Source organism: Chamaesiphon sp. (assembly GCF_041738855.1).
Taxonomy (GTDB): Bacteria; Cyanobacteriota; Cyanobacteriia; order Cyanobacteriales; family Chamaesiphonaceae; genus Chamaesiphon.
Genome location: NZ_JBGSPA010000209.1, coordinates 1 through 57,671, shown reverse-complemented (window position 1 = coordinate 57,671; position 57,671 = coordinate 1). Strand labels below are relative to the sequence as shown.

The following is a 57,671-nucleotide window of genomic DNA, read 5'->3' as shown; positions in this document are numbered from 1 at the left end:
CCTTAAAGAATGACAAATTAATGGAAATTCTCGCTACGGCGGGATTTGCTGCCGCAACAGAAGCAGATAAGACTCGTCCAGAAGCGGACAAAGGTAAACCCGTAATCTATCAATATCGAGTGCAAGCTGTCTGTATTCCCCCGTCGTGAATTGTTCCAGAGATGCCCACGATTATGCCTTGTCTCAACCGATTCCAAATCCCAGATGCCAAGTAGTTGTAGCAAAGACGATCGCGGCGAACAGGGATAATAAACCTTGGATAATCAGACCGATAACCGAACCCAAGACAATACCGACCCCAGCCTTGACAGAAATCCGCACGCGATCGGTAAGTGGTAATTGACGGGGGTACAGCAACTCGCCTATCACAGCCCCAATAAACGGCCCAAAAAACAAGCCCACCAACGGCCCACCCACAGGCAAAGCTGGCAGCAGCCCAAAGAATCCGAGGAACAGACCAAAGATCGAGCCGATTTGACCCCAATGACTAGCTCCAGCTTTTTGCGCGCCCCAGATGCCCGACAACTGCTCGATCGCAAAGCACATTACCAAGACCACACTGGAGACGATCAACGTAATCGTGACATTGTCCCATTGATATAGCAAACCTGCACCGATCGATGCAGCCAAAATCAACAGTGGCCCAGGCATAACTGGCACCACCGACCCGACTACCCCTACTAAGGTCGTCAGTAATAAGGCAACGTAAATTAGGGTTGTAGTTGTCACTGGGGAGAATATTTATAGTTGGTGACACGATTTGTGCAAGGCGGAAGCTAGGCAACCGCTAAGCGAACGCATCGGATGCAGGCGGCGGTGTAAAGGGCGATCGGAGCTGCAACACTCCAGCGCATGAGCGAACTTAAAAACTGGCAAATGCTGGTGCGAGGGTGGACAATGCCTGCATCGCGAACTGTAAGGCAAAGATAGCGATAATTGGTGACAGATCGATCGTGCCAATGGGTGGGACAAATCTGAACAGGTTGAGATAGGGATCGGTAACCGGACTCAAAAAGCCGACAATTTGCTGCATCCAGTCAATATTCGGGAACCAGGTGAGTAACAACCGGACAAAAATAATTACTAGGTAAATATTTAGAAAGTTTGAAATGCTAACAATCAATAGGGGTCCGATCGCGGCGTTGTTCATAAAAAAATTAGAGGAGCAATGAAAATATCTGCTCTGCCTATTTTAACCGATCGATTGTTACTTATCGATTGGGTGGCATACCGTACAAACCGACTAAACCAGACCACTAGCAGTCTGGTTTAGTCCAGCGTTCAGCTCTGAGCATCGCTCGGTGGTGACGTGATGATGTCTGCATCCAGCCGTTCGGTGGCTTTGTCTCTGCTTTGAAGATCGGGATCTCCAGGTGCATGTCCGATCGACGATCTGACTGAATCGATCGCCTGATTTAGGTCACTGATTTTATCATCCAAACTGCGGCGGGCGATCTCCATCCGCTCCATCGTCCGATTCCGGCTGGATTTTAGCGGTCTTTTTTGACTATTCGAGCTGGCTAATCTGCTACTTTCGGGATCGTTATCGAGCCGATTGGCTCTTTGACTGGCGATCGAGGCACCGACAATGCCGCCAACTACGCCACCTACCACTGTTCCCAACCAAAACCCGCTGCCAAATCCATCCCGATCGCTCATAGTTCGTCCTACTTAAAATTACTATTCTACACTTATCCCTCAGTCGAGCGATCCTGCTCTGGACTAGCCAACGGATCTGTTCCCGATCCTAGCAGTGGCGAGATCGCTAATGTATACTCTGTGACAACGCGATCGCCTAATAAATGCTCTTGAATAATCCGCTCGATGACTGCTGGCGTCGCCGAATGATACCAGACACCATCGGGATAAACTACCACAATCGGCCCCCGCTCACAGACGCGCAAACAATTAGCCTTCGTCCGAAAAATACAGCCCTGCACCGGATCGGGACGATCGAGATTTAACTCTTTGAGTCGGTGTTTGAGATAGTCCCACGCTACCAAGCTATCGGCTTTGGAGCAACAGAGGGGTTTGGTTTGGTCGGCACAAATCAAGATATGGCGGGCGATCCGATCGATTCCCAAGCTTGCGACTTTCGCACTGAGCACTCGATCGGCTGTAATTAGTGAATCGGTCATTCTCATCTGTCACTGAGCAGAAAGTATCTATCTTACCGTACTCTCAGGAGTGGTAACAGGCAATTCGATGGGGATCGGCGCGCTTGTCATCAGTTCGAGTTTATAGCTGGTGCTCGCGACTCCCGCCAGCGGGACGATTTCGATCCGATACTCTCCAGTGAGTGGGAGATTGCCTGCCCAGTTGACGGTATTTTTGGCGAAGACATCGACATTTGCTTGATTTGGGGCGAGGATATTCATCGTTGCCCCCGCTGGGATGCTGGCTAGTGTGGCTGTGAGTTTGTGTCCGGCGGGGAGAGTTAGACTCAATACTGTCGGCTGTACTGAGTCGAGGGAACCTTCTTTGATGAGTGGTTTGCCCGCCTCCAGACTCAAAGCTTGCACTGGGGTGGCTACTGGGGAAGATGTGGCGGTCGGTGGTAGCTCTGGAACTGCATTCACACTCGGACTTGGCGGAATTTGTGGGAGTGGTGCTGCTACAGTTGGGGCGGGTAGCGGCGGTTTGGTGCCACTACTGGGGGTGGTTAGCGATCGACTAATCAATACGATCGGGATGATGATAAAGACAATTGCTGCTACCGCCGCACCCAAGCCCAGCCCCCAGGGTGTATTGAGAATACCGCGTAGTGGATGTGGCTGTCGCTGGCTGGGACTGATGGGATAGGAGCCAGATTTGGTTGCTGACGATCGCTTGACGCGCGATAGTGGTACTGACTCTCGACTGTGGCTAGTTGACGGGCGAACGAGACTAGCTGGCGGACGAGTACTGCTAGGGGATGGGACAAAATTACCAGCCGGAAGATCTGTCGGAGCCGCTGCACCGATAAAATCAGATACCGATCGGAGTGCTTGGGAGACTTCAGTGGCTGACTGATAGCGACTGTTTGGCACCCGACTAAGCATTTTATTGAGGATTTTGGCAAACCAGGGCGTGAGGGTGGGTACCCACTGATGCCATTTCCAGGTCATGGTACTTTTGTCAATGAGACTTTCGGGCTTCCGTCCGGTCATCATCACGACTACGGTGACGGCGAGGGCATACAAATCACTATTGGCATAAGCTTCCCCTGTTTGGAGTTGCTCTCCAGGTGCATATCCAGCTTTGCCGACGGTCGTCCCCTGGTGGATTTGGGTGGATACTTCTAGTTGCGTTACCCCAGCTTTGACGACACCAAAGTCAATCAGCACGGGTAACTTATCGCGATCGCGAAAAATAATATTATCGGGAGAAATATCGCGATGAATGATGCCCATCCCATGAATATGTGTCAATACGGGGAGCATATTGAGCAAGAATTCAACTGCTTCTGCTTCAGTAAAGGTTTTACTATTTTTGAGTCGATCGCTGAGCGTTTTGGCGACTGTTTTGCCCTCTGCGTACTCCTGCACCAAAAAGAGTCGCTTTTGCTCTTCAAAGTTGGCGCGGAATTTGGGGATTTGGGGATGGTTAATTTGGTACAATACTTGAGCTTCACGCTGAAATAGCTCCTTAGACTTTTTGAGTGCATCGCGACCGCGATCGCTGGGACTAAATTCTTTGAGTACGCACATCTCATCAAAACAGCCAGTGTCTTGAGATAAGTAAGTCCGCCCAAAACCCCCTTGACCTAACACTTTGGTCACGCGATAACGCTGTTGAAGTATTGTTCCCAATGAAATTGGTGGTTGCATAACCTGAACTTACACCTTGAACTAAGGAGAATATAAACAAGCTGGCTAAACGATAGTTATGAATAACTATTTTTTAGCCTCGGCGGCGATCTGAGTCGCTGAGTAACCGATCGACTTACGAGTACAGTTGGTTCGTCACGAGCGCGATCCTCAGATCGTACATCGTCTCAAACAGCTAATATTAGCTAGATCGATCGCGTTGGCGCAGCCGCGCCGAGAGGTAATCATTCCATCACATTTTAGTCACAATCAACAAATAATCTCACTGCGGATGGATCTGGGTGAGATGCCAGCATCAATCGCGATCGGCGCGGATTTAGATCGATGATTAATTTCGCGCCCTAACCGCTCTTATCATACCCTCGCATCAGTCAGAATCGTTCATCTGGGCGCAATAAACTTGTCATGAAAATTTTGCTTGTCGATGACGAACCCGCTCTAACTGAGCCACTCAGCCGCCTCTTGACTCGTGAAGGCTACACTGTTGACGTGGCTACTGATGGTCGAGTTGGCAGCAATTTGGCGATCGGTAGCAAGTACGATCTATTGATTTTAGATTGGATGTTACCACAGCTAACAGGGTTACAAATCTGTCAACAATTGCGCGATCGCGGTGACTTGACACCAGTATTATTCCTAACAGCCAAAGATACTCTCGACGATCTGACGATCGGACTAGATGCAGGTGCCGACGACTATTTGGTCAAACCTTTTGAACTGCGGGAGCTACTCGCAAGAATTCGCGCACTACTGCGCCGCGTTCCCAGCACCGATCCGCCACCAACTCAATCGCGGCTGCAAGTAGCCGATTTGGAACTAGATCTTGACAACCAACTTGCCTATATCCGTGGACGCAGTATCGAACTCTCAGACAAGGAAACCCAACTACTGGGATACCTGATGCAACACGCCGGACAAGTCCTCTCCCACAGCCAGATTCAAGCATATCTCTGGGATCGCCAGACTCCACCTAGTAGCAACGTGCTGGCGGCTCTAGTGCGACTGCTCCGGCGTAAAATTGAGGTCGAAGGGTCGCCAGAGTTGATTCACACTGTATATGGGAAAGGGTATCGGATTGGTATTAAGGACTAGGTTTGGATCTGTGGGTGCAGTCTGATAGAGACGCTACGCTACGACTTCGCTCAGTACAAGTACGCCAACGATTTAGCTAATTTATCAACATGCTTACTTCACCGATTGTTACAGCAGACACACTCAATGGTTATTTATCAGCAGCGGATCTCGATCTGAAAATTATCGATTGTCGCTTTGCGCTTGGCGATCCCGCTGCGGGTAGACGTGAGTACGAGACCGCTCATCTGCCTGGAGCCGAACACTTGGACTTAAATCGCGATCTGTCGAGTCCGGCGGGAGTACATGGCGGGCGGCATCCGCTACCGGACGATCGCGTGTTGGGATCGAAACTGGCAGCGATGGGGATTAATGCTGACACCCTAGTAGTTGCTTATGATGATTCCCGCTTTGGATTTGCGGCGCGGTTGTGGTGGTTGCTGCGCTACTATGGACACGATCGCGTCGCGCTGCTCGATGGTGGCTACACTAATTGGCTCCAAGCTGGTTATCCAGTGACTAGCGATCTACCAGCAGTAGCCAATCGGGGGGATTTTCAACCGCAACTTCAGTCAGATTGGATCGTGGATATCGATGCTCTTTCCGAGAGGCTACGCCAACGAGTCAAAGCTAGTCAGTACTCACCTACTCATCTACTCATTGATTCCCGCGAACCCGATCGCTATTTGGGCAAAACCGAACCGATCGATCCCCGTGCTGGACATATCCCCAGTGCTGTCAATTATCCCTGGCAAGGTGTGTCTACACCGGAAGGCTTTGTTTTGTCAATTCCAGAGCAACAACGACGCTGGGCGGCTATTTCCCCAGATTTAGAACCAATTGTCTATTGCGGTTCGGGAGTGACGGCTTGTGTCAATCTCCTCTCCTTGGAGCTAGCCGGAATCAACGGAGCCAAGTTGTATCCAGGCAGTTGGAGTGACTGGTGTTCGTATGAGGGTCAAGTCTAGTTGGCTCGATCGTCCAATTATGAGTGGGCGTTACTTCCTTCCTACCTAACAACATCGATGAAGTATTAAGTCCAAACATTTCCAACACTAGAACTACCTGCAACTTAGATGGTGGACTGGGCGGGTGACCTGCCCAGCAGCAGTGCCCACTCTACTTCATGCTGCCGAATTTATGAGTTGCTTGTCGATCGCACCATCCACCATCCACTATCTAAATTTGCCACTAAAAAAGTATTTTGCCCGAATGCACAATTTACCTTGATTTGCAACATTAATATAAGTTAAACTTACTTAATATAACTTGATATTATTCCTCTCGCTATTATGAACGCATCCCTACTGCCTCGGGTCTTTAGATCCACTACCACTCCAGCCTTCTGGTCTCAAGCTGCTTGGACACTATTACGAGTTTGTATCGGTGTGACGATCGTCCACAATGGGATGAACAAACTATCAGATATCCCGGGCTTCGCTGAAGCTTATGTCAAAGTCATCGGCTTACCATTTCCGATCTTCTTTAGCTACGTTGCAGCTTATACAGAGCTGATTGGTGGGCCATTGCTAGCTCTTGGTTTGCTAGGTCGTCCAGCAGCGTTTGGTTTATTTGGGACGATGTGCGTAGCGATGTATCACCACATCTTGGTTGCGGGTTTTAGTATTCCTTACCTTGAGCTATCAGCAATTTATGCCGCTTGTTTCTTGTTCTTCACTGTCAATGGCCCTGGTCTGTTTTCGGTAGATGCTCTGATCCTCAAATGGCTAGATGCCAACGCGCTATCCACCAAGGACAAGCAAATTATGCAGCTAGAGCGTTCTTCCAATTTGACTGCTGCTGACAAAGTGACAACGACGAATAAGTAGTACTTTCGATTTGAGTACGAATGCACAAATGGGGTAGGAGCAATTTATAAATTGCTCCTACCCCATTTTTAGAGTGGGTAACCAATTGGGTTACTTAATCGAGTTACTCAAAAACATCGGAATAAACTGTGTTACAAACGCTTCAGGATCGCGGCTCCAAGCTTTTTGAGCGGCGGTGAGCCGCACCTTTTGGAGTTCGGGATCGAGAAGGGTTTCGGGTAGCCGTGCCATGAGATATTGGGGACGTTCCCAGAGTGGGAGCGTATTGACGACATCCATCAAGTTGCCGACACGACGTAATTCGGCTCCAAACATGATGTCCATGCCTGATTCAAAAGCAGCTTGCTCGATGGCGACAAATTTCCGCTTAGCGACTTCGACTTTCTGACGATGTGCAGGACTGGTGGCAGCGATTTTGGCGAGTTGACGGTTACCCCAGCGGACGTGTCCAGTTTCTTCAGGGAAGATTTTCTCGATCGTTTCGCGGATCTGGATATTCTCGGCAGTCTGCGGGGCGAGTTTGAGCGCGTGAATGTGTGCGGAGAAGAATTCGCAACCGCGTTTCTCGGTGACATTGATTGCAGCTAGAGCGGCAATGACAGCATCTTCAGGAGTGGTATAGGTCTCGCGATCGATCAGTCGTTCAAACTCATCGATATATGATACTCCTGGTGGGGTATCGAGGGGACCGCCCAGATCGAGGAGCAGATCTGTCAACCACATCGCATGACGGGATTCATCATTGATATGATGGGAGAGATCGCGGATTAGTGCTGGTGGATTGCCGTTGAGTTGTTCGATCAGTTCGGTGAGATCTTTACAGCTCCGTTGTTCGTTGTAGCGGTAGCGATTGAGGGTGACAAGGTGAATTTCGCGATCGCTGACAACACGTTTTAAGATCTCTCTGGCACTAATACTGTTGTGGAGTTTCCGAGGGTAGGCAACTGTCATGATGGTTGGGGAGGGTAGTCATGGGTGTGCTGTTATAAGAATTGTAACGCAATCTGAATTGCGAGTTAGAAAGATGCAGCTGTGGAAATCTGGTCTAACCCTCTGGTCTCGATCGCCCAAATCGCCGATAATGCTCTGATGTCGAGGGAGATCCTCCCTTCCCATCCAAACAATAGCTAATCACCAGCCACCATCCACTGTCTTGTCTTGACGCATCGACTGGGAGGTTCCCTCCCAGTCGATGCGTCGCTGATTCGCTAAACCCTTGGGGAACCCTACGTATCGCGAATCGCCATTCACCATTCACTCACAACCCTAGATATCTAATTTGGCACTAGGAAAGGAGTATTAAAACTAATGTTCGAGAAGACCGCTAATTTGCGTCGATTCCTGATTTGTGGACTGTTGGGACTGATCCTGACTGGAGTAGTCAGTTGTCTCAAATCTCCTAATGCCCAACCACCACAGTTGGAATTTTGGACGATGCAGCTTCAGCCCAAGTTTAAGGATTATTTTACAGCGGCGATCGGCAAATTTGAGACTGCCAATCCTGGTACCAAAGTCAACTGGGTGGATGTGCCCTGGGGAGCCATGCAGGGCAAAATCCAAGCCGCGATGGGTGCGAGAACTGCGCCCGATGTCGTCAATCTCAACCCTGATTTTGCGATCCAACTCGCTGCCAGAAATGCCTGGTTACCATTAGATTCTCTGTTGACTCAAGGCGAGAGCAAGGAGTATCTGCCCAGCATCTGGCAAGCTGGCACCCTTGACGGCAAAGCCTTTAGTTTGCCGTGGTATCTAACTACCAATGTCACGATCTACAATCAAGAACTATTTGCCAAAGCTGGGATTGCCAAACCGCCTACTAACTATCAAGAATTGGCTCAGGCTGCCAAACAAATCAGAGCCAAGACAGGTAAATACGCTTTCTTTACCACCTTTGTCCCTGAAGATAGCAATGATGTCCTCGAATCCCTCGTCCAGATGGGGGTACAACTCGTAGACAAACAGGGCAAGGCTGCCTTCAATACCCCTACGGGTGTGACTGCCTTCAAATATTGGATCGATCTGTACCGAGAAGGCTTATTACCGAAGGAAGCTCTAACTCAAGGACATCAACAGGGAATTCAACTCTATCAAGCTGGCGAGACAGCGATCCTCTCTGCGGGAGCACCATTTATTGAGACAATCGCCAAAAATGCCCCCCAAATTGCCAAAGTCTCGGCGGTGGCTCCCCAAATATCGGGACAAACTGGTAAAAAAGGAGTCGCAGTCATGAATCTTGTCATTCCTCGCACTACCAAGACACCAGATACCGCCGTCAAATTCGCGTTATTTATTACCAACGCCACCAATCAGCTAGCTTTTGCTCAAGCTTCGGACACCTTGCCGTCCAATGTCCGCGCAGTTGCCGACTATCAAACTCAAGTAGCTAGCCGTGACGACAAATCTGCACTCGAGCGAGCAAAATTGATTAGTGCCCAACAATTATCCCAGTCAGAGATCCTCATCCCGCCCTTAAAAAAGATCGATCTGCTCAAAAAAGCGATCTATGACAATCTACAAGCGGCGATGTTGGGCGAAAAAACCGCCGAGCAAGCTGTAGCGGCGGCGGCGATTGCTTGGGATGCGGGGAAATAAGTTTAGCGTCAGTGTCTCGTTCCGAGAGGCTACGCCAACGGGATCGGAAGAGCCTAGAGATTGAAATCAGGGCGGTACTGGAACGGAGCAAATATCCTTAATCCGAACTGGCATTAAGTTTATGTCATGTTGCCACCACTTATCGCTAGCCACCCACTGCCATATCCATCAAGATTTGCTGGGTACTCTCTTCCTGCGTACCAGTTTGAGGGAGACGTTGGATATAACTACCATCAGACTGCATGTCCCAAGCTTGACGGTTGTCTGATAGCATAATCCCCAGAATCTCTTGGAGATCTTTAGAGATTTCGGGATCTTCAATTGGCGTTATCACTTCCACCCGTCGGTCTAGATTGCGCGTCATCCAATCCGCGCTCCCAATCAACACTGCCGCATCCCCACCATTCTGAAAATAGTAAATGCGAGAATGTTCGAGAAATCGACCGATAATACTGATAACGCGAATATTTTCACTCACACCTGGGACGCCTGGACGCAAGCAACACATCCCCCGTACGATCAGATCGATCGACACTCCCGCTTGAGATGCTCGATAAAGATTGACAATCATTTTGGGATCGACTAGGGAGTTGATTTTGATGGCAATCCGCCCAGTTTTACCCGCTTGGCAATGGTCGATTTCTTGCTGGATGAGTCGCTCGAATAATTCTCGCGTATTGACAGGTGATACTAGTAGTTTGCGGTACGATCGCTGTTGTGAATATCCCGTGAGGTAGTTAAATAGATCCGTCAGATCTGCACCTAGTTCGGGGCGACAACTAAACAAGCCCACATCTGTATATAGTGTCGAAGTTTTGGCATTATAATTTCCCGTACCGATATGCACGTACCGACGGATTTTTTCATCTTCCCTGCGGACGACTAATACCACTTTTGTATGTGTTTTGAGACCGACTAATCCATAGACGACATGGACGCCAGCCTGTTCGAGTTGACGGGCTAAGTTAATATTATTCTGCTCGTCGAATCTCGCTTTGAGTTCGATTAATACCGAAACTTGTTTGCCATTCTCCGCAGCATTAATTAAAGCTTTCAGAATTAATGAATCTCTGGTAGTCCGATATAACGTCATCTTGATCGCCAATACCTTGGGATCGTTCGCTGCACAGGTAATAAACCGTTCTACTGTCTCTGGAAACGACTGATAAGGATGATGTACTAAAATATCCTTCTGTGCGATGAGACTAAAAAAATTTCCACCATCTTCAGTGGTTTTGCGCCGTCGCAAAGTAGCAGGTACGATCCCATTCCAGGGTACATCTTTCAACTCAGGAATTGGGAGTGCCAAAAAAGACATCACATCGCCCAAGCCCAACATCCCATTAACTTCATAGACATCGCGATCTGTAACTTCTAGCTCCTCCTGCAACATCTGACGGATCTGATTGGGCATCGCCGAATCTACCTCGATTCGCACTGCTGAGCCGCCCTTTCGCCGCTTTTGCAAGCCATCTTCGATCGCTTGGAGCAAGTCCTCAGCTTCATCTTCAGCCACGCTGATATCGGCATCGCGAGTGACTCTGAAGGTATAGCAACCTTGGATATTCATCCCTGGAAAGAGGGATTCTAGATTGTGAGCGATCAATTGCTCTAAGGGAATTCCCGTCCAAATTTGAGGGCATTCTCGATCGATTTGTAGTGCATTGGTATTGTGGCTTTTGCTCTGCTTTTGACTATCTATAACTTGAAGTGTTGTCGATAATTTGATAAAGCGTGGTAATACTTGCGGTACCTTAACTCTGGCAAACAACTCTTCACCAGTATCGGGATGTTTGATAACTACTGCCAGATTTAAACTGAGGTTGGAAATATAGGGAAATGGATGTCCAGGATCGACAGCTAAAGGTGTCAATACTGGGAAAATTTGCTCCTCAAAATAGCTTTGTAAGTAGTTACATTGCTCTTGGTTGAGATCGAAGTAATCTAATAAAAAGATCCCCTGCTGGAGCATCGCTGGACGCAATACCGTTTCAAAATGCTGGTGTTGCTCAGTAATTAGCTGTTGAATGCGATCGCTAGCTACCGCTAACTGTTCTGCTGGTGTCCGCCCATCAGGAGTACGTTGAGTGACTTTCGCCTCAATTTGTTGCTTGATCGCAGCGATCCTCACCATGAAAAACTCATCGAGATTCGAGCTAAAAATTCCCATGAATTTTAGCCGTTCGATCAGTGGCGTTCGCTCATCCATTGCCTCATGCAATACTCTGTCATTAAATTCTAACCAAGTTAATTCTCGACTCAGATAATATTGCGGATCGGTTAAATTAATATCTGATGGATTTGTTGTAGTCGATTGTGATGAGTCCATGTAGCAACGCTCCAATTCAAAATTTAAATCTTCAAGCTAAATTCTTTGCAAGTTGGTGGTAGTGCTGCTACCTGCTTTCAACTTAGTCTACCCATCACAATTATACATTTCTCTGCTCTCCTATCTGTGTGTGCTGTCGATTGGGCATTGTGAATAGTGGATAGTGAAAATGGTAGATGGTGGATGGTGAATGGTGAATGGCTGATACTGAGCCTAGCTAACGGAGTTAGATCGAATTAGTACAAATTGCCTATAAATTCTTGACGAATTTTTAAGTTTATGGTACAATAGTACTGTAAAGCTTGATATCATCACCAAGCAGCCCTGCATCTCCAATCCTAAATCGATCGTGTTGGATAGTCGATCCGATCGCATATTGGGGCACAATTAATCAGTAACAAAGATCGTATTTCACTCTTTCTGGCATTGCCGGAAGGTGGTTTCTAGGCGTCGTTATCCTCAAGGTACCCAAATTATGGCAATAGTCAAAGACAGTAAACTCCAGATTCTCGCAGAACTCGATCGAATTTTAGCTAAACAAAAGCAACCAGGCTCTAAAGTTGCAACTAAAGAAGAAGAAGCGCAACTAGTCAAGAATCAAGAGATTGTCAACAAAGCTGCTAGTTATACCATTGACACGATCGTCAAAGGGATGGCAGACTTACAGTTAGAATTTGGGAGTATTATTACTGGATTATCTGAACGGCTAACAGTCGAAGTCGAGAAACTCACTGAAGTCAAACAATCGATCGAGATTGAGACTCAACATCGCTCCGATCTTCAACAAGTCAGAGTAGTTGCCGATGCGCTCTATATCATCACTCAAGAGCATCAACAAAGCATCAAAACGATCGAACAGCAGCTCACAATCGATCGGGAAAATCTTACCACAGAGCAAACCAACCTCCGCAAACAGTGGGAACAAACTCAGCGTGACTATACAGAGCAACAGACTGAACTGGCGACAAATATTGCTAAAGAACGGCAAAAAGAACAAGACGAAATTCAGTATAAAATAATTTGCGATCGCCAGTTGCAGACTGATGCTTATACAGAATCAAAACGCAACCAAGAGCAAGATATCCTATCCCAAGATCGCGAAAAACAAAAGCAATGGAAAGAGCGTGAAAAATTCTTGAAAGATCGTCAAAAACTTGCTGATGAGAATGCTACTAAGGTTGTTGCCTTCCCCGCCGAGCTAGAAGAAGCGGTCAAAAAAGCGCGCGAAGAAGCCATCAAGGAGACTAGTAACGATGCAAAAGTCAAGGCTGATTTAGTCGAAAAAGAATGGGAAGGTAATAAGCAGGGATTTGAAACTAAAATTCAATCTCTAGAACGAGTTGTCGAACGTCAGAATCAACAAATCATTGCGATTGGCGAGCAACTACAAACCGTCATCAATCAAGCTCAGTCACTGGCAATGAAAGCTTTTGAAACTTCTGCCAAAATTAGTGAGAAGAATTAGAGCTTGATGTGAATTCGATCGATATACTTATTTCCTAATACCTAAATAGCTATGGCACCAAAACCAACTGACAAGAATACTAAAGCCGAAATCCTCACAGCTTATAACCAGCTTGTTGATGAGAAAAAGGCTCTAGAGATTGAAGTAAAAAATATCCAAAAGCAATCAGCCGCAGCACCTGTATCGATCCCTACTACCAAAGTAATTAAAGATGAACCAAAACCGATGATAAATACAGGATCTACTCACCAAGAAAAAGTCAGTCATACCATCGCCAATCTCGACAGCCTTCAGCTCGGCTTTGGTGCCGCAGTCAGTGAATTGTCAGCAAAGCTGACTACTGAAGCGGCAAAACTTACTGAAGTACGTGAGAGCGTAACTGAGGAAATTACTAACTTACAAACCTTACATAGTTTGACAGTAGCTGAAGATACATTTGAAACATTGATTGATGATTATGAAACTAGCTCCAAAGCCTTTAGCGAAGAATTGAGAGTGCGTACCGAAACCGCTCATCAAGAAATCCAGAGCTTAACTAAAGCTTGGACTAAAGAGCAAGAACAAAATGGTATCATCGTTAAAGAACGAGTCGAACTCGATCGCAAAAATAGCCAGCGCGAAGTTCAAGAATACAAATATAATCTCGATCTGCAACGTAAGATCGATCGCGAACAATACGATCAGCAACAAGCTGCTTTGTATTATGAACTAGCTGAAACCAAAGAAGTCCAGGAAAAAACTTGGGCAGAGCGAGAACTAGCTCTAGCCGAACGTGAAAAACTATTTCATGAAGCTAAAGATAAAGTTGCTGTTTTTGCTCAAGATAAAGAAAAGGCGATCGAGAAAGCTAAGGGTGAAGGCAAAGGAATTGCAACTTATCAAGCCAAGATCAAATCCGATCTTTATGCCAAAGAAGTTGAAGGTCAAAAACGCTTCTATGAAGGAACGATCGATTCTTTGCAAGATACTATCTCTAACCAAGAAGAACGCCTCAACAGTCTATCACAACAACTAGCCGCAGCACTCAAACAAGTTCAAGATTTAGCCGTCAAAGCGATCGAAGGTTCGGCAAATGCTAACTCTTATCAAACTCTCAAAGAGATTACGCTAGAGCAAGCCAAGTCTCAAGCTAAAACGAAATAGCCTAGAGACTAAAGTTAGTTTTTGTAGGGTGGGCACTGCCTAGCATGTTCATTTTGTCCTTCTAGACAGGGCAAGACTTCATGCAGGTTTTGTGTCAGAGTTAGAGGATGAATTCAGATGTCTTCGGCGGGAAAGCATTGAAGTCCCAAAAATAGATTTAGTCCAGGTGAGCACATTGATAAAACTGATAGATTCCATTGCTTCTTTGACTAAATCAAGCGTAATCTCTATCGTTGATAAAGGAATTAGTAAACTCCTAGCCCCAATCTCTTTTATTGGTCTATCCGTTTTATGACTATGCAGCCATCCTAACTTTTCATAAAACTTTCTCCGCCCTAAGCTAGCTGCTTGAATTAAACTGCATCATCTTTACCCACAGTTTTAGTCGTGTCGTCCCACTACGAAATTTATCCCATTACTTTATAGTCCGCGTAGGCGGACTTTGCAACACTATCCACGATTTCAATCGTTGGCATTTTACAGGTAGCAACTTGGGTTAGCTAACCTAATTCACCAACCGTTTGAACCGTTTCTTGCCTACCTGCAACACCTTCCCCACCAATGCCGTAGCATCATCATAGGTGAGATCGATGTTGTCGATCGATTGTCCATCCAATTTCACCGCACCACCTTGGATTTGACGCTTGGCGTCGTTGCTACCAGAGCACAGCCCGCTAACCGAGAGGATTTGGAAGATTTTGGCAGGGAAATTGACAACAGATAGTGAAAACTCGGGGATACTATCACCACCTGCATTGTGACCTGGTTTGGTAATCAAGGCGATCGCGTCGGCTTGAGCTTGGAGCGCACGATCGCGACCGTGGTATTGGGTGACAATTTCGAGGGCGAGGAGTTTTTGGGCGGCACGGGGATTGTCGGGGATGGCTTGGCGGAGCCTTTCCACGGGCGAATCGAGTCCGATGTCAGTCAGGAGCGTAAAGTAATCTTTGATGATGCTGTCGGGCGTTTTCTCTAGCTTGGAGTACATACTCAGCGCATCTTCCCCCATGCCGACATAGTTATCGAGCGACTTGGACATTTTCTGGACTCCATCCGTACCGAGCAAAATCGGCATCAATAGTCCAAATTGCGGCGTCAGTCCGAAATGACGCTGCAAATCTCGCCCGACGGCGAGATTGAACTTTTGATCGGTACCGCCGAGTTCGACATCGGCTTGGACGGCTACTGAGTCATAGCCCTGCATGAGTGGGTACAGGAATTCATGGATGAAAATCGGAGTTTCGCGGGCGTAGCGGAGCGCGAACCCTTCTTTGGCTAGCATCTGGCTGACTGTCATCGTCGAGAGGAGTTCGAGTGTCTGTCCCAGATCCAGCTTGGACAGCCATTCGGAATTGTACCGGACTTCCAACCGTCCTGGCGTATCGAAATCCAGGATCGGTCGCACGCGATCGAGATAAGCTAGGGCATTATTCGTCACTTGCTCGGGCGTCAACTGGTTGCGGACTTCTGATTTGCCAGTCGGATCGCCAATCCGCGCGGTGAAGTCACCAATAATTAAGATTGCAGTATGTCCGGCATCTTGGAAAGATCTGAGTTTCCGCAGGGGAATACTATGACCAAGGTGGATATCTGCACCAGTTGGATCGATACCGAGTTTGACTCGCAAGGGGCGATCGGTTTGAGCGATTCGCTGGGCGAGATTTTCAGCCGGATCGGTAGCATCTGGTTGATGGGGAAAAATCTCACTTACACCCCGAAATAACCACTCAAACCGATCTGATGCTGGCATAACCATACTCACACTCATAATATATGAAAGACAAAAATCACACGGAATCTCAAAACCGTTGCAAGTTAAGCTTATTATAGTTACCACAGTAACTGAAATATTTTTAGCTCTTCGTTAATATGGCGAGCTACAACCCAGCTTCAAGCGGCGACATGCAGCGACTACCGACCGGAGGCGATGCCAACGATGCCGACGCTCCGCCCACTTTGAATTGATTATCCCTAATTTGAGAGAGAGATCTTAGTGTCATCTAGAGCTTTAAACAAACAGAAACCTCAGCCCACAGAGCCTCAACCAGCAGATCGTCAATTCGCTGGTGGGATCGGTCAGATTGCTGGTGGTACGATCTTGGGTGTCACCATGCTGGCGAGTTCGATCGTGGCTGGTGGATTGGTGGGGTTGGCGATTAGCTTCCGCAATTTACCAGATGTGCGCGTATTACGCAGCTATGCACCCACCGAAACTACCTATATCTACGATGTCAAAGGCGTCCAACTAGCTAGCCTCCACGATGAAGCCAATCGCGAAGTCGTCCCCCTCAATCGGATTTCCCCCCATCTCAAACGCGCAGTCCTAGCGATCGAAGATAGTCACTTCAATTATCACAAAGGAGTGAATCTCACTGGCGTCGGACGCGCGCTCGCCACCAACTTCAAAAAAGGCGGCGTCACCGAAGGTGGTTCGACGATCACGATGCAGTTGATCAAAAACTTATTCCTATCCCAAAAACGCCAATTTAGTCGAAAATTAGCCGAAGCGGTGTTATCGATTCGACTCGAACAAATTTTCCGCAAAGATGAAATCTTGGAAATGTACCTCAATCAAGTTTATTGGGGACACAATAACTATGGGGTCGAAACTGCTGCCCAAAGCTATTTTAACAAACATGCCTCCGAGCTGAACCTAGCGGAAGGAGCGATGATGGCAGGGGCAATCGCCGCACCCGAAAAATACAGCCCATTTATCAACTTCAAAGTCGCCAAACAGCGACAAGAGCAAGTACTCGCCAGAATGCTAGAGCTGAAATGGATTAGTCCCGCTGAGGAGAAAAAAGCCAAAGCATATCCCATCAAACTCGGTAAAATCAAAACTTGGCAAACTAGTAAACTACCTTACGTAACTGATGCGGCGATCGAAGAACTCAACCAACGCTTCGGGCGAGAAACCGTCCGCAAAGGTGGAATGCGGATTCAAACGACGATCGATTATGACTTCCAAATCGCCGCCGAAAAAGTCGTCCAAAATGCTTACACACGATTGGGACGCAGTAAATATCAAATCAGTTTAGTCGCGATCGATCCGCGCACTCACTTTGTCAAAGCGATGGTGGGCGGCGTCGATTACAAAAAGAGTAACTTCAACCGTGCCATCTACGCCAATCGGCAGCCAGGTTCGTCATTCAAACCCTTTGTCTATTACACCGCCTTTGCGACTGGCAAGTTTTCGCCAGAGTCGATCGTCCAAGATAGCCCCGTCCGCTATCGGGATGGGAGTGGCTACTATTCACCTCGCAACTATGGGGGTGGCTACTCTGGCTCGATGAGTATTCGGACGGCACTGGAGTATTCTACCAACGTCCCAGCAGTAAAATTGGGTAAAGAAGTCGGCTTGGACAAGGTGATCCAAACCTGTCGCACACTAGGGATCGAAAGTCCGATCGAGCCTGTTGTATCATTACCATTGGGAGCGGTTGGCGTAACCCCGATCGAAATGGCTAGCGCATTTGCCACCTTCGCCAGCAATGGCTGGCAGTCAGAAACTACTAGTATCCTCCGCGTCACTGATAGCGACGGCAATATCCTGCTAGACAATACCCCCCAACCCAAACTCGTCCTCAACTCCTGGGCAACAGCCCAGATCAACAGCGCGCTCCAATCGGTCGTCACCAAGGGTACTGGGAAAGCCGCCGCGATCGGTCGTCCCGCCGCCGGAAAAACTGGTACCACCGATTCAGAACGCGATGTCTGGTTTGTAGGCTACGTGCCCCAGCTAGCCGCCTCTGTGTGGATTGGCAAGGATGACTATACCCCCCTCGGTCGAGGTGTCACTGGCGGTACCTACGCAGCACCGATTTGGCGCAGCTTTATGCAGGAGGCTCTCAAGAATGAACCTGTAGAGTCATTCACACCACCAGCAAAATTCAAGCGTCCAGGGAGCTAGGCTTTAGGCTTTAGGTTTTAGGCTGTAGTTTGTAGGGTGGGCACTGCCCACCATCTAGCTTCTGGGCGGTTAGACGCGATCGATACTTATGCTGGAACTAAGTGGCTAAGTGCAAAAATATTCGATCTAAATTGTCTGAACGCTTGCTGTGGGTAGTGCCCACCTACTGGGACTTAGGTTTGTAGGGCGTGTTTGCAATAGTTTGCGCGACCAACGCCCTCAAGCCAGCATTACTTATCGATTTCTGACTTCATGCGATCGAGAGTGAGATTCATTTGCTCGAACATTTGCATCGGCGTCATCCCAAACTGACTCATCTGCGTGTTCATTTGCTCGACAGTCATCTTCGCCATAAAGTCATCAGACAGTTCAAACCGCTTCATAAAAATCCGATAGCGATCGAGTAAAGTTTCCATCCGTTCGATGAACACAATCTTACCCTCGCGATCGAACTTACCATACTTACCGCCGAGCTGAGTCAGATGTTGATAATCGTCAAACAACTGTTTGGCTTCTTGTTGGATGATATCAGAATCAAAAAATCCCATGGCAGATAATTATCGGAATAAGGTTAAACTTAGAAAGTGCAGAACACCAGCGATCGACACCAATACACCTATTTTAGAGCGGTCTTTGGGCGCGTGTAACTGCGGTTTCCCGTATGAGAGGATCGGTTAATGTTCGACTCTACCACACCCAAAAATCGCCAAATCGCGATCGTGCTGGCATTTGCGAGTATGGCGACTCCTATTGCGGGGTTTCACAAATTTTATCTCGGACAACCTGGGTGGGGACTAGTTTATCTATTATTGTCCTGGACGCCAATCCCGCATATTGCCGCAGCGATCGAAGCTGTGTGGTATCTCACTCAAGATGATACCCACTTTGGCACCAATTCTAACTCGCTGCTGCCCGATCGGGCGATTGGGCAAAGCCCACACTTGGCGAACGCACTACTCCGCACTCATCCGGTAGCGACGATCTCTGAATCAATTCGGGAGTTGGACAAACTCCGCGCCGATGGTTTGATCTCCGAATATGAATTCGAGCAAAAACGTCGTCAATGGCTCGATCGAGCATAATGGAATGATGGATGCTATTTCCCCAATCGATCGAGATCTCAATTAATTATGGTGAAAATTGTTGGTATTGCAGGTAGTTTAAGACCGGATGCTTATAGTCAGATCGCGCTGGCAATCGCCGCCCAGAGAGTGCAAGCTCTGGGTGCCCAAGTCGAAATTTTGGATCTGAGGCAGATGCAGTTGCCTTTTTGCGATGGTGGTACCGAATATCCCCACTACCCCGATGTCAAGAAGCTGCAAGATACCGTCGCTGATGCGGATGGGCTGATTTTAGTTTCGCCAGAATATCATGGCAGTATCAGCGGCGTCTTAAAAAATACTTTGGATCTGATGAGTTTCGATCAGCTCTCCGGCAAAGTTGCCGGATTTATCACAATTTTGGGCGGACAAAGCAATAGTAACGCCCTCAACGATTTGCGAATCATCCTCCGCTGGGTTCATGCCTGGTCTATTCCCGAACAAATAGCGATCGGGCAAGCTTGGCAAGCTTTCACTCCTGAAGGTAAACTGACAGATGAGAAACTATCAAAACGCTTCGACCAATTCGCCCACAGTTTGGTGACCAATACTCGCAAATTGCGATCGGTTGATTGATGTTGGATGTGCGGCTGCCTTACTTATCTGTTCAGAATGGCATATCATCCCCTAAAAATCCCTTGACACACGATTCTTTTCGGACAGTACAATTTCTCCTCAAAATGTCTTTGCGATCGCGGATTACTGAAGACCCCTATTATCGGTTCAAGTCAGCATTTGAGATCGCTGTCGCTGCTGATTTGGGTGTCAAAATTGATGTCAATCAAGCTAATGTAGATGATTGGTTGCGTTTGCCAGGGATTTCTATCCATCAAGCACGGCAATTAGTCACTTTGAGCCAAGCTGGAGTGGCTTTTTACTCGATTTCCGATCTAGCGGCTGCTTTAAATATTCCCATCTCTAGACTACAGTGGTTGGCTCCAGTACTGAGCTTTCAGTACTACGATCGCTCGTCCGCGCTACCATCGATTCAGATAAATGGAGCAACCGCAGCCGAACTAGTACAGATTCCGCAGCTCTCGCCAGAACTCGCTACCCAAATCATCGCCCATCGCGAACGAGATGGCAAATTTACAGATTTAGCCAATTTCCAGCAACGACTGGGATTGTCTGGCGAAATGATTGGCGCGCTCATGCACTATCTCCAGTTTTAACTGGAGAGCCGATCTATATTCGATAACCCAAGTTGCTACCTACAGAGAACGCCGACGATTGTGTCTTGGTGCGCTAAACCCTCTCTGCGATCCGCTGCGCGTTGGCTTAGCCTGCGCCTTGCGCTTACGGGGAACCCGTAGACGTTGGCGTTGGCGTAGCCTGCCGTAGGCACAGCCTGCCGTAGGCATACGAAGCTGCCGTAGGCACAGACGGAGCGCGCACCGCAAACCACTGAGGTTATAGGCAGCACTTTGGATTATTCAATATCAAACACATTTGACAACAAAAAAGGTAGGTAAGAGTACCTACCTCTATTTTTAGTGTGAGTTTGACAATGATAACTATGGAGCTAGAGCATTGCCACGGAGAAGACTCCCGATCGTTTTAGCAGTAATTTTCATCTGGGTAATCGGATTGGCTGGTACTACCGTCTTGTAGAGGTAGCTGTCGAAGGTGAGCTTCTGCACATCGAGATCGCCACACATTTCGACAAAGGCTTCACGGGTAGCATCGGAACGGTAAAATACCCGCTGAAGGATATCCAATACCGTGTAAGTCAAGCCATAAGCCTTATCCCACTGCTTGATATATACTTTCAGATCGGCTTCAGTGGGGATTTTTGTCCCTTGCTCGGAACGCTCGACGATGACTTCGGCGCACATTCGTCCTGATTTGGCGGCAAAGTAGATCCCTTCGCCAGAAGACTTGGTGACATAACCAGCCGCGTCACCGACGAGCGTACACCGACCGACGACCCGTCGCGGGCGAGGATGTTCGGGGATCGGGTGGGCTTCAACTTTGATAATAGTACCGCCTTCGAGCTTCTTGGCAGCCCGTTTGCGGATGCCAGCTTGCAAATTCTTGATTGAGGCTTTGTGTACCTTCATCGTCCCTGTACCGACCGCTACGTGGTCGTATTTGGGGAATACCCAAGCATAGAAGTCAGTCGAGACATCATCGCCGACGTACATCTCCGCCAGACTATGGTAGTACGCCATTTTATCTTCTGGCAGTCTGATCCGCTCTTGGAAAGCGATCGCATAGTTGTAATCACCAGCATCCATTGCTTTGGCGACGCGGGAATTGGCACCATCGGCACCGATGACGAGATCGACTTTGAGAGTTTTGGCTTCGCCTTCGAGGCTACCGTTGGCATGATCCGCATAGTGGAGCACATAAGGGTCTGTAGTGTTCAACCCTGGCATTTCCAACTTATGGACGGTACCGTTAATTAATTTAGCACCTAGTTTGGCTGCGCGATCGCGCAAAAAGCCATCCAATACTTCCCGCCGACACATGCCGATATATTCACCAGGCTTGAGGGTTTGACCGATATCGACTTCGACATTGGAAGGGGAGATCATCTTCATCTGCCGCACCTGGCGATCGATAATCTCTGGCGGCAAGTCAAATTCACTCACCATACATAGAGGTATCGCTCCACCACAAGGCTTGGCGTTATCTAATTTGCGTTCAAATAAATAAGTTTCAATTCCAGCTTTCGCTAACACTTCAGCGGCGGAGGAACCCGCAGGTCCAGAACCAACAACAGCAACCCGTAGTACCACAGCTATACTCTCTTTTTATGACTTGTGCTTACACTGATGGATGTTAGCACGGACTCTCGGAGCGATCGCCCAGAATCCTCATCAGTCAGTCAGAATTGAAATATTCCTTTATATAACGACATATTTGGAGTGGTGGATGGTGGATGGTGGATGGTGGATGGTGCAAGATGTGAAAATCAACATAAATTAGTTCGGGGTATCCCCTAGCTCCTCAGAGCCATTGACACCCAATTCTAACCACCGCAGCCAGTTGAGAACCGATCGCCAAAACTAGCTGCGGGGAAAGACGATCGAGTAATTTAGATGTAGATCGACTTTGTACTCCGCTCTCGGTGAAGATTGCCAACCGCACATGACCAACCTCCCATTTGACCCACAGACATTACCGACACTCATCGAGCAAGGTTACATCATCCGTCAGATCCACCCGAGCTTACCGCTGACGATTTATAACTACACTGCCAAAGCGCAATACGATCGCTATTGGAACGATGCGACACTCCACTGTCGGGGGTTGGTATTGGATGAGCAGTATCGATCGATCGCCAGACCACTACCCAAGTTCTTCAATCTCAGTGAGGATCGAGGTAACCTGCCCGATGGTGTACCACAGATCTACGAGAAGCTCGATGGATCGTTGATTATCTTGTTTTGCTATCAAGGACAGTGGGAAGTAGCTTCGCGGGGCAGTTTTGCCTCAGAGCAAGCACAAATGGCACGGGTATTATTGGCTAATTATCAGCCCGAACTCGATCGACTCGATCGCGAGTATACCTATTTATTTGAAATCATCTATCCCACCAATCGGATTGTGGTAGATTATGGCTTGGCGCAGCGGCTGGTACTCCTAGCGGCGGTGCATACACAGACGGGTGTAGAGCTAGAGCATACTCAGGTAAATTGGCGCGACAGGGCGCAGACTTATCCTGCTACTACTCTCCCCGCATGGCTCCAATCGATCGATGAAACTCAAGCCGCGCTCACCAACCATGAGGGATTTATCCTCAAGTGGCCCGATGGATTTCGACTCAAATATAAGCTGGCTGACTATGTTCGGTTGCACCGGATTATCACCGGAGTTCAAGCCAAAGATATCTGGGAATGTCTGAGCCAAAATCGCGATCTCGACCAGTTTCTCGATGCTGTTCCCGATGAATTTTACAACTGGGTCAAAGATACCAAGCTGGAATTAGAAACTAAGTATCAAGAGATTGAATCTGAGTGTCAAGCAGCTTTCCAGGATTTGGGCAATAGACGCGAAACTGCACTGTATTTTCAAACCCAAACATATCCAGGTGTATTATTTCTAATGTTGGATAAACGAGAATATAGCCAAGTTATCTGGAAGCTCATTAAACCTGGTTATGAACGTCCATTTCGCTCCGATAGTGAGGCATAGGGAGCGGGCACTGGTGCGTTGGCTTACGCCTAACATACCCAATTCCTACAAAATCGCACTTAGATCGATCGAGCATCCAACTAAGACATCTTCGCCATCAAGAGTCAGTGGCGACTGCAATATTTCCACTGGCTGCCCCAATCTATAAACTTCCACCTGTTGTTGCTGGGGGTTAATCAGCCATCCCAACCGCACACCATTAGTTTGATACTCCAGCATTTTAGCTTGAAGCGTAGTTAAGCTATCACTCATAGATCGCAGCTCAATTACAAAGTCGGGAACGATCTGTGGGAAGGCAATTTTAGCCGAGACACCCTCAAATTTAGACTTTTCGATCCAGGTCACATCAGGCGATTACCTCCGGTAGGCTATGCCAACGAACGGCACCAGAAGGGAGTGTGAAGCCACCAGATGAATCAAAAATTTTACCTAGTTTGGTTTGTCGATTCCAAATACCAACTTGGATATTTAAATCACTATTTTTTTCTGAGCTTTGCCATCCGGCTGGTGCCATTGTGACTAATTCTCCGGTAGCTGTTAACTCAAGTGGTATATCTGGGTTATCTTGACACAGTTGCTCAAACTCTGCGTGGGTAAGGCGAAGAGTGATATGGCTGATATCAACTAGCAGAGGTCTGGTGTCTAGAGATTGCATAATGATTAGTTATTGCTGGTTCCCGATATTTTATTTTAACTGCTCCAGCTTCAATCTAAATTCATATTCCTATTCTGAAGAGGTAATCTAATCAAACAGTTTAAATTCTTTTTGCTACGGCTGTACATGGTCTGTGGGCATTGCCCACCCTACATTTCTACCCTCTACTGGTGCGTTACGGCTTACGCCTAACACACCCTACATCAACTGAAATCTTAGTCCGCGTAAGCGGACTTTGCACTCCAAGCAGCGGTTAGAAACCGCTGGGGCTATCGGTCGCAACTTGGGTTATTTATAACAACGATCGGGTGACTGTTATGACTACCCCCTACTCCCTGTCTTGATTCGCTAAACCGTCGGGGAACCCGACGAGCGCGAATCGCTACCCTCTACCCTCTAAAAAACAATGCCACTTAAACTCATCCTCACCAAAGGCTTACCCGCTAGCGGTAAAACCACTTGGGCGAAAGAATATATCCAAAAATATCCAGAAACTGCCAACCTCTGTAAGGACGATCTGAGATTGCAACTAGGTGGTACCAATAAACGTGAAAAACGGATTATTAAAGTCCGTGACTTGTTGACAGAGTATTACTTCGAGCAAGGTTATTCGGTAATTTGGTCGGATACCAATCTCAATCCAGTTCATCTGAGCCGAGCAACTGAATTGGCTGCCAAATATCAAGCAAAATTGACAATTAAAGACTTTACTGATGTCTCCTTGGCTGAGTGTATCCGTCGCGATCTGGTGAGATCGAATTCGGTCGGACAAGAGGCGATCGAGCAGATGTATTATGACTATCTGTACGCACCAGATCCAGTACCAGAGATCGATCCGCAACTCCCCGATTGTTATTTAGTAGATATCGATGGGACATTGGCAATCAATCATACGCGATCGCCATTTGCCTGGGAGCGAGTGGGTGAAGACGCGCTCAACCTAGCCGTAGCAAGGACGATCGCCAAATTGGGTCGAGATACCCAGATTGTCTTATTATCAGGTCGATCGAGTGTCTGCTACGCTCTGACGGTGGATTGGCTAAAACAACACAATATTCACTACACAGATTTATTTATGCGTCCGGCTGACGACCAGCGTCCCGACGATGTACTCAAATCAGAATTATACTATTTCAATATTCGCGACCGCTACAATGTAATCGGAGTTATTGACGATCGACCCAAAGTATGTAGGATGTGGCGGAAGTTGGGATTGAATGTCTTTCAGGTGGGAAATCCCGATTACGAATTCTAAGTGCAAATAACTGATTGTCACATGGAAAATTGATATACTTGGTAACTCAAAAGTTACGAAAAAATACTAATTATGTGGTATAAAAAAAGTATATAAGTGGTAGTTCAATTGCGCGATCGACTGGGAACACTAAGCAGGTAAACGCCGTAGTCTTGTCTAAAACAGTTGCTAACAGCGAGATTACCTCTCGACGGCTAGAGAGGGGATAGATTCGCCCCTACCAACTGTATTCCTTGCCGCAATCTTGACAAACGTACTATTTATGTCGGACTCACACATCAAGTTGACATCTGCACAAACACTAAATTTACCCAGGCATCAAGTCAACACAAAAGTGCAAAAATTGTGTCAGCAGGGTCATGACAGTGCCTTTAGAGGCGAGCACCAGCAAGCGATCGAGTCGTTCACGCAAGCGATCGAACTCGATCCCAATCTGGTGTTAGCTTACTGCGCTAGAGCTGGCTCATCGCTGGAGTCAAAAGATTATCGACGAGCTGAGGCTGATTATAAGACAGCACTGCGGCTCAGTCCAGCTTTGGCGATCGCCGATGGTGGACTGGCGCGGGTGTATTACGCCAGCAGTAACTATCCAGCGGCGTTGAGTGCATGCAATCTAGCGATCCATCGCGATCCGCTCAACCTCGATTTTTATCACTGTCGCGCCTTAATTAACAAAAAACTGGAGGATTGTCATGGAGTCATCGCTGATTGCAAATTTATCCTCGAACAGCAACCGAGTGACATTTCCGCCCGCTGGTTGAATGCCCGCGCTCATTTTCAGCTTGGTAACTATCAACTGGCACTGTTCAATTTTACTCAGTATCTTAACTTCCAAAATGATGATTTTTACGCTCATTATTATCGCGGCATCTGTTATGAGCGACTGGGCAATCTCCCCCCGGCACTGAGCGATCTCAATAGTGCGATCGATCTCAATGCCGATCTAGCCATTTTAGCCCGCAGACGCGGACGGATTCGGCAACAATTAGGTGACTTGAGTGGGGCGATGGCGGATTACGATCGCGCGATCGAGTTAGATCCCCAGATGGCGCAGGCTTATGCCAATCGTGCCGATATCTATATCAGTCGTGGGGACTATCCGAGAGCATTGATGGAGTCCGATCGCGCGATCCGCTTCAACCCTCGGCTCGTCAGTGCTTACTATCAGCGGGGAGTGATCCATACGGAAGTCGGCAATCTTCATGCTGCGCTAGCTGATTATCATCGTCTGATCCAGATCGATCCACTAGATCTCAATGCCTATATCCAACGGGGTTGGATCTACTTTCGACACGGTGAATATCCCGCCGTGATGAGAGATTGCGAACAGGTGTTGACGATCGATCGCAATTCAGTACCTGCTAATTATTTGATGGGAGTGGTGCAGTCGTTATCAGGATTCAAACAAGAGGCAATTTTTAGTTTTACAAAGACGATCGAGCTATATCCTGCGTTTATCTGTGCTCTCTACCATCGGGGACTCTTACAATACGATCTCAAGAATGAAGCTAAAGCTCTGAGTGATTTTCAGCAAGCTCAATCAATTCAAACTAACGGCTTTGACTGCACCACTCAGCGCGATGAAACTGGGTTATATGCCGAAGGACTAGCATTGTATTATATGGGTCACCCAGATACCGCCAGAGTCATCCTCCATCAAGCAGCATTAGTCGCCCAAAAGCTCAAAAGTGCGGTTTTTTATCGCCAGATTGTATTTACGATCGAAGCTCTAGGCATGGAGTGATAATTGATAATTGATAATTGATGGCAGCTTACGCTCCGAGATATTACTGAGAGACTGTTATCTATTTTAAATTTAAATTGTAGTGTAAATACTGAGCCGATCGATCTACAGGCTGGCTAAGATCGGTAAAAATACCTCCGCTCGATCTGTAAATGATAGTAAAGATCTTCATCGAGCGAGTATTTGGTAAGTCGTCAATCCTGCCATAGTGGTGACAACCGACAAGATCGCAACTAAATTATTTTGAGGCACTCCGGTTATGTCGAAACCTTACTCTCCTTCCTCTGCTCCAGAGTTTGCCACTCAGCATGACTACTCAGATATTTTGGGGACATCACTGCCCCCAACCAAACCACTCCAGCCAAAGGGTGCCGCTGCTGCCTTAGCGATTGGCGATCCTTGGGCGAGTGATGTATCCTCAGCCCAGGTAGAGCAGCCACCACTCCCTACTCCATCGCCATCAGAGAGCGATCCGTGGGCGAGTGACGCAGCCGTCACACCAGCAGCTCAGTACTTACGCCCAACCGTCGTAGTAGCAACGATCGATCCACCTGTGAGTGTCCCAGCGATCGCGATAGTGCCACCCTCAGCACCAGTCCCCACGCTAGAATCCCCAGCCAGCGCAGCAGCGATCGATTCAGAAGCTCCTGGCATCACCGCCCAAGATCTGGCGCTCAAATCCTGCCGACGCGGTAGCAAGTCACTAGCCGCCAAAGACTACGCCCGAGCGCGATCGGCTTATAAAATCGCTGTCGAATGGAACCCCAAACTGGCGATCGCCCATAGTGGGATGGCGCAAGTTTGCGATATTATCCAAGATTATGAAGGTGCTTTAGTCGCCTGGAATTTGGCGATTCAGTGCGATCCAGCAGAGCTGGATTTTTATTACCAACGTGCGCTAGTCAACAAAATCCTCAAGAATTATTTTCAAGTTTTAGCTGATTGTAAACACATCCTCGCACAGGCACCCGATCGACCATTAGTGCGCTGGCTATACGCTGTTGCCCTTGTCAAACTGGAAAACTATCAAGCTGCTTTAGCGAACCTCGATCGGCATATTGAGGAATATCCCCAAGATCCCAATGGTTACTGCTATCGGGGGATTTGTCGCGAACGATTGGAGCAATTTCCCGACGCCTTGGCTGATTTCGATCGGGCAATTGCGCTCCAGCCCAACCAGCCGGTATTCCATCACGCACGCGGGCGGACGCGCCAAAAGTTGGGTGATTATCACGGCGCACTCGCCGACTTTACAGTGACGATCGATCGCAAACCGCGCGCAGCAGTCTATGACGATCGCGCTGAGGTACATCGGTGTCTGGGCGATCGCGCAGCAGCTCTCCAGGATTGCGATCGGGCGATTGCGCTCAATCCCAAATTTATCGAGGCGTATTTTCGCCGTGCATTAACTTATACCGAACTTGGCGATCTCGAACTCGCATTACGCGATTGTAATCAGACGATCGATCTCGCCCCTGAACATATCACTGCTCACATTCAGCGCAGTTGGATCTATTTTCGCCAAAACGATTATCGACATGCCAAGCAGGATTGTCAGGCTGCTAGAGCGATCGATAATACTTGTTTTTGGGCGAGTTACATGTCGGGTGTCATTAATAGCTTGTCGGGATTGAAGCACAACGCGCTCAAGAATTTTAGTCAAGCGATCGAGATTTCGCCCAATTATGTCTCGGCTAGATATCATCGTGGGATTGTTTATCACGAACTCGGAGATATCCCCAAAGCGATGGCGGACTTCAACCAAGCGCGATCGATCCAGGATCGGGGCTTGGAGCGATTGCTCGATCGCGATGAGACGGGATTCTACGCTGAGGGTTTGGCACTCTACCACATGGGACAACCCGAAGCCGCCCGCACGGTACTCATCCTCGGCGCATTGTCCGCCAAACGTTTTAATAACCCCAGTTTTCACCAACTGATGCTCACCAAGATCGAGGATTTGGGACTGGCGTCTGGGGAACTTGCCAGCACGGCATCAAATTCTTGTCCGATCGGCCTACCATTGAACCTCCCCACAATCAGCTTGTAGGGGTGCCCCTTGTGGGTAACCAAGGGTTAAGGAATTAGTAATTCCGATCGTTGTAGATATGTCTATTATTTAATCCTCATTCCTTAGTGTAAGTTTCTGCAAAGGTTGCTTGTTTAATTCCGATATCGATTGCTATCCTTAGCTAGTTACAAACTCTCGATTTAGAGGATTAGGCAATAAACGGCGAGGTTTGTGTATTTCCAACTATCGATTCGGCAGGGCCGACGCTACGCGAACGCGCTTTTATCATAAAAATATCGGCATTTAACCCTCACCCGATCGCCAGATTGCGAAAATTTCACTAGTCAACGGATCGTGTTAATTAGCTAAAAACTGGATCGCCTGTAAACTAATACAGGTTAGCTATTTGTTGTCAAAAAGTCGGTTATCTTGATACATACGATCTAATTTACTAGCCAAGAGCTAGTAAATTTTTACTGGTAATACGACCGGAAAATTTAAATTCAAAGTCTATCGATCGATAGATAACTTTACTAAAAAGCCTGTTGTATATTTAATAGTAGTACAAAATAAAGTTTTTGAAAGTATCGATAAATAATAAATTTATAATCAGAGCAATTATTCTGATAATTATCAAATTAAAGCATCGTAGATCTAAAGATAATTTAATTTATAATGCAAGCTAAAAATTGATAGATCTTCATTATAAATTTATCGATATTCGATCCGCTCTAAAATATTCACCTAGGATGTAAAGTAAAGCTATGAGTGCAATTGAGCAATCTAATTTACTCGAAGTTTCAGGACACAAAATTGCAGCCCCAAGACCCTCACTTAGACTATTGGATGCGATCGCCTTGATTGTGGGACTAGTTATTGGGGCGGGAATATTTGAAACGCCCGCGTTAGTTGCGGCTAATGCCGATAGTAACCTTGCTGTTTTACAGGCTTGGAGCCTTGGTGGAATAATTTCAATTATCGGTGCTCTCTGCTACGCTGAACTGGCTACAACTTACCCGTATATTGGCGGTAGTTATGATTACTTAAAAAGAGCATTCGGTCAATCAATTGCGACCTTGTTTGCTTGGGCGCGAATGAGTGTAATTCAGACTGGATCGATCGCGTTACTCGCATTTGTATTTGGAGATTATGCTTCCCAAATATTCCGGCTGGGCAGCTTCTCGGCGGGGATTTATGCAGCAATGGCGATCGCCCTGCTCACCGCTCTGAATATTTTGGGCATCAAGCACAGTAAACGGCTCCAAAATTGGCTGACAATTACCACCATCCTGGGACTGCTAGCAGTGATTATCATCGGTCTGACTTTGCCCACAGCAGCAGCTGCTGCTCCTGCTACCGCTGCTGTCAGTACTTCCAGATCTTGGGGATCGGCAATGGTATTTGTCCTGTTGTCCTACGGTGGTTGGAACGAAGCAGCCCAGATCTCCGCCGAAATCGAGAACTACCGCCGCAATATCGTCCGATCGCTGCTGTGGGGGCTGGGGATCATTACCGCTGTGTATTTGCTGATTAATTTGGCATATCTCCAGGGCTTGGGATTGGCAGGGATGGCTCAGTCCTCAGCCGTTGCCGCCGATTTGATGCGACAGGCATTCGGCGAACCAGGAGCCAAATTCATCAGTATCCTGGTGGTGGTTTGTACCCTCGATTCGATTAATGCCACCATTTTTACGGGCGCACGTACTAACTTTGCGCTGGGGCAAGATGTCGCTACGTTCCGGTGGTTGGGTGTTTGGCAAGACCGTCATAGTACCCCAACTGCTGCCTACTTATTCCAAGGGGCGATCTCCTTGGCACTAGTCGGACTCGGTATGGTTACGCGCGATGGGTTCAAGACGATGGTCGATTTTACCGCCCCGATCTTCTGGTTTTTCTTTTTACTCAGCAGCATCTCGCTGTTGGTACTCCGAGTGCGAGATCCCGATCGACCCCGCCCGTTTCGGGTACCGCTGTACCCGATTTTACCGTTGCTGTTTTGTGCTGCCTGTGGCTACCTGCTGTACTCCAGTTTGGTCTATACCGGAACTGGGGCGATCGTTGGCGTAGTCGTCGTGGCACTGGGTATTCCCTTTGTCGTCCGGCATCGCCAGCAGACTCGATAATTTGACCGAACATCTCAATCGCAGTTAATTAGGAGCAAAAAATCGTGAATGTACCATTGAAACTAGGCAGAGCGTTCGCGGGATTGGGGATTGTCGGATTGGTGGTGGCTGGAGCAATCCACTTGCCAACCAGCGACACCCCACGGATCGATCGCGCGATCGCGCAACCACAACTCGATGTCCCTTATGTCCCCACACCAACAGCCGTAGTGAACGCCATGCTCACCCTGGGCAACGTCAAGAAAAATGATGTCCTCTACGATCTCGGCAGTGGGGACGGTCGAATTGTGATAACGGCGGCTCAAAAGTTTGGTACCCGTGGGGTAGGGATTGATATCGATCCGCAACGCGTCAAGGATGCAAATCAGAACGCTCAAAAAGCAGGTGTGACCGATCGAGTTGAGTTTCGTCAGCAAGATTTATTTACCACAGATTTACGCAACGCTACCATCGTCACTCTATATCTGCTACCGGAGATTAATTTGAAATTGCGACCCAGGTTGTTGAGCCAACTCAAACCAGGGACGCGGATTGTTTCTCATGCTTTTGATATGGGGGACTGGAAACCCCAAAAAGTTGTCAAGGTGGGCAGTGAAACTATCTACTACTGGACGGTGCCAGCCAAAGGTAGTAAACAGTTGACAGTTGACAGTTGACAGCTAGGCAGGAGGCTCTAAGCCCCTGCTGTTAGTCAAAAGTCTTAGCGAAGATCGCCTCAAGCTTACCAGCAGGAGAAAGCAAATGCCCACTACCTCACCACAGCACAACAAAATATTAGTCTCGATTTTAGCAGGATTAGGAGTTGGTCTGATTGTCGTCAGTATTTCCGGCTCATGTGATGCCAACTCTAACTGCGTCCCTCAAGTTGCACAAAATCCGATGGGGTTGCCTCTAGTAGCTCCGATCGTCAGCAGTGAGCCAACTTCAGATCGAGGAGATTTTAGCACTCCAGCAAGGGTGAAAGTCAAGGACGATCGACCCGCCCCACTCCAATCCGCTCAGATCGACCGCCAAGAAGCACAAGTCGCAGTTTCGCTATCGCAAGCACAGTTAGCTCAAGCGCGGATTAACCTAATCGAATTTCAAGCTAAGTATGACAGTGCCAAAATCTTGGCTCAACAAGGTCAAGTTAGTCGCCAACAATTAGACACCGCCAAAGCTGCCTACAATCTAGCCCAAGTGCAACATCGTGCGGCACTGATTGGGGTACAAGACTCTACCGCCCAACTAGTCGCAGCTAAAGCTGAAGTTAGTAGGCTAAGCCGCAAAACTCATACTACAACAGAGATGTAAGTACCATAGCGCAGTCGGAGCCGCGCCATGAGAGCATCACCCTGGACATCAGTTCAAATTAAACACTAACAAAATTAGGAGAAAATTCTGATGATTTCACCTCAAAAACCGCTGCTACGGAGCTTATCGAATCTCATCGCATTTCAGACACTAATCAGTCTGAACCTCCTCGCTGGCTGTAGCACAAACCCGAATGCAACGACTAGTACAACTACCGATCCAGTAGCTCCAACGGTCGCTCAGGCGCCAGCATTACGATCGCCTGATGTGGTGTATGTACCCACGCCGCAACCAGTAGTCGATCGAATGCTGGCGATCGCCAATGTCAACAGCAAGGATGTGCTATACGACTTAGGTAGTGGGGATGGGCGGATTCCGATTACTGCTGCTCAGAAGTTTGGGATTCGCGCCACGGGCATCGATATCAATCCCCAACGGATTAAGGAAGCAAATGCCAACGCTAAAACAGCGGGTGTGACCGATCGGGTGCGCTTTCTCAATCAAGATCTATTTCAGAGTAAGTTTAGCGATGCCACGGTGGTGACACTGTATCTCTTACCCGAATTGAATGTCAAGCTCCGACCACAGTTATTGAGTCAGCTCAAACCTGGTACGCGGATTGTTTCTCATGCTTTTGATATGGGCGACTGGAAACCCGACCGCACCGAGCAAGTCGAGGTTAATGGTGGGAGTAGCACCATTCACTTTTGGACGGTGCCCGCCAATCCCCCCGCAAATCTACGAGCGTTTCAAATTGGACAACGACCTGTTATCTCTTCTCAAGCAAGTAAATCGACGCTCTAGTGAGGAGTTTCACAGCGGTACTAGATCTATCTGCCTTGCTAAAGGTCGCCGTGCCGCTGTCAGCCACCAAGTATCGATCGAAACCGATCGCAAGATCGAAACCGAGCCACAATCAACCAAATTAATTGCTTACACTCATCCCGATCCCTGCTTTATCGTTGATGGTGATCTCGGTATCCGATCTACAGGTGAATTACTGACTCAGGTCGCGATCGCCAAAACAGGCAGATTAGATCTGGTAGTCAATAATGCGGGTATTTTTGTGCCGGGAAATTTTCACGACCATACCGAAGAACATTACAGCTAGGTAGTGGCTAAAGATCTCGAAAGGGTTCTATTCGTGATGCAGATTTATCATCACCCATCCCCGGATCGACCCTCCCTAATTCTTCAAAAGCGGCTAACCGCAAGCGACAAGAATCACAGGTACCGCAGGGAACATGTTCCCCGGAATAGCAAGACCAAGTTTGCGCCCAGGGTACGCCCAAGCGATCGCCAAGTTGAATAATTTCGGTCTTTTTGAGGTCGATTAAGGGAGTGATAATATCGATCGGTTCACCTTCTCTGCCTTGCTTGGTACCTAATCTAAATACCGATCGCATTGCATCGATATAGTCAGGACGACAATCAGGATAGCCAGAATAGTCGAGTGCATTCACCCCAATATATACCCGACCAGCCGCGATCGCTTCGGCATAAGCAAGGGCAAAGCTCAAAAAGATCGTATTGCGTGCGGGCACATAGGTTACGGGAATCGACGCTGACATTGCCGCCAGATCGCGGTGCTCGGGCAGATCGACTCGATCGTCTGTCAACGCAGAACCACCCCACAAGGTCAAATCGAAGTTTACTACTTGATGGGCAGCTACCCCAACTGCTGTCGCGATCGTCCGAGCAGCTTCGAGTTCGCGCCGATGACGTTGTTGGTAGTCAAAGGACAGGGCATAACAATCGTAGCCTTCACTTTTTGCCAGATACAACACCGTCGAAGAATCCAAACCACCTGAGAGGAGAATAACTGCTTTCACAACGGTCAAAAGATGAAGGATAAGCCGCTATTTTAACTTTTTCCGATCGTTGTCAGGGATGGGATCACCAAACAAGAGGACTCGCTAATCATGCAAACACCATCCACCATCCACCATTCACCTTCCATCCCTAAAGCCTGCTTGGTGCGCTGTCTTGACCCAAACACATGCGGAGGGAACCTCCGCGTGATTTGGGTCGCTAAACCCTCGGGGAACCCGTAGACGAGCGAAGCTCGGCGTGTCGTTGGCGTAAGCCTGCCGTAGGCACAGACGGAGCGCGCATCCGCTAAAGCCTAAAACCTAAAAATAAGGAACATAAACAAAACTTTTCTGTTCTTTACAATCATGATGCTGTGATAGTATCGGGATTGTTTGGGATCGCTCAGACAAACAATGGTTAGCAGTAGAGCGGGTTCTCGATCGAGATCGTCACAGGTGGCTCTGTCCGACCATTAGAGCACAGATAGCTCATACCAGCTTGGGGCGGTATTAACTCGATCGACAGCAACGAAGACTGATAATCAATTTCGTAGTGGTGGAGGAGTACATTTTAGAGTGATAAATAGCATGTCAACCAGACAGTTAGACACAGAAATTCAGTCGGGTTCGCCCCAGCCACTGAAAGTAGGGTTAATCGGGATCGGTAATATGGGACAACACCATGCACGGGTGTTGAGTTTACTCAAAAATGTCAGACTGGTTGGCATTGCTGATGTCAATGTCGAGCATGGTTTGGAAGCCGCCAGTAAGTATAAGGCAAAATTTTATGAAGACTATCGAGATCTGATCTCTCAAGTCGATGCTGTTTGTATCGCCGTCCCCACTAGACTCCACTACGAAGTCGGGATCGCTTGTCTGCAAGCAGGAATCCACGTCCTGATCGAAAAACCGATCGCGGCAACCATCGCCGAAGCCGAAGCTCTCGTCAACGCTGCGGCTGAGTCTGAATGTATCCTCCAAGTCGGACATATCGAACGCTTCAACCCCGTCTTCCAAGAACTCAGTCAAGTCCTCAAAACTGAGAAAGTACTAGCTCTCGAAGCACACCGGATGAGTCCGTATTCCAATAGGGCAAATGATGTCTCCGTCGTCCTCGATCTGATGATTCATGACATCGATTTGCTCCTAGAGCTAGCTGGCGCGCCAGTCGTCGGCTTGACAGCTAGCGGTAGTCGCTGCCCCGAATCCAAATATCTCGACTACGTGACTGCTACTCTCGGTTTTGCCAATGGCGTCGTCGCCACCCTCACTGCTAGCAAAGTCACCCATCGCAAGACGCGGACGATCGCCGCTCATTGCCGTCAATCCTTGACAGAAGCCAACTTCCTCAGCAACGAAATCTCGATTCACCGTCACAACACGGATCTACTCAATGAGTATCATCAGGGCTTATACCGTCAAGATGGACTGATCGAGAAAGTCTATGTCAAAAATGTCGAGCCGCTATATGCAGAGTTAGAGCATTTTGTCAACTGTGTTAGGTGTGGCAGCGAACCGTCAGTAGGCGGCGAACAGGCACTTAAAGCTCTCCGCCTAGCCACATTGATCGAACAGATGGCTCTCGATGGCAAGGTCTGGAAGTTGTCCGATCGCGATCGCTTGGAATTAGTAAATAATAAATAAGCTAGAAGTAGGGGATTTTTAATATTGTCGGGTGGGCACTGCCCACCATCCGAGTTTTAGACTAAAAATGGATCGAATTCAGGCAAAACTACAACAGGTTTGGGGCTATGATGAATTGCGATCGCCTCAACGCGAAATTATTGAATGCTTGCTTGCAGATCGAGACGCACTGATTGTGATGCCGACTGGGGGCGGCAAATCACTCTGCTTCCAAATTCCAGCCTTACTGAGTAGCGGCGTCACCTTGGTGATTTCGCCCCTGGTAGCACTGATGGAAAATCAATTCCAGGAATTAACAGAGAAAAAATTAGCCGTTGGTTTATTGCATAGCGAAACCCCCGCAGCCGATCGCAAGCACACACTTCAAGCTCTATCAGAGCGCAAACTACAGCTACTGTATCTATCCCCTGAAACCCTGCTGACTCCGCCTGTGTGGTCGAGATTGTGCGTTCCCGAACTAAAGATCGATCGCCTGATCCTCGATGAAGCTCATTGCCTCGTCCATTGGGGTGAAACCTTTCGTCCCGCCTATCGCCGCTTAGGGGCGATTCGCGCCACTTTAATCCAATCTAAACCCATTGGCACCAAAATCGCGATCGCTGCCTTCACAGCGACGGCTGACCCCCGATCGCAGCAGGTCATCAAACAAGTCCTGCAACTTGACAAACCCGCCGAATTCATCCTCAATCCTCACCGCCAGAATCTCCAGTTATCAGTCTCTCAAATCTGGACGCCACGCGGTAGAAAAGAGCAGCTCACCAAGTTTATCGACAAGTATCCCCACCAGTCGGGGCTAGTCTACGTCAGAACGCGATCCACCAGCGAAGAATTAGCCAAATTACTGTCAACACGCGGTGACAAAACAGCAGCCTACCATGCGGGTTTGAGTCCCCAAGCACGTCGGCGCGTCGAAGGCGAATGGTTGAGCGGGAAATTGCAATATGTGGTGTGTACCTGTGCCTTTGGGATGGGTATTAATAAATCAAATGTGCGGTGGATCGTCCATTTTCAGCCGCCAGTATTATTGGCTGAATATATCCAAGAAATCGGTCGAGCGGGACGGGATGGTAAGCCATCGGCGGCGTTACTATTGGCATGTGAATCGACAGGTTTATTGTATCCAGAAGACCGCCAGCGCAACAGATTTTTTGCTGAAAGTATCGATCGCTATTACGATCTCGCTACTACTTTAGCCAAACAACTACCAGTAAGTGGGGAAGTCAATGAGATCGAGCGTAAATTCCCGCAAAGTGCAATCGCGTTATCTCTGTTGCATAGCATCGGCGAATTAGCTTGGGAAACACCATTTGATTATCGGCGGTTGAAAACTGGGAAACAACCCAATTGGCAGTCATCAAAGGCACAACAGCAACAACTCTTTAGCGGCGTTCCGACTTATATTAAGTATGCTGGTTGTCGTTGGGAATATTTACTGACTGCTTTTGGCTGCAAACCGCAGTCTCAAAATTGGCGGTGTGGTAATTGCGATCGCTGTTTGGCACAGAGATTGTAACCCAGTCAGATCTGATGTTGCTCAGTTTGCGCGGATTGTGTATTTACAGCCAGTCAATCGCGCTCTCCACAACATCTACAAATCGTTTGGATCGATCCCGAGTTCGCGCAATTTAGCGGCTAATTTTTCAGCCTGTTGTCGAGCTTGCTGGGTTTCTTGTCGAGCTTGCTGGATTTCCTGTTGCGCTTGTTGACGAAGTCGATCTATTTCGACGAAACTCATGAATGGTCGATCGTCAGGGCGATAAATTACGAGCGTATCTTCCTGCATTCTGAAGCGAATACCCAGCCGAGGACTAATCCAATTGTTAGCATCTTCAATCGCTGTTAATCCATCGCCATCTCTGATCCAGCCTGCTAGATCGATCCGATCGGGGTCATATATATAATACTCCTCGACTCCATACCGATCGTAAAAATGCAACTTCCGGTTCATTTCTGCCATCCGATTGCCAGGGGAGAGGATTTCAAACACGACTTGCGGCGGAACCCCATCTTCTACCCACTGTCGATAAGATCCTCGATCGCCTTTTGGTCTACCAAATGCTACCATCGCATCTGGTGCTTGACGAATCTTGTTATCTCCCTCGACTGGATACCACAGCAGATCCCCAGCGATAAATACCTGCGGATCTTCAGCAAATAGCAGTTCGAGGTTTTCTTTAATCGTGACGATCCACCGAAATTGTTTGGTATTATCGGACATCGGCTGACCATCACGATCGGGATAAATAACTTGGGTAGTAATCTCTGCTGGAATTTGGGCAACCATCGCTACCTACCTGAGTGAGTTGATGACTAATTCAATCTTACTACAATTCTTGTCAGTCGAGTCTAGCCATAGATAGCCGCCTCTCAACGCGATCGAGGATCGAGTTCTCGTCATTGAGAGAGAGTTTCAGCTTCGTGAAGTACGCCAACAATAATCTTCCATTCTGCTTCGACTTCATCTCTAACTTGAATTTTGCGGAGGGTATAAGTAAATCCAAAGTGTTCTATTTCCTCATCTCGATCGTTAAATCGTTTGGCAACTCCAACCACCTGCCCTTGATTATCGCTGAGTTGATTAACTTGAAGGTCGCCAATAATCTTGCTCTCTTTAAAGCTTTTATCCTTTAATTCATCCATCAAAACTGCAAATACTCCTAGCACCTCAATAGCAGTCTGCATGACTGCCACTTGTCCTGAAGTAATCAGGATCGCAGGTAGATGAAAGAATGGTGCAACTTTAGTTGGTTGTAGCAAATTAAAGTTTTGAATATATGCAACAAATGTTTTTAAAATTGCTTGGCGTTGGTCTTCCATCATCGTTTTCTCTATCTTAGCTTGTTCTTGCAAAAAGTGATGAATCAGATCGATCGTTGTATCCACATGACTAAATGAAAATCCATGCGCGGCATCGGCGATCGCTTCTACTTTAGCATTGGGAATTTTGGCAAGTAGAACATCACTATTTGAGGGCGGAATAGCGATGTCACTATCTCCAGTGAGGATGAGCGTGGTGGCTCTAATATTGGTTAAACGATCGCAGGTATCATGTGTCCCAAAGGCTTGAAGCTGACGGTGTAAAGCATCACCTTTGCTATGAAATGGGGTTACTTTGACAAGAAATCCGGCTAGTTCCTGACTATTGGCTTGAACGAATGTGGGCGTAAATAGTAAATCCAAAAGATTACCACTCATCACGCCACTGATATCACCTATCTGACTACATTTACCCCCCGCCATCGTACAACCGAGAATGAGTTTGTCTAGCTTATCGGGATATTTTAGAGCAAATTGCTGGGCGATCGCACCACCCATACTGACACCAAATAAATGCGCTTTGGGAATATTTAATGCGTCTAATAATCCTGCGGCATCATCTGCCATATCTACGATACTATACGGGCGTGGGGATAGGCTAGTGAGTCCAGCATCGCGATTGTCGAAGAGGATAAGTTGATAGTGTTTAGCGAGTAGTTCGGTGAATTTCTTGCACCAGTCGAGCAGGCTAAAACTCAAACCCATTATCATCAGTAATGGTTTGCCGCTACCTTTGATTTGGTAGTTGATGTCAATATCGCCAACGGTGATTTGTGTCGTGGATTTCATAGATACCAATTACCTTAGAATTTGCACTTCGTTAGTTCAAGGCAAATCGTTTATCAAAGTATAGGGTGTGTTGTCGTGTAGAGTAAAGCACTACTATTTAATGACGATCGATTAAACCATATTTATCTGCAAATGTATGAAGCGATTTCGTCATTTTGTCAAAGAAAGGATTGCTAGGTTCTAAAGGTGAATTATTAAATGATAAGACTGGACTTTTCAAAACAATGCTGGCATGAGGAACAGCAAAATTTTTGCCAATTCTAAACATTTCTGCTTTTTTAGAACGATTTACCAATTCTTCGATCTCATCAATATTTGCGGTAGTATCTGCTTCAGAATGCGCTGCAAATAAAGGCTGAATGAGCACGTTATTATTGGTAAGTCCATCTATTTCTTTCATTAGTTCTGATAACTTTGCTGCGGCACCAATATCCATCTTGGAATATCGGTAGGGATTACCACTCGGTGAGTCATTAGTGAGATTACTGTCATCGATATAGTCAAAAAATTTAGCTAAAGGAGTTCTGAGAAAGATTTTAGCCAGATTGCCAGCATGACTAGCTAAACCTAATGCAGCAGAAAATAAGAAAACTCCACCATCGATCGATTGCGTGTTTGTTAGAGCCATTTCAACACTTAATGTACCCCCTGTTGACAAACCACCGATCGAAACTTTCCCTTTACTTTCCTTAGCTACATCCACAGCAAATCTGACATCTTTGCGCCACTCGATTAAGGACGCATCTTTCATATCTTCTGGCTCTTTCAAGCCATGAGCGCGAAGTAACGGGATATAGACATCAAAACCCATTTCAGTGCAGAAGTATTCGCCGATATCTCTCATAAAGTAGGGCGAGTCTGTCAATCCATGTACTAACACGATCGCATTTCTCGGCTGTCCATCATCATACTTAAATATCTGCGGATGACATCGATCGCGCACCTCGGATTTTTGTTTATAAAAGTAATCAGTATAATAATCATCCCAATCTGTTAACATCTTTAATTACATCTCCAATATTTTTGATTACCGATCGTTCATTCCAATAACTACTATGAGCATCTCCACCCCGAAGTATATGCAATAAAGATTCTTTTGGTATTAAAGAAAAAGTATTTGTTACGATATCATTTATTTTAACAAAATCCCTTGCCTCACCAAGTGATAAATCCATCACACCCTTTAATGGATAGGCAATCGGATCGCCAGGATGTGCATAATTACACCACGGTAATGGTTTGCCAGTTTCGATATGTAAAGAACTCAGTAAATCCTTGAGCTTAGGGGTTAGATTAAAACTCTTTGCACCGGAAGCATTTAAAAGATTGAATAACGAAATTGGCGATCCCATCGTATGAATACTGGCGATCGGGATACCACAATTTTTAATGTCTGAGTTGCCAACTCCAAAAAAGCCAGTGCGGATATTATTGACAGATTGACGAATACTTTCATCCAGTGTTTCATCTTCCCATCGAGCTGCAAACATAATATCAAATAATATAACAGCACCCCAACTATGAGTAACTAAATGTAATCGATCGCCATCTTTCGGTGACATACTTTTTAGTTGGTCTAGTGTTAACTCCATATGATCCAAAGCTTGCACTGTCATCTGGTTAATCATTTGAACGCTAACATTGCGGCTCAAGTAGAGAACAGCATCACCAACAAAATTTATGACTTGCTGTTCTCGAAATTCTCGAAACCTAAACTCTTCCCAGGTAGGAGATTTGTCAAGTCCATAAAGAAGAAAATCGATGGATTTTTCAGCAATATCACCCCAAAACAAAATAACTGGTTTAAGATTTCTTAAATCAGAATTTACATTCTTTTTGATTTGGGCAAACATATTCATTGCTTGCTTTTCAAAAAAGTCTTTCTTTCTAGTATTTACACCATGAATAAAGATGATATAATCTGTTGCCATAATTAATGATGTCGTATTAGTGTGATGAGGCGTGAAATTACTACCAGTTGGGATATCATAATATCCATTTAGCACCGCTGCCACAGTAGATATAGATTTTTATACTATAAAACCAATAAAAATATTTAGAATACTAATCACATCATCAATTTTTTTAATGGTGTCAGGAAAATCAGACAAAGATTTTTTCTTATCTTTTAATCTATCGTTAATTTCCCTGAGTTTTTTATTAGCTTCAATAATCTTTGGATCTACACTGCTTTTAAATAGTGCACCAACCAAAATTGACAGAGCAGAACTCAGTTTAAATCCTCTAATTAGCCACTTGTCGCGTTGTTCTGGCGTGAATATAGCAATATCTCTGGAATATTCAAAACACTTGGCGGTACTCTCGGCTAAATCTGTAATTGATAAAGGTGTCATTCTATTTTTATCCTTATAATTTATACTAATTGATTAACAGCATTTTTTAATTTTTCGGCATCATCTTTAAACTTTTCTAGCCATGCTTTTAATTCAGCTATGTCTTTGATAGAACCGTCAGATTTAGCTAGCTTAACTAGTGATTTATGAGCATTTAGAATACCATTAGGTATATTTGATGGTTTGTTGAGAGAAACTGAGTCATAAAACTTTTTATAATTACCTATCTGACTGATAATACGAACCCTTTCTTCTCTACTAAATCGCAAACGATTATTATTATAATAATTAATCAAAAGACTGTATCGTTTATTTGCCTCTATCTTTGTCAATAGAAAAGCATAAGTATCGAGATCGGTTGCAATTGCAGTCAGCACATTATTAATAGGTTCTTCAGCTTCCACTATGGATTTACGAATTTCACTCCACTTAGATTCTTGTATGGAAATTTTACCTAAAATTCCAATAATAGTAGTAATTGGGTTAAGATATCTAGTTGAAATATTTTTATCCGTAGATGGAGAAACTTTTGGATCTTTTCCAAGATTCTTGAATTTTTCTTCTAGAGAGTTAAGTCTAGATTGAAGACCGATGATATTGCCTTGAAATTTCTCGCCAGAATTATCACCAGCAAGAGAGGCAATAGACTTACTATAACTTGCAATTTCATTAAGAAGATCGATCCTTGCTTGGATACTTTCCAATGGAATCGATGGTTTGCTCAGGGGCGAAGAAACATAATCCTCTTTGTTTCCAGGTGGCTTAAACTTTGAATTCAAACAATTGTAGTTTACCAGATCGCCAGCTTCACAATTTGAATTTAGTTCGAGTAATAATAAGTAAGTTTGAAATTCCTGCTCATTAATACTAGAATAATATGCAGCAACAGAATCCGACCCAACTTGGACAGATTTATTAAACTCACTTATTTCTTGAAACAAAGTTTCACGACTACCGCAGCTCGTCAATAAGAGTAGCGACATCAATATCGAAGAGCTAATTTTTTTTGTATTTTTGCGTAGATCTAACGAAATCAAAACTGGTGAGTATCTTTCGATATTTATATTTATCTTATTTTTTGAATTCATATCAGAGGTTGTTTGAAAAGGGTCAACTAGAGCAATTTTTGATACCAATAGCCATCTATCGAATGCTGAAATCCTAATTCTATCGTTGTTGATAATACTGACTTCAGGTACTAAAAGTCACCCAGTCGGACTTTTCAAACACCCTCTCAGTGAGAAAATACATTGATAGTATCAAAGGAATCTAGATTTGCATCAATCATATATACCCTCGATCGATCTGTCAGTAAGAAAAAGTAATTAAAAGTGAGTAGTATTTTTTGCAGCATGTAAAGTAATGTGAAGAGAGCGAACATCCGGTGTATCGGTTCGATCGATCGTGTAGCGTCATCGATCGCGAATCTCGCGCTACTGGCTAGATTCACTCGATCGAGATCCCAATCTCACAAAATTAAATTATCCAGTTGGCGATCGATCTCAGGTCTACTCGCCGTTCTCTAAAAAGTAGCCAATCGAGATCGACCGACAACTATTGGGATGCAGCAGATCCCCGACTTCTCAACAGAAGTCGGGGATGTGGATTAGCTAGTGGCGATCGAATTCTACGATCGATATAGCCACTCATCTGGTCACAGCATTAATTTTGTTATAATGATTTGTACTAATACTTGACGATCTATGCCATCTAAAAGTTATCCCATTAGTCCAGCTAAAATCGGTAGTCAAGATGGGTTTCGTCTGCCTAAAGCCTTCTCTCACGACCATCCCCACTTGGTGACAGCCAAAGGTCATATTGAAATGATCTCAGAGAACACCTTCCTGGTGTATCTCGAACCCGATCGATCTCTAGAATCTGACCTAGACGATGATGAAAGCGTGATGATGAAACTGTTCCTAGATTCCCTTCTGAAATTTGCGATATCTTCACCTGATTCACTCACTCTCTACACCCAGAAGATGGCTGACGAGATGGATGAATTACTGGCTGGTGTTGTTGTAGATGAAGATGAATGAACCCATTCGATGCCAATGGTTGGACAATTCTGTTCTACACCGACTTTCAGCTTCAATGGGAGGACTTAACCGCCAAGGTTATCAAGCTAAAATCGAAATTAGATCCTAAAGATTTTCTGACCCATCCCGATGTCAAACTGCTCAAAGCGATCGATTCCGGCATCAGGGACAAAATCTCTGTAGATCCCTTTGCCAGTTATTTTTCACTGCGGAAGCCACTCCAGCAATATGGTCGGCTCAAGAAAATGGGTCTGCCACAACGCTATCGGCTATTTTTTAGAGCCTTTGCTGAGCGACGAGTGATTATTGTGCTGTGGCTTGGTTTTCCGCGCAAAGAAGGTGACCGCCGCGACTGTTATCAAGTTTTCTCAAAGATGGTTGCTAATGGCAAACTACCTGACTCTTATGAGTCACTGGTAAGTGCATTCGACCTTGAGAATGAAATCATTGCTGAAACTGAATTAGAAGAAGAGATCTATGATCTCGATCTATGTACGGCTTTAGCAGAGGATGAAATATAGTTTCCTATGCTGGTAATTAGTGCAAAAATAACGTGTTTGCGATCGCCGATCGCATCGGTGAGACAATAAGCGGGTCGAACTTTGAGATCTGACAGATCGTGGTTTAAAAGATTGATTTAAATATTTTGTCATTCACTGACGGCGATGCCATCGGGACTATTTGATAGGTGAAATCAGGAACGCTAGGATTTGGGACTTCTTGCGCTCGTATTTGGTTAGCTCGATCGCGCAGTGTTATCGATCGCGAATCTCCCTCTACTGTCTAGATTCACTCGATCGAAACCCCAATCTCACCAAATTAAATTATCCAGTCGGCGATCGATCGCAAGTCTAGAAACAGGCTGTCGATTCGATCGACTATGTATAGACAATAGATCCACAATATGCGAAAATGAGGATAAATAAGGCTAAAAATATTATGTCTTCTTCAGCCTCTCGCGCTCCTCGCGATAGTAGTATGAATATCCGCCTCAACCATCAGCAACGGGATACACTCGATCGAGCAGCCCATTATCTGGGCAAAAATCGGTCTGATTTTGTCCTAGAAATAGCTTGTCGGGAAGCAGAGCATGTGTTGCTAGACCAAGCATATATTGCCGTCGGTGAAGAGACGTTCGCTAACTTTTGTCAAATGCTTGATTCTCCACCCGAACCTTCCGAAGGCTTGCGTAAACTCATGCAGGTTAAAGCACCTTGGGCATAAAACAATTGCCATTACAGCCACCTGTGTCCCTAATATCTACTCATCTAGTCACAGATTTTGATTGTGGTGTTGACTCACTCAATGAATGGCTAGGCAAACGGGCATGGAAAAATCAGGTGCTCGGTGGATCGCGGACATTTGTAGTAACTAATGATGAAGTCGTCATCGGTTATTATTGTCTCAGCAGTGCGGCGATCGACAGGATCGAACTACCAAAGGCGAAACAGCGCAATATGCCCGATCCAATTCCCGCAGCACTAATCGGTCGGCTGGCTGTCGATTTGCGATATCAAGGACGGAAAATTGGTGTAAGTTTGCTGCAAGATGCGCTCGATCGGATTATTACGGCATCACAAAGCATTGGGGTCGCCTATATTTTGGTTCATGCTTTGGATGAGGGGGCGAAACGTTTCTATCAAGTTAATGGCTTTGCGGCAATTCCCGAACGACCATTGACGCTATTTTTACCTGTTGCTACTGCTGTCTTAGCGATGCAGTCTCAGGAGTGATATGTCTCAATTCCCCCACGACGAATTCGCGAAAAATTTATTTGAATTCTACTCACACCCTTTGGTGGCGTAGAGATCGAACGCAGCGTTCAGAGTGATATTGCCGCTGAGTTAGGTCAGGAGATCGCCGGATTGTCTGTGGATAAGTTACAGGAATTGGCAAAGGCGTTGTTGCGGTTCGGTTCGATGGCAGATTTGACTGGATGGCTGGCTAATCATCGGTAGTCAATGGCAATACAACTCTGGTTGGAGCGGGATCGAAATAGTGCGGCACCAGATCCCCGACTTATCGGAGAAGTCGGGGATCTTGCCTTCAAATTTATCAGATATCGTTCGCGCAGCGTGCCGTAGGCAATCGAGGATTTAAAGTATAGGTTGTGTCTGAAACCTAGCTGGTGGGCAGTGCCCATCCTACAGACTTAGCAGTGCCCACCCTACAGACTTAGGCTACTAAAATGCGTAGGAAACCCCGATCGAGATGACAGGATAGAGATTAAAACTTCTAAGATCTGCATTAGTTTTTTGCTCTTGAGCAGCCAGATCGGAACGGATTTGATTTTGGATCGCCGTTGGAATTGAGGAAGAAATATTATTAGCTGAGAGTGCGACGGTTGGCGATCCGGCAAACATTACACCTGCATCGATATTAAACCCAAATCCAGAACTAATCGGCGTACCAAACCCAATACCTAAATAAGGCGCGACACTACTACCAAATTTACCTTCACCCCCGATATTGCCTACTTGACTGGCATCATAGGTAGTGCCGTTGAGCGTAATCTGATTGTTAGAATCAGATTTTGCGGTAGCTGTAAATTGGTTGTTTTGAATGAAAAAACCGCCTGTTAATCGCAATCCTCCCCCGAATGGAAAGTAGTCCCCTAGCAGATGGATGTTGGTTGGTTTGAAATTGGTACTATAATCGATACCTTCACTCTTATAGTTGTAATTAAAACCGATCGTATTTAATCCCAGCCGAGCGTGTAAATTGGGGCTAAATTTATAACCGCCATCGATGCCGATAAAACCTGTCGTACTAGCTTGAGCATGAACGCCAACTGCCCATTTTTTAGGTTCGGATGGCTCATTAGGATTTAAGCTAGATGCTGGTGTTTGTGAGATCGTTTGACGATCGACAGATCGCGGCAAGACATCACTGAGGGGACTAACATAACTCATTTTCAAGTCTGTGGCGCGATCGAATCTGGTTGCTCCAAATATCGTCTCATCAACAATCGGATCTGAGATCGACACTGGATTGGGCTTGGATGTATTGCCTGAGACGGAAGTAGTCGCAGAAGAGACAGTATCCTGGACTATTGAGGGAATTTCTGATGCGTTAGCGGAGCCGCTGTCTGTCAGCATCGCGTTACCACTCGATATGAGGACGAATGTCCCCGCTAGTAAAGATTGACTTAATATTTGAATTGAAACTTTCGGTAGCATATTGATTAAGTTGGTTGGGGAGATCGAAAGTCGGGGATCTTGCGCTCAAATCGATCGGACATCGTTCGCGCAGTGTGCCGTAGGCAATCGAGGATTTAAAGTATAGGTTGTGTCTGAAACCTAGCTGGTGGGCGGTGCCCACCCTACAGAACTAGAGATGACTGCCAGGGCGATTCAGACAGCACAGCGATTGAAATCGCTGCTCATGATGCAAAGTCCGCCTACGCGGACTGAGATCTAATCGTGTCTTAATTACCTTGGCGACTGCTATACTTGGCGATCGCATTACTCTACATCCACCTCGATCGATCTGTCAGTAAGAAAAAGTAACTAAAAGTAAGTAGTTGTTATTGTAATATATAAAGTAATGTAAACCTTCTGTTGTATAAATTACAATTTCACACTATCAAATCGAGATATACTACTTCTAATTCACGATCGATCTAGCAGCGATCGACCCTAAATGACTGGACAAGAAGCTCTCAAGATCGTCGATCGATTGCTCGAACAACATCAACGCGGATCGCTCAATACGCTGCAAGCCGAGATTGTCTCGAAAGTATGGAAACGCGATTCCTATCAGGAGATCGGTAGAGAGTTGGGTTATGAGCCGGAATATATCAAACAAGTTGGATCGCATTTGTGGCGATTGCTTTCGCAGATAACTGGGGAAAAAGTTTCTAAAGGGAATCTCTGTGCGATCCTTCAGCGTTATCGTACCTGCTTGACGACAACAAATTGGGGTGAAGCGAATCTCGGTGCGGGAGGCTACGCCAATGATGTTTCTCGCTTTTATGGTAGAGAAGGCAATTTGCAGACACTGCGTAATTGGATCTTGGATAGTCGTTGTCGGGTGGTGGGGATTTTTGGTTGGGGTGGGATTGGTAAAACCGCCCTCTCGGTGAAACTCACTCAACAGTTGGAGTCGCAATTTGAGTGTGTGGTCTGGCGAAGTTTGCGACAGGCGATCGCGCCAAAGGATTTGTTGAATGAAATCTTGCCGATTTTGACTGGATTTGAGGTGCAGGAAAGTTCGATCGGATTATTGATGCAGCAATTGCACCAAAAACGCTGTTTATTGGTCTTTGATAACGTTGAGTCGATTTTGCAAGCTGGGAATCAAAATGGCTGCTACTTGGCGGGTTATGAAGCCTATGGTGAGATTTTTGAGCGGGTAAGTGACGAAAGACATCAGAGTTGTCTAGTGATTACCAGTAGAGAAAAACCCCACGGCATCAGCCTGCGGGAAGGAGTCAATCTACCAGTGAGATCGTTGCAACTCACTGGACTCGACAGCACCGCCGCTCAACATCTGCTCATCGATAAAGGGATCGCCGCACCACCGATCGAGCAACACAATTTGATTAACTATGTTGACGGTAATCCCTTAGCTCTAAAAATAGTAGCGACAAGTATTCAAAACCTGTTCAATGGCGATATTCATGCTTTTTTAGCCCAAGGTACTGCTGTATTTGGCAATCTTTGGGAGTTGATCGATCGACAGTTTGAGCGATTATCAGTCCTGCAACAACAGGTGATGTACTGGCTGGCGATCGATCGCGAAGGTGTTACTCCAGCTCGATTGCAAGCGGAATTTGTACCAGCTACACCTTTGCTGACATTATTAGCAGCTCTGGAAACACTGCACGATCGATCGTTAATTGAAACTACCGAGTGGGGTTTGACTCAACAACCCGTGATTATGGAGTATGTTACCGAAAGGTTTATTGAGCAGATCGAACGGGAAATTATTTCGGGAGAATTGGCTCTATTTAGAACCCATGTTTTAATCGAAGCACAAACCAAAGATTACCTGCGCGATGCTCAAATTCAACTAATTTTACAGCCGTTAATCGATCGATTATTAACGCACTTTACCAATCGATTGCACCTCGAACTGCACCTTGGCAAAATCTTGACTACCTTACACCACGAAACTGATAAGATCGCTGGTTATGCAGCGGGAAATCTGCTCAATTTATTTTGTCACCTCAAAACCGATCTCCAAGGCTTTGATTTTTCGCATCTGGCGATTCGTCAAGCCTACCTACTCAATGCGACTTTACACGATGTCGATTTTACTGGGAGCCACATCAGTCAAACTGTCTTCGCCGAAACCTTTGGCGGTGTAGTTGGGATTGCGTTTAGTCCCAATAGCGAACATTTTGCGACTAGCGATACCAAAGGCGATATTCAGATTTGGGATGCTCATACATTCACAAAACTTACTAATTGTCAAGGGCATCAACACTGGACTTGGGCGATCGCTTTTAGTCCCGACGGGCAATATCTGGCTAGTGCCAGCGACGACCATCGGGTGAAGTTGTGGGATGTCGCCACGGGTGAATGTTTGCAGACATATATCGGACACACTTTTTCAGTCAATGCTGTCACCTTTAGTCCTGATGGGCAAATTATCGCCAGTTCCGCTCAAGATAGTACGATTCGTCTGTGGCGGACGTTTCCAGGTAATTTAAGTCCCGAAATCCAGACTTTAGTAGGACATAAAGGTCGGGTCTGGTCGATCGCGTTTAGTCCCGATGGTCGTACTTTAGTTAGTGGTGGTGAAGATCTGGCTGTAAGGCTGTGGGTTGTGGCGACGGGTGAATGTGTGGCTGAGTGGTCAGCTCATACTGCTTGGGTGCGGTTTGTCGCTTTTAGTCCAGACGGTCGATCGATTGCTTCCGCTAGTTACGATCGATCGATTAAAATTTGGAATGTCGATACGAAAGAATGTCTCCACACATTAATCGGACACCAACAACCCGTCAGCGCGATCGCGTTTAGTCCAGATGGACAACAATTAGTTAGTAGTAGTTTCGATAAAACTATTAAACTTTGGAATACCAATAGCGGCAAATGTACAAAAACCCTCCTCGGACATCGCAATCGGATTTGGACTGTTGCTTTTCATCCCAATGGTTGCCAAATTGCCAGCGGTGGCGATGACAATCATACTAAAATCTGGGACTTAGAATGGGAACGCTGTATCAAAACGATCGTCGGACATACTAATGCAATTTTATCCGTCAAATTGAGTCCCGATGGGAGTTATTTAGCCAGTGGGAATGAAGATACTACGATTAGAATCTGGAATGTCGAACAGGGGAAAATCACCCAAACTTTACGCGAACATACCAATCGAGTCTGGTCGGTTAATTTTAGTCCTGACAGTCGGTTATTAGCAAGTGGAAGTGCTGACTACACCATCAAATTATGGGATTGGCAAGTAGGTAATTGCCTTAAAACATTGCGAGGTCACAATAGTTGGGTGTGGCGGGTGATTTTTAGTCCCGACGGTCGCACATTAGCCAGTACTAGTTACGACCAAACAGTCAAAATTTGGGATGTTGATACTGGAGCGTGTTTGAATACGCTGCAAGGACATAGCAGTCCGGTAATTTATGCAGATTTTAGTCCTGACGGCGAACTGTTGGTAAGTTGTGATTTTACAGGTATTATTAAGCTCTGGAACACTCGATTGCCGTTCGCGAAGCGTCTCGAAGAGAAGGCAGACCAGGGGTCAACAGGTGAATATTATCGAGATATCGGCGAGCATAGTAATAGTGTTTGGTCGGTTACTTTTAGTGCCGATAGTCAGTGGTTGGTCAGTGCAAGTTATGACGAAACCATCAAACTTTGGTCGGTGAAAACAGGCGCATACTTACAAACTTTTATCGGTCATCAAGGACCAATTTTGAGTGCAAAGTTTAGTCATGACAACCGATTTATTGTCAGTGTAGGAGTCGATCTATATCTCAAAGTATGGGATATTCAAACTGGTAAATGTCTCCATAGCCTGACCGATCATAGTGGCTTAATTTATACTTTAGATGTTGGTACTATGCAATCGTCAGCCATAGATTCGCCCAAGCTTATCGCGGTTACTGGTAGTTTAGATGAAACTATTAAGGTTTGGGATTTAGATGCTGCCAAATGTATCGCCACTTGGAAATCTCTTCGTCCCTATGAAGGAATGCAAATTGACAAAATTCAAGGATTGACTCCAGCACAAACAGCAACTTTACAGGCATTAGGATCGCTCGGATAATGCGATCGCTTTGCTGTCTAATCTAACTTATTTGGAGCATTTGTTGAATATCTCGATCGAGATAGCTGGCTCTTGACATCCGATCGCACATAGACTAGATTGAGAATACCTACAGATTTGTTAGTGAGTTTGTCATGTAGTCCTCCGCCTCTCCACATTTAGCCAGTAATTAATAGTTCTCAGCGGCATTATTGCGCCGCAGCTACTGTCAGTAGTAGTTTTTGGTGACTTCCAAATTTCGAGACAGAGCTTTAATTACAACTTATTAAATTATTCAATGTTTCCTTGAGATGGGAGCTACAAATGCTGATGCAAAAATATCCGAGAACCCCACACATTCAAGGTTCTAGGGAACAGCCTGGAGATGAAGATTTAGACAGCATACCATTTAGCGCGATTCAGCAAAGCCGACGCTCCGCGAACGCCAATGAGTATGTAGTGATAGAGGAAAAAGTCGATGGTGCAAATGCCGCCATTAGCTTTGATGTACAGGGACAATTGTTGTTGCAAAGTCGCGGACACTACCTCACAGGTGGCTCTCGCGAACGCCATTTCAATCTATTCAAACAGTGGGCGCACAGCCATTATGCCTCACTATGGGATGTTTTGGGCGATCGATATATCTTGTATGGTGAATGGCTATATGCCAAACATACGGTATTTTACGATCGATTGCCGCACTATTTCTTAGAATACGATTTGCTCGATCGAGCGAGCGGTCAATTTTTGAGTACAGCGGCGCGACGAGAGTTGTTAGCAGGACTATTGTTAGCCTCGGTACCAGTGTTATTTGAGGGGAAATTGCAGTCGCATCAGCAGCTTGTGAGTCTATTGCAGCCATCTCATTTTATTAGTGGTGGACATATCGAGAGGTTGCGCGAACTTTGCCTAGAACAGGGTTTGAATGCGGATCTGACAATTCAACAAACAAATCACAGTTTGTTGATGGAGGGTTTGTATATTAAGGTAGAGACACCTGAGTTGACAATTGCTCGATATAAGTACGTTAGAGCGGATTTCTTGACGACTATTTTACAGTCCGATCGTCACTGGTTAAGCCGCCCGATTATTCCAAATCAATTACAAACTAGTATCGATTTATTTGGATAAAATCAAATATCAAAATGTAGTTTTAGCTTGTCAATTTTAATATTAAAGAGCGTGTGGACGGTGGGCAAATATAAAGAACATTCACAAATGAATTAGGAGCGAGGACAAATCAATGAATAAACAGATCGATCGAGAAGATTTACTATGGACATTTCCTGGTTGTCCGACTACACCAGGTTTGCAAATTAATTGGGCAGTAATCCTATGCCAATTTCCCTGCTTACGATCGCTAGCAAAGTGCGAACAAAATCCGCTCTATCATGCGGAAGGGAATGTGTGGATACATACCCAAATGGTCTGTGAAGCCTTAGTTGCTCGACCTGCTTGGCAAGCGATGAATGTAACTGAGCGATCGATCTTATTTGCGGCGGCGTTATTTCATGATATTGCCAAACCACTAACGACACAAGTTGCTGAAGATGGGAGTATTACCGCCAAGGGACATGTGAATTTGGGGGCACAGATGGTGCGGCAAATATTAGCGGATTTGCACACACCATTTACGATTCGTGAGACGATTGTAGCGATCGTTCGCTATGAAAGTTTACCATTGTGGTTTTGGGACAAACCTCAACCATTGCGATCGATTGTCAAGGCTAGTCAAGTTGTGCGGTGTGATTGGTTGGCATTGATGGCGGAAGCAGATGTCAGAGGACGTATTTGTGTAGATGGTACTAAATTATTGGAGACGATCGAGTTTTTTAGAGAATTTTGTCAGGAGCATGATTGTCTCGATCGCGCTTACCCATTTAGCTCGGACCATAGTCGGTTTGTTTACTTTCATAAAGAAGTTGCCGACCCAACTTATGCGGCTTTTGATGATACCCGTTTGGAAGTGATTTTAATGTGTGGGTTACCTGGCACTGGTAAGGATTATTGGATCGACCAAAATCATCCAGATCTAGCAGTCATATCTTTAGATCGGTTGCGTCAGCAAATGGGAGTTTTGCCGACAGATCCGCAGGGGACAATCGTGCAAGCAGGACGCGATCTCGCACAGGGATATCTCCAATCTGAGACACCTTTTATCTGGAATGCCACAAATATCGTCAAACCGATTCGATCGAGCTTAATCAAGCTCTTTGCGGGCTATCGTGCCCGCATTCGGATCGTTTATCTAGAGGTGCCACTCGCACAAGTCTTGCGCCAAAATCGCGATCGTACAGCGCAAGTTCCAGCGGCGGTAATTCATCGTTATCACGATCGATTGGAAATACCGGATCTGACTGAGTGTTATTGTCTAGATTATAGTTAGGGATGGTGGATGGTGAATGGTCAATGGGCGATCTTAAATTTTGGAAATGATTTAGGATTGCTATAGAGCGCATACTTAGCAGCTTGCCGTAAAATTTACCTCCTTCATGAAGACCAATCCAGAGCAATCCAAGCCAGAATCGACAGCACCACAGCCTTTGCTGGTGCAATGGTGGCAAAAATGGAGTGAGAATATCACCATCTTGGTGCTGGCTGTTGGATTAGCTTTCTTCATTCGGACATTTGTCGCCGAGCCGCGCTATATCCCATCTGAGTCCATGTTACCAACCTTGGAAATCGGCGATCGCTTGATTGTCGAAAAGCTCTCCTACTATACTCATCTCCCCCAGCGTGGCGATATTGTCGTCTTTGCACCACCACCACAGTTGCGAGAGCAAGGCTATTTAGAGGATCAGGCTTTTATCAAGCGCGTCATCGGTTTACCTGGGAATACGATCGAAGTCAAAGATGGTCGTGTGTACGTCGATCGCGAGTTATTGACTGAAGCCTACATCGCCGAACCACCTCATTATGGCATGTCACCGATGGTCGTACCGCCAGACCAACTGTTTGTGATGGGCGACAACCGCAACAATAGCAATGATTCTCACGTTTGGGGTTTCTTGCCCAAGACGAATATCATCGGACATGCGTGCTTCCGGTTTTGGCCACTGGAACGATTTGGGGGCATGAGATAGCCGAAAAAATAGATCGATAATTAGTTGCCTAACGATCGATCTAATATATAAAAACCCCGATTTCCCTTAGCAGTGAAGTATCAAGATGAGACTACCATTACTAAAAAAACTTTGTTGAAGGCTGGCTGCTTGATCGACTTATCGAGATCGGCATCACCAACCTTCTGTATCCAAGATAACGCGATCGCGATCGCTCAGGCATCAGCCATTTAGACTATTATTAGTCGCGGTAGCATCAGATTTTACCCCTAGTGGTACATTGTTGACATGAAACTTTGAACTCTACGGATAGATTTTGTCTGCGCCTTATTCCTCAATTATTACCTCTTGCCCTCATGTATTACTTTCCCCAAGATCCGCCATATTTCATTCTCCTTGCTGGTTTATTTGCTGGTATCACCTGTGGGCTGGCTTTTGATAGCACTTTGCGTCAAAATGTCAAAGCTTGGTCTGCCGACCGGAACAACATCATCCTTGCCAATAGCGACGGGATTAACTTACGATTACCCTTTTTGGGAATTTGTGTGGGGATTATCTTCTTTCTCTCGGCAGGGTTGGAGATCTTCGGATTTCCCACTTGGCTAGCATATAGTATCGCGTTGCCCTTGACGATCCTGATTGCCATTTTGCTGTGGTTTCAGCTCCGAGTGGTATTCAGACAACTCGACAGAGGTGGTTCGCCCGCACTAGATCTGGATTCTTGGGAAGAGTAATTATGCTTAGGTAACTGGGTGCAAATACTTATTAATCCGCATCCATTTATCCGCTGAGATTTAGACATCACATTCGCCAATGACCCAGAATAGCTGGTAGCATCGATCGCATATCTACTATCTTAAAGTGACCATATTTATGACTACTGCGGTTCAAACTCCAGCTTTTGCCGAGGGGATTCAGTATTTTGGGGAACTGCTACCAGGGTTCGAGACTTATGGTCAGACACCTGTTATCGGTGATGGGCAAACGAGCATCACTGATGCAAATGCTCCCGCTGCTGCTTTTCAAACCTTGCTCTATGCTGATGCGCTGCGTTATCTCACCCTGCAAATTTGCGCCAGCAAAGCATCGGGTCATCCAGGCGGATTTGCCAGTCAAGCGGAAGTCTATGCCTCATTGGTGATGCTCGGACATAAGAATATCCTGACCGAAGTCGGGCATCATGCGCCAGGATTCTATAGTGCCATGTTTCTCGATCGCTCGCTCGAAGCAATGGGTATCGATACCGTTCTACAATTGCGCGACAAGTTCCGCGAGAAAGATGGACTGATTGGGCACTTGTCGGGCTTTATACCTGGTATTCTCGCCCCAGCAGGGCCGTTGGGTCAAGGTCAACATTTCGCCATGTCTGCGGCGAAATTGCATCGGGATAAGTTATTCCCTTTCACTGTGGGCGATGGTGGTTTGGGTGAGCCGTATATTATCAGTGCGATGCAGCATTTTCATACTGCCTTCCCGACTGTGACTAATTTCTTACCTGTGTTGGTATGGAATGGTTATAGTCAGGAGCATCATAGTATGGTGTCTACCAAAACTAATCAGGAAATGCTCAGTTATTGGCAGGGTAATGGTTTTGAAGAAGTAATTTTGGTTAATGCCAAGGATTTCGACGATAAAAATCAGGCGGGTGAATATGTCGATAGTACGTTGTTCTCACTGGACAAACGATTAGGCTTTACTCAAGCTATTCTCGCGGGTGTAGATAAAGCTGCTCAATCTGCCATGAGTGGTAAGTTAACTGTCTTCATCATCAAACAACTCAAAGGTGCAGGAGTTCACGCCACAGGTTCCAAATCCCACAACCTCTACGCTCACCACACCCTCGATAATGCCGACATTATCACAGGCTTAAAAACTCGCGCCCTCCATCTTCAAGCCTGGGAACTAGTACGCACTAATTGCGAACGTGCAGGCGGTGGCTCCTCTTCCAAAGTAGCCGTCACCGAATCAGTTTTCCCAGTCCCCAGCCTGGGTACCCTCCCGCTCGAAGAATACCCAGCAGGCGAAGCCAAAGTATCCACCACCGCAATGGGGCGACTAGTGGGCTACGTCGGGCAACAGGATCAAAACTTTATCGTCAGTAACGCCGATGGGAATGAAGCTTCAGGGATTGCCAATATCAACCAAGCCCTGAAAATTATCCATCCCACCACTGACGATCTGTATTTCCAAGCACCCGACGGACAAGTATACGAACCCCTCAGTGAAGATGCTTGTGCGGGACTTGCCGCCGGACTCGCCCTCATGGGTGCGCGTACCCTGTGGTGCTCCTACGAATCCTTCGCCATCAATGGTTTACCCATCTGGCAAACCGTCACCCAAGCAATGGCAGAATTGCGCCGCCCCACGCCTTCCACCATCACCCTCTACACCGCAGGGGCACTCGAACAGGGGCGCAACGGTTGGACGCACCAACGTCCCGAAATCGAAGCCTACTTCGCCTCGATGATGCGGAATGGTAACGTCTTCCCCGTCTTCCCACCGGATGCCAATAGCATCCAAGTCTGCTATGACTGGGCATTAACTACCCAAAATAAAGGCGTGGTGATTACTGCAAGTAAATCCCCCTTACCCATCCGCACCACCTTCGCCCAAACTCGTCAAGGTTTAGAAGACGGCGCGGTAGTCTTGCAAGACACTCCGGGCGAAAAGCAAGTAGTCTTGGCAGTTATCGGTGACATGACGCTAGCACCAGCGTTTGCAGCCGCTGCGTTTTTAAAAACCGAAGGCATCGGCTCGAAAATCGTCTCGATTATCAATCCCCGTCGCCTCTATCGCCCTAGCGATGTCGCCTGGGATACTTGTAGCGAACCAGACGGTGGCTTCTTGTCTGATGCTAAATTTGCCGAAATCTTCGGCGGAACTGCTCTGATCGGTCTTACAGGTGGCGCACCTGCGATGTTAGAACCTGTGATGTTGCGATCGAATTCTCCCCGCGATACCTTTGCCTGGAAGCGCGGCGAAACTACTGCTACTGCGGGTCAGTTGATGGCGTTTAATGGCATCACTGCTGAAGCTTTATGTCAGCGGGGATTAGAGTTAGTGGGTTAAGATTCGTTGGCGTAGCCTCGGCTTTGCCGAATCCTCCCCATCTCTAAATTGGAGATGGGGATTATTTGAGAAGAAAATATTACAAAAGAGACGAATGTCCAACATACAACACAACTTAATGTTCTCTTTACATCTTACAAGTTATAGCAGTCGCCACATCGGTTAAGACACTCTAGATACCTGAGTTCGATGAAGTTTTGTCTCCTCAAACTCAGGCATTTCAACACTTTTAGGCTAACAGCAGAATTTTTTCAATTTTTGGCACATTCATTCGTGACAAGTTAAGAAAATTAGAGCTTTGTCAAGGAGGAATGGAGAATATGTCAAACTCTTACTAAACAAGCATTTGAGCTGATATAAGCAGATGACTCGCAGCCCTAGAACTAATCGTGACCACGCAAAAAAACA

Annotated in this window: 54 protein-coding genes and 1 pseudogene (1 of these 55 running past the window's edge); 36 read left to right on the top strand and 19 right to left on the bottom strand. The window is 46.5% G+C overall.

Going from position 1 to position 57,671, the window contains the following annotated elements; genetic code table 11:
- A protein-coding gene (locus tag ACEW9I_RS23680; RefSeq protein ID WP_373542791.1) for a hypothetical protein crosses the window boundary here: on the top strand, positions 1–149 show its 3' end. It extends 1,051 nt beyond the left edge of the window; 149 of the gene's 1,200 nt are visible here — the last part of the coding sequence; its start codon lies off the left edge, out of view; it ends in the stop codon at positions 147–149.
- Between the two features lie 34 nt (positions 150–183).
- Here the strand turns inward: ACEW9I_RS23680 and ACEW9I_RS23675 are convergent, their stop codons facing one another.
- The 5 genes from ACEW9I_RS23675 to ACEW9I_RS23655 all read right to left on the bottom strand — a co-directional run bounded on the left by ACEW9I_RS23675 (position 184) and on the right by ACEW9I_RS23655 (position 3,809).
- Positions 184–729 (bottom strand): DUF456 family protein, encoded by a 546-nt coding sequence (locus tag ACEW9I_RS23675; protein ID WP_373542790.1) that lies wholly within the window; start codon positions 727–729, stop codon positions 184–186.
- A 133-nt stretch (positions 730–862) separates the two neighbouring features.
- Positions 863–1,150: a YggT family protein gene (locus ACEW9I_RS23670; RefSeq protein ID WP_373542789.1), complete on the bottom strand. Its 288-nt coding sequence runs from the start codon at positions 1,148–1,150 to the stop codon at positions 863–865.
- A gap of 131 nt (positions 1,151–1,281) precedes the next feature.
- Positions 1,282–1,659: a hypothetical protein gene (locus tag ACEW9I_RS23665; protein WP_373542788.1), complete on the bottom strand. Its 378-nt coding sequence runs from the start codon at positions 1,657–1,659 to the stop codon at positions 1,282–1,284.
- A 32-nt stretch (positions 1,660–1,691) separates the two neighbouring features.
- A complete protein-coding gene (locus ACEW9I_RS23660; protein WP_373542787.1) occupies positions 1,692–2,138 on the bottom strand; it encodes a ferredoxin in 447 nt (148 codons plus the stop codon).
- 27 nt (positions 2,139–2,165) lie between these two features.
- Positions 2,166–3,809 (bottom strand): protein kinase, encoded by a 1,644-nt coding sequence (locus ACEW9I_RS23655; protein ID WP_373542786.1) that lies wholly within the window; start codon positions 3,807–3,809, stop codon positions 2,166–2,168.
- A gap of 127 nt (positions 3,810–3,936) precedes the next feature.
- On the opposite strand from ACEW9I_RS23655, the gene ACEW9I_RS23650 reads away from it, so the two are divergent.
- From ACEW9I_RS23650 to ACEW9I_RS23635, 4 genes are all read left to right on the top strand, one after another.
- Entirely contained in the window at positions 3,937–4,137 is a 201-nt protein-coding gene (locus tag ACEW9I_RS23650; protein WP_373542785.1) for a hypothetical protein, read from the top strand.
- Positions 4,138–4,214: 77 nt separating this feature from the next.
- Positions 4,215–4,901, top strand: a complete 687-nt coding sequence (rppA, locus tag ACEW9I_RS23645) for a two-component system response regulator RppA (protein WP_373542784.1) — start codon at positions 4,215–4,217, stop codon at positions 4,899–4,901.
- 89 nt (positions 4,902–4,990) lie between these two features.
- Positions 4,991–5,848 carry a sulfurtransferase gene (locus ACEW9I_RS23640; protein WP_373542783.1) on the top strand — a complete coding sequence of 286 codons (858 nt, stop codon included), beginning with the start codon at positions 4,991–4,993 and terminating at the stop codon, positions 5,846–5,848.
- A 324-nt stretch (positions 5,849–6,172) separates the two neighbouring features.
- Positions 6,173–6,709 carry a DoxX family protein gene (locus ACEW9I_RS23635; protein WP_373542782.1) on the top strand — a complete coding sequence of 179 codons (537 nt, stop codon included), beginning with the start codon at positions 6,173–6,175 and terminating at the stop codon, positions 6,707–6,709.
- A 90-nt stretch (positions 6,710–6,799) separates the two neighbouring features.
- On the opposite strand, the gene ACEW9I_RS23630 is transcribed toward ACEW9I_RS23635, so the two are convergent.
- Positions 6,800–7,660, bottom strand: a complete 861-nt coding sequence (locus ACEW9I_RS23630; RefSeq protein WP_373542781.1) for a ferritin-like domain-containing protein — start codon at positions 7,658–7,660, stop codon at positions 6,800–6,802.
- 357 nt (positions 7,661–8,017) lie between these two features.
- Between ACEW9I_RS23630 and ACEW9I_RS23625 the strand changes: the two genes are divergently transcribed.
- On the top strand, positions 8,018–9,301 hold the full coding sequence (locus ACEW9I_RS23625; protein ID WP_373542780.1) for an ABC transporter substrate-binding protein: 1,284 nt from the start codon (positions 8,018–8,020) through the stop codon (positions 9,299–9,301).
- 145 nt (positions 9,302–9,446) lie between these two features.
- Here the strand turns inward: ACEW9I_RS23625 and ppk1 are convergent, their stop codons facing one another.
- Positions 9,447–11,630 carry a polyphosphate kinase 1 gene (gene ppk1, locus ACEW9I_RS23620; protein WP_373542779.1) on the bottom strand — a complete coding sequence of 728 codons (2,184 nt, stop codon included), beginning with the start codon at positions 11,628–11,630 and terminating at the stop codon, positions 9,447–9,449.
- Between the two features lie 475 nt (positions 11,631–12,105).
- Between ppk1 and ACEW9I_RS23615 the strand changes: the two genes are divergently transcribed.
- Both ACEW9I_RS23615 and ACEW9I_RS23610 read left to right on the top strand, forming a co-directional pair.
- Positions 12,106–13,095: a hypothetical protein gene (locus tag ACEW9I_RS23615; protein WP_373542778.1), complete on the top strand. Its 990-nt coding sequence runs from the start codon at positions 12,106–12,108 to the stop codon at positions 13,093–13,095.
- 51 nt (positions 13,096–13,146) lie between these two features.
- A complete protein-coding gene (locus tag ACEW9I_RS23610) occupies positions 13,147–14,238 on the top strand; it encodes a hypothetical protein (protein ID WP_373542777.1) in 1,092 nt (363 codons plus the stop codon).
- A 505-nt stretch (positions 14,239–14,743) separates the two neighbouring features.
- Here ACEW9I_RS23610 and tyrS read toward each other — a convergent pair.
- Positions 14,744–15,988, bottom strand: a complete 1,245-nt coding sequence (tyrS, locus tag ACEW9I_RS23605) for a tyrosine--tRNA ligase (RefSeq protein ID WP_373542776.1) — start codon at positions 15,986–15,988, stop codon at positions 14,744–14,746.
- Positions 15,989–16,231: 243 nt separating this feature from the next.
- Between tyrS and ACEW9I_RS23600 the strand changes: the two genes are divergently transcribed.
- Entirely contained in the window at positions 16,232–18,148 is a 1,917-nt protein-coding gene (locus tag ACEW9I_RS23600) for a transglycosylase domain-containing protein (protein WP_373542775.1), read from the top strand.
- Between the two features lie 230 nt (positions 18,149–18,378).
- Here the strand turns inward: ACEW9I_RS23600 and ACEW9I_RS23595 are convergent, their stop codons facing one another.
- Complete coding sequence (locus ACEW9I_RS23595) at positions 18,379–18,696, bottom strand: DUF1825 family protein (protein ID WP_373542774.1); 318 nt, start codon at positions 18,694–18,696, stop codon at positions 18,379–18,381.
- 129 nt (positions 18,697–18,825) lie between these two features.
- Here ACEW9I_RS23595 and ACEW9I_RS23590 point away from each other — a divergent pair, with 129 nt between their 5' ends.
- The 3 genes from ACEW9I_RS23590 (at position 18,826) to ACEW9I_RS23580 (ending at position 20,420) form a co-directional block, all read left to right on the top strand.
- Positions 18,826–19,230: an NINE protein gene (locus ACEW9I_RS23590; protein ID WP_373542773.1), complete on the top strand. Its 405-nt coding sequence runs from the start codon at positions 18,826–18,828 to the stop codon at positions 19,228–19,230.
- 48 nt (positions 19,231–19,278) lie between these two features.
- On the top strand, positions 19,279–19,824 hold the full coding sequence (locus ACEW9I_RS23585; RefSeq protein WP_373542772.1) for an NADPH-dependent FMN reductase: 546 nt from the start codon (positions 19,279–19,281) through the stop codon (positions 19,822–19,824).
- Between the two features lie 62 nt (positions 19,825–19,886).
- Complete coding sequence (locus ACEW9I_RS23580) at positions 19,887–20,420, top strand: ComEA family DNA-binding protein (protein WP_373542771.1); 534 nt, start codon at positions 19,887–19,889, stop codon at positions 20,418–20,420.
- Positions 20,421–20,762: 342 nt separating this feature from the next.
- Here ACEW9I_RS23580 and chlP read toward each other — a convergent pair whose 3' ends face one another.
- Positions 20,763–21,989 (bottom strand): geranylgeranyl reductase, encoded by a 1,227-nt coding sequence (chlP, locus tag ACEW9I_RS23575; protein ID WP_373542770.1) that lies wholly within the window; start codon positions 21,987–21,989, stop codon positions 20,763–20,765.
- 40 nt (positions 21,990–22,029) lie between these two features.
- On the opposite strand from chlP, the gene ACEW9I_RS23570 reads away from it, so the two are divergent.
- Together ACEW9I_RS23570 and ACEW9I_RS23565 are read left to right on the top strand one after the other, a co-directional pair.
- Positions 22,030–22,179 carry a hypothetical protein gene (locus ACEW9I_RS23570; protein ID WP_373542769.1) on the top strand — a complete coding sequence of 50 codons (150 nt, stop codon included), beginning with the start codon at positions 22,030–22,032 and terminating at the stop codon, positions 22,177–22,179.
- A gap of 126 nt (positions 22,180–22,305) precedes the next feature.
- Positions 22,306–23,388 carry an RNA ligase gene (locus ACEW9I_RS23565; RefSeq protein WP_373542768.1) on the top strand — a complete coding sequence of 361 codons (1,083 nt, stop codon included), beginning with the start codon at positions 22,306–22,308 and terminating at the stop codon, positions 23,386–23,388.
- A 45-nt stretch (positions 23,389–23,433) separates the two neighbouring features.
- Here ACEW9I_RS23565 and ACEW9I_RS23560 read toward each other — a convergent pair.
- A pseudogene (locus ACEW9I_RS23560) lies at positions 23,434–24,043 on the bottom strand (Uma2 family endonuclease).
- A gap of 406 nt (positions 24,044–24,449) precedes the next feature.
- On the opposite strand from ACEW9I_RS23560, the gene ACEW9I_RS23555 reads away from it, so the two are divergent.
- The 8 genes from ACEW9I_RS23555 (at position 24,450) to ACEW9I_RS23520 (ending at position 33,580) form a co-directional block, all read left to right on the top strand.
- Positions 24,450–25,298 carry an AAA family ATPase gene (locus ACEW9I_RS23555; protein ID WP_373542767.1) on the top strand — a complete coding sequence of 283 codons (849 nt, stop codon included), beginning with the start codon at positions 24,450–24,452 and terminating at the stop codon, positions 25,296–25,298.
- 283 nt (positions 25,299–25,581) lie between these two features.
- Complete coding sequence (locus ACEW9I_RS23550) at positions 25,582–27,042, top strand: tetratricopeptide repeat protein (protein ID WP_373542766.1); 1,461 nt, start codon at positions 25,582–25,584, stop codon at positions 27,040–27,042.
- A gap of 259 nt (positions 27,043–27,301) precedes the next feature.
- Entirely contained in the window at positions 27,302–29,092 is a 1,791-nt protein-coding gene (locus ACEW9I_RS23545; protein ID WP_373542765.1) for a tetratricopeptide repeat protein, read from the top strand.
- Between the two features lie 725 nt (positions 29,093–29,817).
- Complete coding sequence (locus ACEW9I_RS23540) at positions 29,818–31,176, top strand: APC family permease (RefSeq protein WP_373542764.1); 1,359 nt, start codon at positions 29,818–29,820, stop codon at positions 31,174–31,176.
- A gap of 104 nt (positions 31,177–31,280) precedes the next feature.
- Positions 31,281–31,832, top strand: coding sequence for a cyclopropane-fatty-acyl-phospholipid synthase family protein (locus tag ACEW9I_RS23535; RefSeq protein ID WP_373542826.1), 552 nt, complete (start codon positions 31,281–31,283; stop codon positions 31,830–31,832).
- A gap of 85 nt (positions 31,833–31,917) precedes the next feature.
- Positions 31,918–32,469 carry a hypothetical protein gene (locus tag ACEW9I_RS23530; RefSeq protein WP_373542763.1) on the top strand — a complete coding sequence of 184 codons (552 nt, stop codon included), beginning with the start codon at positions 31,918–31,920 and terminating at the stop codon, positions 32,467–32,469.
- 90 nt (positions 32,470–32,559) lie between these two features.
- On the top strand, positions 32,560–33,273 hold the full coding sequence (locus ACEW9I_RS23525) for a cyclopropane-fatty-acyl-phospholipid synthase family protein (RefSeq protein WP_373542762.1): 714 nt from the start codon (positions 32,560–32,562) through the stop codon (positions 33,271–33,273).
- Complete coding sequence (locus tag ACEW9I_RS23520; RefSeq protein WP_373542761.1) at positions 33,224–33,580, top strand: hypothetical protein; 357 nt, start codon at positions 33,224–33,226, stop codon at positions 33,578–33,580. The genes ACEW9I_RS23525 and ACEW9I_RS23520 overlap by 50 nt, the downstream gene beginning before the upstream one ends.
- Positions 33,581–33,587: 7 nt before the next feature.
- Here the strand turns inward: ACEW9I_RS23520 and queC are convergent, their stop codons facing one another.
- Positions 33,588–34,322, bottom strand: coding sequence for a 7-cyano-7-deazaguanine synthase QueC (queC, locus tag ACEW9I_RS23515; protein WP_373542825.1), 735 nt, complete (start codon positions 34,320–34,322; stop codon positions 33,588–33,590).
- A 546-nt stretch (positions 34,323–34,868) separates the two neighbouring features.
- On the opposite strand from queC, the gene ACEW9I_RS23510 reads away from it, so the two are divergent.
- Complete coding sequence (locus tag ACEW9I_RS23510; protein WP_373542760.1) at positions 34,869–35,924, top strand: Gfo/Idh/MocA family oxidoreductase; 1,056 nt, start codon at positions 34,869–34,871, stop codon at positions 35,922–35,924.
- A gap of 67 nt (positions 35,925–35,991) precedes the next feature.
- Positions 35,992–37,437, top strand: coding sequence for an ATP-dependent DNA helicase RecQ (locus ACEW9I_RS23505; protein WP_373542759.1), 1,446 nt, complete (start codon positions 35,992–35,994; stop codon positions 37,435–37,437).
- Positions 37,438–37,512: 75 nt separating this feature from the next.
- On the opposite strand, the gene ACEW9I_RS23500 is transcribed toward ACEW9I_RS23505, so the two are convergent.
- The 6 genes from ACEW9I_RS23500 to ACEW9I_RS23475 form a co-directional block, all read right to left on the bottom strand.
- Positions 37,513–38,208 carry a Uma2 family endonuclease gene (locus ACEW9I_RS23500; RefSeq protein WP_373542758.1) on the bottom strand — a complete coding sequence of 232 codons (696 nt, stop codon included), beginning with the start codon at positions 38,206–38,208 and terminating at the stop codon, positions 37,513–37,515.
- A 110-nt stretch (positions 38,209–38,318) separates the two neighbouring features.
- On the bottom strand, positions 38,319–39,530 hold the full coding sequence (locus ACEW9I_RS23495) for an alpha/beta fold hydrolase (protein WP_373542757.1): 1,212 nt from the start codon (positions 39,528–39,530) through the stop codon (positions 38,319–38,321).
- A 97-nt stretch (positions 39,531–39,627) separates the two neighbouring features.
- On the bottom strand, positions 39,628–40,530 hold the full coding sequence (locus ACEW9I_RS23490) for an alpha/beta hydrolase (RefSeq protein ID WP_373542756.1): 903 nt from the start codon (positions 40,528–40,530) through the stop codon (positions 39,628–39,630).
- The gene (locus ACEW9I_RS23485; RefSeq protein WP_373542755.1) at positions 40,511–41,545 is read right to left on the bottom strand and encodes a hypothetical protein; all 1,035 of its coding nucleotides are present in this window, start codon (positions 41,543–41,545) and stop codon (positions 40,511–40,513) included. The genes ACEW9I_RS23490 and ACEW9I_RS23485 overlap by 20 nt, the downstream gene beginning before the upstream one ends.
- Positions 41,546–41,560: 15 nt before the next feature.
- Positions 41,561–41,884: a hypothetical protein gene (locus tag ACEW9I_RS23480; RefSeq protein WP_373542754.1), complete on the bottom strand. Its 324-nt coding sequence runs from the start codon at positions 41,882–41,884 to the stop codon at positions 41,561–41,563.
- A 20-nt stretch (positions 41,885–41,904) separates the two neighbouring features.
- On the bottom strand, positions 41,905–43,020 hold the full coding sequence (locus tag ACEW9I_RS23475; protein ID WP_373542753.1) for a hypothetical protein: 1,116 nt from the start codon (positions 43,018–43,020) through the stop codon (positions 41,905–41,907).
- Between the two features lie 567 nt (positions 43,021–43,587).
- Here ACEW9I_RS23475 and ACEW9I_RS23470 point away from each other — a divergent pair.
- From ACEW9I_RS23470 to ACEW9I_RS23450, 5 genes are all read left to right on the top strand, one after another.
- Positions 43,588–43,923, top strand: coding sequence for a hypothetical protein (locus tag ACEW9I_RS23470; RefSeq protein WP_373542752.1), 336 nt, complete (start codon positions 43,588–43,590; stop codon positions 43,921–43,923).
- Positions 43,920–44,444 carry a type II toxin-antitoxin system YhaV family toxin gene (locus tag ACEW9I_RS23465; RefSeq protein WP_373542751.1) on the top strand — a complete coding sequence of 175 codons (525 nt, stop codon included), beginning with the start codon at positions 43,920–43,922 and terminating at the stop codon, positions 44,442–44,444. The genes ACEW9I_RS23470 and ACEW9I_RS23465 overlap by 4 nt, the downstream gene beginning before the upstream one ends.
- 418 nt (positions 44,445–44,862) lie before the next feature.
- Positions 44,863–45,147, top strand: coding sequence for a DUF1778 domain-containing protein (locus tag ACEW9I_RS23460; protein ID WP_373542750.1), 285 nt, complete (start codon positions 44,863–44,865; stop codon positions 45,145–45,147).
- On the top strand, positions 45,138–45,656 hold the full coding sequence (locus ACEW9I_RS23455) for a GNAT family N-acetyltransferase (protein WP_373542749.1): 519 nt from the start codon (positions 45,138–45,140) through the stop codon (positions 45,654–45,656). The genes ACEW9I_RS23460 and ACEW9I_RS23455 overlap by 10 nt, the downstream gene beginning before the upstream one ends.
- Positions 45,657–45,794: 138 nt before the next feature.
- Positions 45,795–45,881: a hypothetical protein gene (locus tag ACEW9I_RS23450; protein ID WP_373542824.1), complete on the top strand. Its 87-nt coding sequence runs from the start codon at positions 45,795–45,797 to the stop codon at positions 45,879–45,881.
- Positions 45,882–46,106: 225 nt separating this feature from the next.
- Here the strand turns inward: ACEW9I_RS23450 and ACEW9I_RS23445 are convergent, their stop codons facing one another.
- Positions 46,107–47,102, bottom strand: coding sequence for a hypothetical protein (locus tag ACEW9I_RS23445; RefSeq protein WP_373542748.1), 996 nt, complete (start codon positions 47,100–47,102; stop codon positions 46,107–46,109).
- 463 nt (positions 47,103–47,565) lie between these two features.
- On the opposite strand from ACEW9I_RS23445, the gene ACEW9I_RS23440 reads away from it, so the two are divergent.
- From ACEW9I_RS23440 to ACEW9I_RS23410, 7 genes are all read left to right on the top strand, one after another.
- Entirely contained in the window at positions 47,566–51,153 is a 3,588-nt protein-coding gene (locus tag ACEW9I_RS23440) for an NB-ARC domain-containing protein (RefSeq protein ID WP_373542747.1), read from the top strand.
- A gap of 303 nt (positions 51,154–51,456) precedes the next feature.
- A complete protein-coding gene (locus tag ACEW9I_RS23435; protein ID WP_373542746.1) occupies positions 51,457–52,263 on the top strand; it encodes an RNA ligase family protein in 807 nt (268 codons plus the stop codon).
- Positions 52,264–52,375: 112 nt separating this feature from the next.
- A complete protein-coding gene (locus tag ACEW9I_RS23430) occupies positions 52,376–53,518 on the top strand; it encodes an AAA family ATPase (protein ID WP_373542745.1) in 1,143 nt (380 codons plus the stop codon).
- Positions 53,519–53,624: 106 nt separating this feature from the next.
- Positions 53,625–54,215 carry a signal peptidase I gene (gene lepB / locus ACEW9I_RS23425; protein ID WP_373542744.1) on the top strand — a complete coding sequence of 197 codons (591 nt, stop codon included), beginning with the start codon at positions 53,625–53,627 and terminating at the stop codon, positions 54,213–54,215.
- 72 nt (positions 54,216–54,287) lie between these two features.
- Entirely contained in the window at positions 54,288–54,428 is a 141-nt protein-coding gene (locus ACEW9I_RS23420; protein WP_373542743.1) for a hypothetical protein, read from the top strand.
- A gap of 122 nt (positions 54,429–54,550) precedes the next feature.
- Entirely contained in the window at positions 54,551–54,928 is a 378-nt protein-coding gene (locus ACEW9I_RS23415; RefSeq protein WP_373542742.1) for a hypothetical protein, read from the top strand.
- 139 nt (positions 54,929–55,067) lie between these two features.
- Positions 55,068–57,263 carry a phosphoketolase gene (locus ACEW9I_RS23410; protein WP_373542741.1) on the top strand — a complete coding sequence of 732 codons (2,196 nt, stop codon included), beginning with the start codon at positions 55,068–55,070 and terminating at the stop codon, positions 57,261–57,263.
- The last annotated feature ends 408 nt before the right edge of the window (positions 57,264–57,671 follow it).

Coding starts and splice junctions, on each gene's coding strand:
- lepB (WP_373542744.1), top strand. CDS start 53,625: ATGAAGACCAATCCAGAGCAATCCAAGCCAGAATCGACAGCACCACAG.
- ACEW9I_RS23590 (WP_373542773.1), top strand. CDS start 18,826: ATGTTCGACTCTACCACACCCAAAAATCGCCAAATCGCGATCGTGCTG.
- ACEW9I_RS23460 (WP_373542750.1), top strand. CDS start 44,863: ATGTCTTCTTCAGCCTCTCGCGCTCCTCGCGATAGTAGTATGAATATC.
- ppk1 (WP_373542779.1), bottom strand. CDS start 11,630: ATGGACTCATCACAATCGACTACAACAAATCCATCAGATATTAATTTA.
- ACEW9I_RS23660 (WP_373542787.1), bottom strand. CDS start 2,138: ATGACCGATTCACTAATTACAGCCGATCGAGTGCTCAGTGCGAAAGTC.
- ACEW9I_RS23500 (WP_373542758.1), bottom strand. CDS start 38,208: ATGGTTGCCCAAATTCCAGCAGAGATTACTACCCAAGTTATTTATCCC.
- ACEW9I_RS23435 (WP_373542746.1), top strand. CDS start 51,457: ATGCTGATGCAAAAATATCCGAGAACCCCACACATTCAAGGTTCTAGG.
- ACEW9I_RS23430 (WP_373542745.1), top strand. CDS start 52,376: ATGAATAAACAGATCGATCGAGAAGATTTACTATGGACATTTCCTGGT.
- ACEW9I_RS23555 (WP_373542767.1), top strand. CDS start 24,450: ATGCCACTTAAACTCATCCTCACCAAAGGCTTACCCGCTAGCGGTAAA.
- ACEW9I_RS23495 (WP_373542757.1), bottom strand. CDS start 39,530: ATGAAATCCACGACACAAATCACCGTTGGCGATATTGACATCAACTAC.
- ACEW9I_RS23530 (WP_373542763.1), top strand. CDS start 31,918: ATGCCCACTACCTCACCACAGCACAACAAAATATTAGTCTCGATTTTA.
- ACEW9I_RS23635 (WP_373542782.1), top strand. CDS start 6,173: ATGAACGCATCCCTACTGCCTCGGGTCTTTAGATCCACTACCACTCCA.
- ACEW9I_RS23510 (WP_373542760.1), top strand. CDS start 34,869: ATGTCAACCAGACAGTTAGACACAGAAATTCAGTCGGGTTCGCCCCAG.
- ACEW9I_RS23410 (WP_373542741.1), top strand. CDS start 55,068: ATGACTACTGCGGTTCAAACTCCAGCTTTTGCCGAGGGGATTCAGTAT.
- ACEW9I_RS23630 (WP_373542781.1), bottom strand. CDS start 7,660: ATGACAGTTGCCTACCCTCGGAAACTCCACAACAGTATTAGTGCCAGA.
- ACEW9I_RS23585 (WP_373542772.1), top strand. CDS start 19,279: ATGGTGAAAATTGTTGGTATTGCAGGTAGTTTAAGACCGGATGCTTAT.
- ACEW9I_RS23505 (WP_373542759.1), top strand. CDS start 35,992: ATGGATCGAATTCAGGCAAAACTACAACAGGTTTGGGGCTATGATGAA.
- ACEW9I_RS23445 (WP_373542748.1), bottom strand. CDS start 47,102: ATGCTACCGAAAGTTTCAATTCAAATATTAAGTCAATCTTTACTAGCG.
- rppA (WP_373542784.1), top strand. CDS start 4,215: ATGAAAATTTTGCTTGTCGATGACGAACCCGCTCTAACTGAGCCACTC.
- ACEW9I_RS23480 (WP_373542754.1), bottom strand. CDS start 41,884: ATGACACCTTTATCAATTACAGATTTAGCCGAGAGTACCGCCAAGTGT.
- ACEW9I_RS23640 (WP_373542783.1), top strand. CDS start 4,991: ATGCTTACTTCACCGATTGTTACAGCAGACACACTCAATGGTTATTTA.
- ACEW9I_RS23665 (WP_373542788.1), bottom strand. CDS start 1,659: ATGAGCGATCGGGATGGATTTGGCAGCGGGTTTTGGTTGGGAACAGTG.
- ACEW9I_RS23570 (WP_373542769.1), top strand. CDS start 22,030: ATGTTAGCACGGACTCTCGGAGCGATCGCCCAGAATCCTCATCAGTCA.
- ACEW9I_RS23655 (WP_373542786.1), bottom strand. CDS start 3,809: ATGCAACCACCAATTTCATTGGGAACAATACTTCAACAGCGTTATCGC.
- ACEW9I_RS23440 (WP_373542747.1), top strand. CDS start 47,566: ATGACTGGACAAGAAGCTCTCAAGATCGTCGATCGATTGCTCGAACAA.
- ACEW9I_RS23415 (WP_373542742.1), top strand. CDS start 54,551: ATGTATTACTTTCCCCAAGATCCGCCATATTTCATTCTCCTTGCTGGT.
- ACEW9I_RS23610 (WP_373542777.1), top strand. CDS start 13,147: ATGGCACCAAAACCAACTGACAAGAATACTAAAGCCGAAATCCTCACA.
- ACEW9I_RS23490 (WP_373542756.1), bottom strand. CDS start 40,530: ATGTTAACAGATTGGGATGATTATTATACTGATTACTTTTATAAACAA.
- ACEW9I_RS23525 (WP_373542762.1), top strand. CDS start 32,560: ATGATTTCACCTCAAAAACCGCTGCTACGGAGCTTATCGAATCTCATC.
- ACEW9I_RS23670 (WP_373542789.1), bottom strand. CDS start 1,150: ATGAACAACGCCGCGATCGGACCCCTATTGATTGTTAGCATTTCAAAC.
- ACEW9I_RS23465 (WP_373542751.1), top strand. CDS start 43,920: ATGAACCCATTCGATGCCAATGGTTGGACAATTCTGTTCTACACCGAC.
- ACEW9I_RS23625 (WP_373542780.1), top strand. CDS start 8,018: ATGTTCGAGAAGACCGCTAATTTGCGTCGATTCCTGATTTGTGGACTG.
- tyrS (WP_373542776.1), bottom strand. CDS start 15,988: ATGCCAGCATCAGATCGGTTTGAGTGGTTATTTCGGGGTGTAAGTGAG.
- ACEW9I_RS23595 (WP_373542774.1), bottom strand. CDS start 18,696: ATGGGATTTTTTGATTCTGATATCATCCAACAAGAAGCCAAACAGTTG.
- ACEW9I_RS23615 (WP_373542778.1), top strand. CDS start 12,106: ATGGCAATAGTCAAAGACAGTAAACTCCAGATTCTCGCAGAACTCGAT.
- ACEW9I_RS23545 (WP_373542765.1), top strand. CDS start 27,302: ATGTCGAAACCTTACTCTCCTTCCTCTGCTCCAGAGTTTGCCACTCAG.
- ACEW9I_RS23540 (WP_373542764.1), top strand. CDS start 29,818: ATGAGTGCAATTGAGCAATCTAATTTACTCGAAGTTTCAGGACACAAA.
- ACEW9I_RS23470 (WP_373542752.1), top strand. CDS start 43,588: ATGCCATCTAAAAGTTATCCCATTAGTCCAGCTAAAATCGGTAGTCAA.